This is a genomic window from Tropicibacter alexandrii, from assembly GCF_003667315.2.
GTDB lineage: Bacteria > Pseudomonadota > Alphaproteobacteria > Rhodobacterales > Rhodobacteraceae > Tropicibacter > Tropicibacter alexandrii.
Genome location: NZ_RCTZ02000017.1, coordinates 56,666 through 104,430, shown reverse-complemented (window position 1 = coordinate 104,430; position 47,765 = coordinate 56,666). Strand labels below are relative to the sequence as shown.

Annotated in this window: 42 protein-coding genes and 1 tRNA gene (1 of these 43 cut by a window edge); 20 read left to right on the top strand and 23 right to left on the bottom strand. The window is 64.2% G+C overall.

Translation table 11 applies throughout. The features are described from left to right. Window positions 1–274: 274 nt before the first annotated feature. Window positions 275–359: transfer RNA gene (locus D8Z78_RS18715), tRNA-Leu, on the bottom strand. A 171-nt stretch (window positions 360–530) separates the two neighbouring features. On the opposite strand from D8Z78_RS18715, the gene D8Z78_RS18710 reads away from it, so the two are divergent. Beyond that, window positions 531–1,031 (top strand): Hint domain-containing protein, encoded by a 501-nt coding sequence (locus tag D8Z78_RS18710; protein WP_121634639.1) that lies wholly within the window; start codon window positions 531–533, stop codon window positions 1,029–1,031. A 36-nt stretch (window positions 1,032–1,067) separates the two neighbouring features. Here D8Z78_RS18710 and D8Z78_RS18705 read toward each other — a convergent pair whose 3' ends face one another. Beyond that, window positions 1,068–2,684: an NAD(P)H-hydrate dehydratase gene (locus tag D8Z78_RS18705; protein WP_121634637.1), complete on the bottom strand. Its 1,617-nt coding sequence runs from the start codon at window positions 2,682–2,684 to the stop codon at window positions 1,068–1,070. A gap of 171 nt (window positions 2,685–2,855) precedes the next feature. Between D8Z78_RS18705 and D8Z78_RS18700 the strand changes: the two genes are divergently transcribed. The 5 genes from D8Z78_RS18700 to dddP all read left to right on the top strand — a co-directional run bounded on the left by D8Z78_RS18700 (window position 2,856) and on the right by dddP (window position 8,784). Further along, window positions 2,856–3,194: a P-II family nitrogen regulator gene (locus tag D8Z78_RS18700; RefSeq protein ID WP_121634636.1), complete on the top strand. Its 339-nt coding sequence runs from the start codon at window positions 2,856–2,858 to the stop codon at window positions 3,192–3,194. Between the two features lie 73 nt (window positions 3,195–3,267). After that, the gene (gene glnA / locus D8Z78_RS18695; protein ID WP_121634634.1) at window positions 3,268–4,671 is read left to right on the top strand and encodes a type I glutamate--ammonia ligase; all 1,404 of its coding nucleotides are present in this window, start codon (window positions 3,268–3,270) and stop codon (window positions 4,669–4,671) included. A gap of 856 nt (window positions 4,672–5,527) precedes the next feature. Further along, window positions 5,528–6,340 carry a lytic murein transglycosylase gene (locus D8Z78_RS18690; protein WP_121634632.1) on the top strand — a complete coding sequence of 271 codons (813 nt, stop codon included), beginning with the start codon at window positions 5,528–5,530 and terminating at the stop codon, window positions 6,338–6,340. Window positions 6,341–6,525: 185 nt separating this feature from the next. Further along, window positions 6,526–7,341 (top strand): hypothetical protein, encoded by an 816-nt coding sequence (locus tag D8Z78_RS18685; protein ID WP_121634631.1) that lies wholly within the window; start codon window positions 6,526–6,528, stop codon window positions 7,339–7,341. 102 nt (window positions 7,342–7,443) lie between these two features. Beyond that, window positions 7,444–8,784 carry a dimethylsulfonioproprionate lyase DddP gene (gene dddP / locus D8Z78_RS18680; RefSeq protein ID WP_121634629.1) on the top strand — a complete coding sequence of 447 codons (1,341 nt, stop codon included), beginning with the start codon at window positions 7,444–7,446 and terminating at the stop codon, window positions 8,782–8,784. Between the two features lie 24 nt (window positions 8,785–8,808). Here dddP and D8Z78_RS18675 read toward each other — a convergent pair whose 3' ends face one another. Then, window positions 8,809–9,336 carry an NUDIX hydrolase gene (locus D8Z78_RS18675; protein WP_121634628.1) on the bottom strand — a complete coding sequence of 176 codons (528 nt, stop codon included), beginning with the start codon at window positions 9,334–9,336 and terminating at the stop codon, window positions 8,809–8,811. After that, window positions 9,326–10,186: an endonuclease/exonuclease/phosphatase family protein gene (locus tag D8Z78_RS18670; RefSeq protein WP_121634626.1), complete on the bottom strand. Its 861-nt coding sequence runs from the start codon at window positions 10,184–10,186 to the stop codon at window positions 9,326–9,328. Before D8Z78_RS18670 ends, D8Z78_RS18675 begins: the two co-directional genes overlap by 11 nt. Before the next feature lie 85 nt (window positions 10,187–10,271). On the opposite strand from D8Z78_RS18670, the gene D8Z78_RS18665 reads away from it, so the two are divergent. Continuing rightward, window positions 10,272–11,483, top strand: coding sequence for a bifunctional alpha/beta hydrolase/OsmC family protein (locus tag D8Z78_RS18665; protein ID WP_121634624.1), 1,212 nt, complete (start codon window positions 10,272–10,274; stop codon window positions 11,481–11,483). An 86-nt stretch (window positions 11,484–11,569) separates the two neighbouring features. Here the strand turns inward: D8Z78_RS18665 and D8Z78_RS18660 are convergent, their stop codons facing one another. From D8Z78_RS18660 to D8Z78_RS18635, 6 genes are all read right to left on the bottom strand, one after another. Next, window positions 11,570–12,169 carry a biotin transporter BioY gene (locus D8Z78_RS18660; RefSeq protein ID WP_121634623.1) on the bottom strand — a complete coding sequence of 200 codons (600 nt, stop codon included), beginning with the start codon at window positions 12,167–12,169 and terminating at the stop codon, window positions 11,570–11,572. A 127-nt stretch (window positions 12,170–12,296) separates the two neighbouring features. Continuing rightward, window positions 12,297–12,653, bottom strand: coding sequence for a hypothetical protein (locus D8Z78_RS18655; RefSeq protein ID WP_121634621.1), 357 nt, complete (start codon window positions 12,651–12,653; stop codon window positions 12,297–12,299). 131 nt (window positions 12,654–12,784) lie between these two features. Further along, complete coding sequence (locus tag D8Z78_RS18650; RefSeq protein WP_121634366.1) at window positions 12,785–14,218, bottom strand: NAD(P)(+) transhydrogenase (Re/Si-specific) subunit beta; 1,434 nt, start codon at window positions 14,216–14,218, stop codon at window positions 12,785–12,787. Between the two features lie 12 nt (window positions 14,219–14,230). After that, a complete protein-coding gene (locus D8Z78_RS18645; RefSeq protein WP_121634368.1) occupies window positions 14,231–15,802 on the bottom strand; it encodes a Re/Si-specific NAD(P)(+) transhydrogenase subunit alpha in 1,572 nt (523 codons plus the stop codon). A gap of 136 nt (window positions 15,803–15,938) precedes the next feature. Continuing rightward, window positions 15,939–16,388, bottom strand: coding sequence for a methyltransferase family protein (locus tag D8Z78_RS18640; protein WP_240672181.1), 450 nt, complete (start codon window positions 16,386–16,388; stop codon window positions 15,939–15,941). Between the two features lie 208 nt (window positions 16,389–16,596). Then, a complete protein-coding gene (locus D8Z78_RS18635) occupies window positions 16,597–17,541 on the bottom strand; it encodes an MBL fold metallo-hydrolase (protein ID WP_121634372.1) in 945 nt (314 codons plus the stop codon). A gap of 118 nt (window positions 17,542–17,659) precedes the next feature. Here D8Z78_RS18635 and D8Z78_RS18630 point away from each other — a divergent pair, with 118 nt between their 5' ends. The 7 genes from D8Z78_RS18630 to D8Z78_RS18600 all read left to right on the top strand — a co-directional run bounded on the left by D8Z78_RS18630 (window position 17,660) and on the right by D8Z78_RS18600 (window position 27,053). Further along, window positions 17,660–18,409, top strand: a complete 750-nt coding sequence (locus tag D8Z78_RS18630; protein WP_121634373.1) for an SDR family NAD(P)-dependent oxidoreductase — start codon at window positions 17,660–17,662, stop codon at window positions 18,407–18,409. Window positions 18,410–18,511: 102 nt separating this feature from the next. Then, window positions 18,512–19,705: a kynureninase gene (kynU, locus tag D8Z78_RS18625; RefSeq protein ID WP_121634375.1), complete on the top strand. Its 1,194-nt coding sequence runs from the start codon at window positions 18,512–18,514 to the stop codon at window positions 19,703–19,705. 133 nt (window positions 19,706–19,838) lie between these two features. Further along, window positions 19,839–20,666, top strand: a complete 828-nt coding sequence (locus tag D8Z78_RS18620; RefSeq protein WP_121634395.1) for a tryptophan 2,3-dioxygenase — start codon at window positions 19,839–19,841, stop codon at window positions 20,664–20,666. After that, window positions 20,642–21,307 (top strand): hypothetical protein, encoded by a 666-nt coding sequence (locus tag D8Z78_RS18615; RefSeq protein WP_206169710.1) that lies wholly within the window; start codon window positions 20,642–20,644, stop codon window positions 21,305–21,307. The genes D8Z78_RS18620 and D8Z78_RS18615 overlap by 25 nt, the downstream gene beginning before the upstream one ends. Window positions 21,308–21,413: 106 nt before the next feature. Further along, a complete protein-coding gene (locus tag D8Z78_RS18610; protein ID WP_121634379.1) occupies window positions 21,414–21,869 on the top strand; it encodes a (2Fe-2S)-binding protein in 456 nt (151 codons plus the stop codon). 3 nt (window positions 21,870–21,872) lie between these two features. Next, window positions 21,873–24,098: a xanthine dehydrogenase family protein molybdopterin-binding subunit gene (locus tag D8Z78_RS18605; protein ID WP_121634381.1), complete on the top strand. Its 2,226-nt coding sequence runs from the start codon at window positions 21,873–21,875 to the stop codon at window positions 24,096–24,098. A gap of 360 nt (window positions 24,099–24,458) precedes the next feature. After that, complete coding sequence (locus tag D8Z78_RS18600; protein ID WP_121634383.1) at window positions 24,459–27,053, top strand: Hint domain-containing protein; 2,595 nt, start codon at window positions 24,459–24,461, stop codon at window positions 27,051–27,053. On the opposite strand, the gene D8Z78_RS18595 is transcribed toward D8Z78_RS18600, so the two are convergent. Then, window positions 27,050–27,823, bottom strand: a complete 774-nt coding sequence (locus D8Z78_RS18595; RefSeq protein WP_121634385.1) for a gamma-glutamyl-gamma-aminobutyrate hydrolase family protein — start codon at window positions 27,821–27,823, stop codon at window positions 27,050–27,052. The genes D8Z78_RS18600 and D8Z78_RS18595 overlap by 4 nt on opposite strands. 267 nt (window positions 27,824–28,090) lie before the next feature. Between D8Z78_RS18595 and D8Z78_RS18590 the strand changes: the two genes are divergently transcribed. Further along, window positions 28,091–28,354: a hypothetical protein gene (locus D8Z78_RS18590; protein WP_121634387.1), complete on the top strand. Its 264-nt coding sequence runs from the start codon at window positions 28,091–28,093 to the stop codon at window positions 28,352–28,354. A 95-nt stretch (window positions 28,355–28,449) separates the two neighbouring features. Here the strand turns inward: D8Z78_RS18590 and D8Z78_RS18585 are convergent, their stop codons facing one another. From D8Z78_RS18585 to D8Z78_RS18575, 3 genes are all read right to left on the bottom strand, one after another. Beyond that, window positions 28,450–30,597, bottom strand: coding sequence for a malate synthase G (locus D8Z78_RS18585; protein WP_121634389.1), 2,148 nt, complete (start codon window positions 30,595–30,597; stop codon window positions 28,450–28,452). Window positions 30,598–30,783: 186 nt separating this feature from the next. Continuing rightward, window positions 30,784–32,595, bottom strand: a complete 1,812-nt coding sequence (locus D8Z78_RS18580) for an ABCB family ABC transporter ATP-binding protein/permease (protein ID WP_121634391.1) — start codon at window positions 32,593–32,595, stop codon at window positions 30,784–30,786. Between the two features lie 148 nt (window positions 32,596–32,743). Next, window positions 32,744–34,462 (bottom strand): LysM peptidoglycan-binding domain-containing protein, encoded by a 1,719-nt coding sequence (locus D8Z78_RS18575; RefSeq protein ID WP_121634393.1) that lies wholly within the window; start codon window positions 34,460–34,462, stop codon window positions 32,744–32,746. A 144-nt stretch (window positions 34,463–34,606) separates the two neighbouring features. On the opposite strand from D8Z78_RS18575, the gene D8Z78_RS18570 reads away from it, so the two are divergent. After that, window positions 34,607–35,158 (top strand): LOG family protein, encoded by a 552-nt coding sequence (locus D8Z78_RS18570; RefSeq protein WP_121634397.1) that lies wholly within the window; start codon window positions 34,607–34,609, stop codon window positions 35,156–35,158. A 129-nt stretch (window positions 35,159–35,287) separates the two neighbouring features. Further along, window positions 35,288–37,249: a Hint domain-containing protein gene (locus D8Z78_RS25320; protein ID WP_128910851.1), complete on the top strand. Its 1,962-nt coding sequence runs from the start codon at window positions 35,288–35,290 to the stop codon at window positions 37,247–37,249. 114 nt (window positions 37,250–37,363) lie between these two features. Here the strand turns inward: D8Z78_RS25320 and D8Z78_RS18560 are convergent, their stop codons facing one another. The 7 genes from D8Z78_RS18560 to D8Z78_RS18530 form a co-directional block, all read right to left on the bottom strand. Continuing rightward, window positions 37,364–37,963, bottom strand: coding sequence for a superoxide dismutase (locus tag D8Z78_RS18560; RefSeq protein ID WP_121631867.1), 600 nt, complete (start codon window positions 37,961–37,963; stop codon window positions 37,364–37,366). 97 nt (window positions 37,964–38,060) lie between these two features. Next, window positions 38,061–38,480, bottom strand: coding sequence for a hypothetical protein (locus D8Z78_RS18555; RefSeq protein ID WP_121631868.1), 420 nt, complete (start codon window positions 38,478–38,480; stop codon window positions 38,061–38,063). A 76-nt stretch (window positions 38,481–38,556) separates the two neighbouring features. Further along, the gene (locus D8Z78_RS18550; protein WP_121631869.1) at window positions 38,557–39,129 is read right to left on the bottom strand and encodes a sarcosine oxidase subunit gamma; all 573 of its coding nucleotides are present in this window, start codon (window positions 39,127–39,129) and stop codon (window positions 38,557–38,559) included. Then, window positions 39,122–42,130 (bottom strand): sarcosine oxidase subunit alpha family protein, encoded by a 3,009-nt coding sequence (locus D8Z78_RS18545; protein WP_121631870.1) that lies wholly within the window; start codon window positions 42,128–42,130, stop codon window positions 39,122–39,124. Before D8Z78_RS18545 ends, D8Z78_RS18550 begins: the two co-directional genes overlap by 8 nt. 61 nt (window positions 42,131–42,191) lie before the next feature. After that, window positions 42,192–42,521 (bottom strand): sarcosine oxidase subunit delta, encoded by a 330-nt coding sequence (locus tag D8Z78_RS18540; protein ID WP_121631871.1) that lies wholly within the window; start codon window positions 42,519–42,521, stop codon window positions 42,192–42,194. Continuing rightward, complete coding sequence (locus D8Z78_RS18535; protein ID WP_128910850.1) at window positions 42,515–42,790, bottom strand: hypothetical protein; 276 nt, start codon at window positions 42,788–42,790, stop codon at window positions 42,515–42,517. The genes D8Z78_RS18540 and D8Z78_RS18535 overlap by 7 nt, the downstream gene beginning before the upstream one ends. Beyond that, complete coding sequence (locus tag D8Z78_RS18530; protein WP_121631872.1) at window positions 42,787–44,031, bottom strand: sarcosine oxidase subunit beta family protein; 1,245 nt, start codon at window positions 44,029–44,031, stop codon at window positions 42,787–42,789. Before D8Z78_RS18530 ends, D8Z78_RS18535 begins: the two co-directional genes overlap by 4 nt. A gap of 176 nt (window positions 44,032–44,207) precedes the next feature. On the opposite strand from D8Z78_RS18530, the gene ccmI reads away from it, so the two are divergent. From ccmI to D8Z78_RS18515, 3 genes are all read left to right on the top strand, one after another. After that, window positions 44,208–45,443 (top strand): c-type cytochrome biogenesis protein CcmI, encoded by a 1,236-nt coding sequence (gene ccmI / locus D8Z78_RS18525; protein ID WP_121631873.1) that lies wholly within the window; start codon window positions 44,208–44,210, stop codon window positions 45,441–45,443. Window positions 45,444–45,522: 79 nt separating this feature from the next. Beyond that, window positions 45,523–45,993, top strand: a complete 471-nt coding sequence (ruvX, locus tag D8Z78_RS18520) for a Holliday junction resolvase RuvX (RefSeq protein ID WP_121631874.1) — start codon at window positions 45,523–45,525, stop codon at window positions 45,991–45,993. A gap of 22 nt (window positions 45,994–46,015) precedes the next feature. Then, window positions 46,016–46,255: a DUF1289 domain-containing protein gene (locus tag D8Z78_RS18515; protein WP_121631875.1), complete on the top strand. Its 240-nt coding sequence runs from the start codon at window positions 46,016–46,018 to the stop codon at window positions 46,253–46,255. Here D8Z78_RS18515 and D8Z78_RS18510 read toward each other — a convergent pair. Both D8Z78_RS18510 and D8Z78_RS18505 read right to left on the bottom strand, forming a co-directional pair. Continuing rightward, the gene (locus D8Z78_RS18510; protein WP_121631876.1) at window positions 46,252–47,547 is read right to left on the bottom strand and encodes a calcium-binding protein; all 1,296 of its coding nucleotides are present in this window, start codon (window positions 47,545–47,547) and stop codon (window positions 46,252–46,254) included. The genes D8Z78_RS18515 and D8Z78_RS18510 overlap by 4 nt on opposite strands. A gap of 144 nt (window positions 47,548–47,691) precedes the next feature. After that, window positions 47,692–47,765: the 3' portion of a sulfite exporter TauE/SafE family protein gene (locus tag D8Z78_RS18505; RefSeq protein ID WP_121631877.1), read on the bottom strand. 742 nt of this gene lie beyond the right edge of the window; 74 of the gene's 816 nt are visible here — the last part of the coding sequence; its start codon lies off the right edge, out of view; it ends in the stop codon at window positions 47,692–47,694.

Here is a 47,765-nt window from a genome sequence, read left to right as displayed (position 1 = left end):
GAAAAGCCCCGTCGCTTTCGAGAGAAAAGTGGCCTAAACGAGCACCTGGGGCGGCACGAAAACGAGACAGGTCCACTTCTCGATGCTCGCCATCCGATTCCCCCAAGAAAATCAACCTGAACCCATGCTGCGCCGTGGGGCCGCGCGTGGGGCCGATATGGGGCCAGAAGTGAAAAAAATGCGTTTCAGGGCAATCCAGAACATTCCGAGAACACCTCAAAACCCCTGTTTTGCAAGGGTTTAAAGCTCAATTCCGATCAACTGGAGGGTATCGTGGTGCGGGTGGAGGGACTTGAACCCCCACGCCTTGCGGCGCCAGAACCTAAATCTGGTGCGTCTACCAATTTCGCCACACCCGCACGGGCCGGGTGCCCCCGGCGAGACGCTGTCTAGCAAAGCCCGACAAGGCTGGCGAGCGAAAAATCATCGGAAAATTGCGTCTATTCAATCCGCAAAAAGGACGCGACATAAACCGGGTCTTGCCATATTGTGCAGGAAAACTGAGGCAGAACAGTACAGGAAGAACGCCTATGGAACCGAAAACGGTCCGGCGTGCTAATGGGGCTCTAGCCCCCGCACGTCATGTTGCGCCCGATTCCGCGGCCAATGCTCTGATCGCTGGCACCGTCGTGCTGACACTGGATGGGGCGCTGCCGGTGGAATTCATCGACGCGGGTGACCGGGTGATCACCCGCGATAGCGGCATGGCGATCGTGCGCCGTGTGCAGCGTCGCCGTCGCCACGTTGCCTGCATCGGGGTCAGGGCCGGCTCGCTCGGCAATACCCGCCCGGACCGCGATGCGGTCTTTCCCGCATCGCAGGAAATGCTGGTTCGCGACTGGCGGGCGGGGGCGCTGTTCGGCGCCAGCCAAGCCCTTGTGCCGATGGGGCGGCTGGTCGATGGCGAATTCGTGCGCGATCTCGGGATGCTCGAAGTCGACACCATCGAACTGGTCTTCGACACGCCGCATATCCTCTATGCCGATGGGCTCGAAGTGGCGTCCACCGCCAAGGTTGGCCAAGACGCGTGATCTGACCGGGCGCAGGGCCGGGTTTGGCCCCGCCGTCTAGGGCAGCCGGCGCAGAACCTTGGGCAATTCTTCCGGCAGATCCTCGGCGATCAGGCCCGGCCCGAAGGAAAGCGCGCATTCCACATGCAGCCATGCTGCATTTTCTGCCGCCGTCATCGCGTCGAAGCCACGGGCGAGCAGTCCGCAAACCATCCCGGCAAGGACGTCGCCCGACCCCGCCGTGGCGAGCCACGGGGCCGCGCGGTCATGGATCGCTGCGTTGATCGAACAGCGCCCGTCCGGCGCCGCAATCACCGTGTCCGGCCCTTTGAACAGCACGACGCATCCCGCCCGGGCTGCCGCCTCGCGCGTCGCATCGACCTTGGAGTAAAGCGCATCCTGCTTCAACCGGTCTGCCAGATCCGGGAAGAGGCGCGCGAATTCGCCGCCATGCGGGGTCAGCACACACTCCTTGTGCAGCATGTCGAACAACGCCTGAGGCTGGCGTTGAAAACGCGTCAACGCATCCGCATCGAGCACGGTCGCCCGCTCCGCCGCAAGCGCATGTTTGACCAACTCTCCCGTTGCGCCGCCCAGCCCCAGACCCGGACCAAGGCAGAGTGCCTTGATGCGCGTATCCTCCAGCATCTCGGCCAGCCCATGCGTGCCGTCCAGCCCGTGCACCATGATCGCGTTCAGATGATGCGCGTGTTCCGCCACCGCCCGCATCGGGCAGCCGACCGTCACCAGCCCCGCCCCGATCCGCAGCGCCGCCCGCGCCGCCAGCCGCGCCGCGCCGCCCTTGCCCGGCGGGCCGGACAGGACGAGCGCATGGCCGTGGCTGTATTTGTGCCCCTGCACCTGCTTGGTGAGGGAAGCAGACAGTTCATCCCGCGTCAGTTCCGAAACGACATGGCGACCGAGTTGCCCCCCCGGCTCCGACGGCGCATGAAGCGCGGCAAGGGCCTTGTGGGACAGACTGCCGCGATCGCGCACGCTGCTTAGACCAATGCCCTTGACCACCACCTTCCCGCAGGCCGCTGGCCCGTCCGACAGCAGATGTCCCGGCTTCTTGCTGTGAAAGGTCACCGTCAGGTTTGCGACAATCGCCTGATCCATGGGGTTGACGCCGCCGAGCCCGGGAAACTCACCCGTATCCGCGTTCAGACCGCTGGGCACATCGACGGCCACGACCTTACGGTCGGGGCTGGCCTGCGCAGTGTTCACGTCCATTTCGACGTGCGACAGGCCCTGCAACGGACGGGTCAGTCCGGTTCCGAAGAGCGCATCGATGACAAGGTTGGTGCCGGGATGATCGCATAGCCAACCATCGAAGGTCTCGTCCTCCAGCGGCGTGACGGCCCCGCGTTCCGCCCAGCGGCGATGGTTTTCCGCTGCATCGGGGGGCAGCTTGTCCGCATTGCCGAGCAGGAAAACCTCGACCTCCCAGCCACGCGCCTTCAGCAGCCGCGCCACCACGAACCCGTCACCACCATTGTTGCCCGGCCCACACATGACCACGGCGCGCCCGGACAGGTCGGGCCATTCCTCGACGATCGCCTCGACGACGCCCTGCCCCGCGCGCTCCATCAGCTCCAGCCCCGTCACGGCCCCGCTGTCGATGGCGGCCTGTTCGATGGCGCGCATCTGCGCCGCTGTCAAAACCTCAGTCATTCCACCCTGCGATTCAATTTCGCCCACTTTCAGGGCGTTTTGCACATTTTTTAATCACGCCATTTTTTTCAGCACAGCGCAACCGCCCCGAAAAACCCTATCCGATTGTGGACGCCCCTGAGAAGTGATCTGCCCTGTTCCGACGAATTTCGACCAGGAGGGCGGAGGCTCATGAAAAAGATCGAGGCCATCATCAAGCCATTCAAACTTGATGAAGTGAAAGAAGCGTTACAGGACGCAGGGATCCAGGGCCTTTCCGTGGTCGAAGTGAAAGGCTTTGGCCGTCAGAAGGGCCATACCGAACTGTATCGCGGGGCCGAATATGTCGTGGACTTCCTGCCCAAGGTGAAGATCGAGATCGTGCTGGACGACGACCAAGTCGACGGCGCGATCGAGGCGATCATCGGGGCCGCGAAGACCGACAAGATCGGCGATGGCAAGATCTTTGTTTCGCCCATCGAACAGGCTATCCGCATCCGCACCGGCGAATCCGGCTCGGACGCGCTTTAAGACATGAAACACCCACGAAACCCCGGTTTCGTGCACGAACTCCCAAATATCTGACAGAAAGGGACATGAGAATATGACCAATCCGGTTCTCAAGACCATCGCGGACGAAGGCATCGAATATGTCGATATCCGTTTCACTGATCCGCGTGGCGCGCTTCAGCACGTGACCGTGATGGCCGACCTTGTCGACGAAGACTTCCTCGAAGAGGGCTTCATGTTCGACGGTTCCTCCATCGCCGGCTGGAAGTCCATCGAAGCCTCCGACATGAAGCTGATGCCCGATGTCGACAGCGCCTATATCGACCCCTTCTATGCCGAGAAGACCCTCTGCATCCATTGCTCGATCGTCGAGCCCGACACCGGCGAAGCCTATGACCGCGACCCGCGCGGCACCGCGCAGAAGGCCGAAGCCTACCTGATCTCGTCCGGCATCGGTGACGTGTCCTATTTCGGCCCCGAGGCCGAATTCTTCCTCTTCGACGACGTCAAGATTTCGGTCGCACCGAACAAGATCTCGGCAGAGGTCGACGCCGATCACGCCGCATGGAACACCGATGCGGAATTCGAGATGGGCAACCTGGGCCACCGCCCCGGCTACAAGGGTGGCTATTTCCCGGTCAACCCGCGTGACGACGGTCAGGACATCCGTTCGGAAATGCTGTCCACGATGAAGCGTCTGGGCATGAAGGTCGACAAGCACCACCACGAAGTGGCGACCAGCCAGCACGAGCTGGGCCTGATCTTCGGGACGCTGACCACGCAGGCCGACGAGCTGCAGAAATACAAGTACGTCATCCACAACGTGGCGCAGTCCTATGGCCGCTCGGCAACCTTCATGCCGAAGCCGATCAAGGGTGACAACGGCTCGGGCATGCACGTGAACATGTCGATCTGGAAAGACGGCAAGCCGCTGTTCGCAGGCGACAAATACGCCGACCTGTCCCAGGAAGCGCTGTATTTCATCGGCGGCATCCTGAAGCACGCAAAGGCGCTGAACGCGTTCACCAACCCGTCGACCAACAGCTACAAGCGTCTGGTTCCGGGCTTCGAGGCCCCCGTTCTGCGCGCCTATTCCGCACGCAACCGCTCGGGCTGCGTCCGTATTCCGTGGACCGAATCGCCCAAGGCAAAGCGCGTCGAGGCTCGCTTCCCCGACCCGGCGGCGAACCCCTACCTGTGCTTCTCGGCGCTTCTGATGGCCGGCCTCGACGGCATCAAGAACAAGATCGATCCGGGCGAAGCCATGGACAAGAACCTGTACGATCTGCCCGCCGAAGAGCTGGCCGAGATCCCGACCGTCTGTGGCAGCTTGCGCGAAGCCATGGAAGAGCTGCAGAAAGACATGGACTTCCTGCTGGCCGGTGACGTGTTCACCAAAAGCCAGATCGAAGGCTATATCGCGCTCAAGATGGAAGAGATCGAAGAGTACGAAACCACCCCGCACCCGGTGGAATTCGCGATGTATTACAGCTGCTGATCCCCACAGGGATTTGCATCATGGCGGGGCGTCCTTTCGGGCGCCCCGCTTTCCGTTTGACGCCAATTGCCCTCGATTTGTCTGCTTTGCGTCCGGTCGTCGCCAAACGTGTCTGACATGAACCCCCAGACCGCAGGCGTTGTGCCGATTGGCCGTCTCCCCGATGAGCCACAAAGAGGCATTGCGATGAGTGACAGTTTCAAAGACCGACTTGCGCGATTGAACGCCACGGACGAGACGCACGCTTCGCCCCAAGCGGGAAGCGCGGCGCATGAGCCCCGGCCCGCGACGCCCCGCCCCAACCCGGCAAGCTCATCGTTCTGGGGCTGGCTGCAACGCTTCTTTTGCCATCCGTTCTGGCTGTCGGCTACATCGTGCTGACGCAGTCGATGCAGACCGCATTGAACACCGCCCTGCCGTAAGCTGCGAAACGCGGCCTTGCACCCGAAACGATCGAGTCGAACGCGCAGATCATGATGCTGTTGGCGCGTGGCGAAGCCTGACTGATCTGGGACGAGGACGTCGCCGATTATCAGACCCCCGAGGGCCAGCTTGAATTGCCGGTGCTGCAAAGCAAGGCTTTGGGCGGCATCCCCGGGCCCGAGGCGGTGGCCAAATTCGAAAACGAACACGCCAAACAGATGACCATCCTCGACAGGTAGGCCGCTCTGGATCGACGTTCTTTCGCTGATCCCACCCAGATCATGCGCGAAACCCCGCCTTTCGTGCGTGAAGTGCCGCTGCCCACCCACAGCCCCGTGCGCTCAGGGACGCTGCAAGGCACGGTTTTCCCCCTTTGACTGATGCGGCATCAAGGCTACCCTTTGGAAGGCCCGCAATATTCCGGAGTGTCCCCATGCGCCGTACCCTGATCGCCCTTGGCTTGAGCCTGTTGACCGCAACCCCTGCCCTCGCCGCGCAGTGCATCACCAGCAAAGGCGAATGGTCCGCGTACAAACAATCCCTCGCCGCCGAAGCCAAGGCCGCCGGCGTGGGCCAGCGTGGTCTGTCGGCGCTCGCCAACCTGCCCCTCTCGGATCGGACGTGGCGCTTCGCGGCCAGCCCCTCCGGGCAGGGTGTCGGTGCGACGTCGCCCGCGAAGCTGATCGAGGGCAAGACCCAAGTGTCGGTCGACCGTTTCGTCGCGCTGGCCCGCGGGAAAATTCAGGCAAACCAACGCCTTTTCACCGCCGTCGAGCAGAATTTCGGCGTGCCCTCCGAGTTGCTCGTGGTGCTGTGGGGCCTCGAGTCCAGCTTTGGCAACTATCTCGGGCGCGAACCTGTCCTCAGCGGGGCGATCACCTTGTCCTCGCATTGCCGCCGCCATCAGCAGTTTCGACCCAATGCGATCGCCGCCCTGAAATTGGTGGATCGCGGCGGGCTCGACACAAGCATGAAGGGCGGGCCCACCGGCGAGTTCGGTCATTTCCAATTCATTCCGATCCGCTGGACGGAATATGGCATCGACGCCAACGGGGATGGTCGCGCCGACCCCTACAACCTCGCCGACTCGATGGCCTCCGCCGCCAACATGCTGCGCAAGAACGGCTGGCGTCCGGGCCAGCCCTTTGGCGAGGGAACCGCCAATTTCCGTGTCCTGTCGGCGTGGAATGACAGCGGCAACTACCAGCGTGCCATCGCGTTCGTCGCCGAAAGGATCGGCCGGTAAAACGTTACCAAATATGAACTTTTTACTCACGGGGCCCGCGCGGCCCCGTTTGTTTACCTAAAGTTAACCAATAAGGCCGGGCCAGCGAAAGATTCACCCAAATTTACGCTATTTTGCCAGAATGTAACCAAGATCGACCGGCATACATGATCCTCAAAGCAGGCGTTCGGCCGGAGGATATTGAGATGAACCGTGTTGATTACCCGTATGCCGGCCTGATTTTGCCGGACACCCAGGATCTGGACCCCACCCCGTATCTCGATACAGCCGCTGCCGTGCTCGCCCGGCTGGATCGGGACGGTGGACAGGGCGTGACGCGCGGCTCGCATGCCGTTTTCGGCGCCACGCTCGGGGTCCAGGTGATTTCCGAAGAGGACAGCGATTACGGCCCGCGCGTCCTGATCGAGATCATCACCCGCGATGGCGAGCTGCCGGGCGAGGATATGGACGATGCTGCCTCGGCCCTGCTGTCCGAAACGGTGCTGCGCTGCCTCGACCATTCCTCGGCGGATATCCTCGAATGGTACGCGCCTGACGTGCTGCTGGATCGCGATGACTTCATCCGCCTGCGCAGCTATGTCTCGCCGCGCCGGGCCCGCCCGTCCAAGCCTGCCACCGAGGACGCCACCGTCACGCAGGACCTGCTGTCGGATTACGAGGCGAACGATCACGTGGCACAGGGCATTCGCGGCCGCCTCTTTGCCCAGTCCAACACCCGCGACGACGATGACCGCCCCAAGGTCACCGACCGCCTGTCGCAATACAAGATCACGATGGCCGCAACCGCGCCCGAGGAACGCCGGATTTCCAGCGCGGGCTGGCTGCTGACCGGCGCGCTGGCGATCTTCAGCTGGCCGGTCGCGATCTTTGTCGCCATCATGAACGGTGGCAGGGGGGCCGATCTGCGGCTGGTGTCGCAGGCGCTGGCCGTCACCGGCCTGTTCACCGTCCTGTATCACACGGACCGGCTGACCGATTTCATCCGCATGTTGCTGCACTGATCCGGGTCTGATCCGAAGCCGGAAAAACGACCCGTCGACACGTCGCAAACAGGCGCGCCTGACCGCTTTGCGCGCGCCAGCCTGCGGTCCAGGAGGATCGCCATGGACACCCATTACCGCGACATTCGCAAGATCGACCCGAGCCGCGGCGCGACCATCGGGGACAACACACCCAACGACATGGACCGGGTCGAGATCGGGCCGACCCGGCTGGCCTACGGCGAATGGGCGCAGGTCGGGTTGGAGTTGCCCGACCTTCAGGAGATGCGGCGTTTTCGCTGGCAGCGGTTGACCGATCACGTCGTCGCACGCGATCTGGCGGGGCTATTGATGTTCGACCCGCTCAACATCCGCTATGCCACCGACAGCACCAATATGCAGCTTTGGAACACCCATAACCCGTTCCGCGCGGTGCTGCTTTGCGCCGATGGGCATATGGTGATCTGGGATTACAAGAACGCCCCCTTCCTGAGCGAATTCAACCCCTTGGTGCGCGAGGTCCGGTCCGGCGCGGACCTGTTCTATTTCGATCGCGGCGACCGGATCGACGTGGCGGCGGATACCTTCTCGAACGAGGTGCGCGGCCTGTTGGCCGAGCACGCCCCTGGCAACACGCGCCTCGCGGTCGACAAGGTCATGCTGCACGGCTTGCGCGCGCTGGAGGCACAGGGCCTGACCGTCCTGCCCGGCGAGGAGGTCACGGAAAAGGCCCGCTCGATCAAAGGCCCGGACGAAATTCGCGCCATGCGCTGCGCCAGCCACGCCTGCGAGATGGCGGTGGCCGAGATGGAGCGGTTCGCGCGCGTGAACGTGCCGCTTGGGGAGACGTCGGAAGACGACATCTGGGCAGTGCTGCACGCGGAAAACATCCGACGCGGTGGCGAGTGGATCGAGACCCGGCTGCTGGCCTCGGGTCCACGCTCCAACCCGTGGTTTCAGGAATGCGGGCCGCGCATCGTCCAGAACAACGAGATCGTCGCCTTTGATACCGACCTGATCGGAAGCTACGGGATTTGTGTCGATATTTCACGCACATGGTGGATCGGCGATGACAGGCCCCGCCCCGACATGATCGACGCGATGCGGCACGCGCATGAGCATATCATGACCAATATGCAGATGCTGAAACCCGGCGTGCATATCGAGGAGTTGTCGCGCAACACCCATGTTCTGCGGCCCGAATTCCAGAAGCAGAAATATGGTTGCCTGATGCATGGCGTGGGTCTGTGCGATGAATGGCCGCTGGTCGCCTATCCGGACCATATCGTGCCGGGGGCCTTCGACTATGTGCTGGAGCCGGGCATGACGCTGTGCGTCGAGGCGCTGGTCAGTCCGGAGGGGGGCGATTTCTCGATCAAGCTGGAAGACCAGGTTCTGATCACCGAGGACGGGTACGAGAACCTGACGGCCTATCCGTTCGACCCTCGTTTGATGGGAGAATGAGGGGGGCCGGGGCATAGCCCCGGCCTACACCCTGTCGCGCATGCGGAGAAGACTGGGTTCGGTAGAATAGGTTTCGAGCCTGTCGAGCGGCACCCAGGCCAGAGCAAGGCTTTCGTCGGACAGGGTGAAGGCGCGTGTTTCCGCCCGGAACAGAAAGCGGATGTCGTAGTGCAGATGTGCCGGTTCCCGCGCGTTGGCGGGGATCTCGTGGATATCGACGTCAAACACCACGGGGCGCAGTTGCATGATGGCGGCGATGCCGCTTTCCTCCTGCGCCTCGCGCAGGGCTGTGGCGGCGGCGTTGCACAGCCCGTCGCAATGACCGCCCAGTTGCAGCCAGCGATCCAGCTTGCGGTGATGGGTCAGCAGCACCGAGTCACGCTCGGGCGACAGGACAAAGGCCGACCCCGTGACATGACCGCCAATGCCCGGATCGCGCGAGAACGCGCGATCCCCCCATCGTGCACAAAACGCCCTGATCCGGTCCCAATCTGCCCTGTCGCGCGCCGTTTCGGCCCGGAACTGCCCGATACCGTCGATCTCATCCCCCATCGAACCGCACCCCGGCCAGCACCCCGTAGTGATCCGAGCCATGCTTTGGCATGCGCCGGGTCCATCCCTGCCCGGTGCTCAGCACATGGTCGATGCCGATGGGCAGGCCGCCCGGCAAATCGAACGTGTTCATCAGCGCACCAATACGCCGGGCTTTCACCGCGCCCGAAACGCGCGCGACCGTATGCGACCATGCGACGGCGTTGAAATCTCCACCCAATACGACCGGCCCGGAAATCGGCGCCATGTCCGGCAGGATCTGTGTCACCTGCGCCGCTTGCCGGTGCGGCCAAGGCCAGTTGAGATGCAAAGAGACGACCCAGACCGGGCCATCCGCCGTCTCGACCTGCATGGCGGCGAAGCCGTCGCGCCGGGAACAGAACCCCTCGATCATCGGCAGGCGAGAAAGCACCACCTCGCCCAGCGGCTCCTGCGGGCAATGCACCCTATGCGGATAATCCGCCTCCAACGGCTTGAGCGCCGCAAGGGTTCGCGCGCCGACCTCTTGCAGTATCAGAACGTCGGGGGATGCGGCGCGCACGGACTTCACCCACGCATCCACGCCGTCGCGGGAATAGAGCATGTTCTGCTGGTACAGGATCAGCCCGCCATCGGCCGGCCCAGCCCGCGACGCCCAGACGAACGCGCCCAGCCAGACCAGCGCCCCGCCCGCCAGCCCCCAGCGCATCGGGCGCGGCCAGCCGGTCCAGACCACCGACAGGGCGAAGACGATCATCAACTCGCGCCGGAACACGGCGAGGCTGTCCCCCAAAGGGTGCAGCGCCCCGCCCCAGCTTGCGATCAGGGCAAGGCCGCTCGCGACCGCGACCAAGGCTGCAACAAATCTCATGTCCCCTCACCTTCGCGTGACGCGACTGTCACCTTGGTTGTTCCGCGACGCCGCCCCGCCCAATGTCAGAAAAAAGGAGGCACCCATGCCCACGGAACGTATCACCTTCGACGGCCATGCCGGGGACAGCCTCGCCGCGCGGCTCGACCTGCCCGAAGGCCCGTATCTGGCCACCGCCGTGTTCGCGCATTGCTTTACCTGTGGCAAGGATATTGCTGCCGCGCGGCGCATTTCTCAACGGCTGGCGGCGATGGGGATCGCCGTGTTGCGCTTTGATTTCACCGGGTTGGGGCACAGTCAGGGCGAGTTCGCCAATACCAGTTTTCGCAGCAATGCACAGGATCTGGTGGCGGCGGCGCGCTATCTGGCGGGCCGCGATATGGGGCCGGACCTGCTGATCGGCCATTCGCTGGGCGGCGCGGCGGTGCTGCGCGCCGCAGCCGAAGTGCCGCAGGCGCGCGCGGTGGTGACTATCGGCGCGCCCTTCGATCCCGGCCATGTGACCCATGTGTTCGACGGCGCGTTGGACGAGATCGACACGCAGGGCCGCGCCGAGGTGGTGCTGGCGGGGCGTCGGATCACCATCGGGCAAGGCTTTGTCGAGGACGTGGTCAAGCATGACCTGAGCGGCGCGATTGCCGGGCTGCGACGGGCGCTTCTGGTCTTGCACGCACCGCGCGACGAGGTGGTCGATATCTCCAACGCGACGCGGATCTTCGTCGCAGCGAAGCATCCCAAAAGCTTTGTAACACTGGACGAGGCGGACCATCTGGTCAGCCGCGCAAGCGATGCCGAATACGCCGCCGAGGTGATCGCCGCTTGGGCCGGGCGCTATCTGGATCTGTCGCCCCCCGCCCCGCCGATCGGCGCGCCAGAGGGCGTGATCCGCGTCTCGGAAAGCGATCCGGGGGGCTTCCTGCAGGATGTGCAAAACGGGCCGCATCACCACGTTCTGGCCGATGAGCCGGAGGCCTATGGCGGCACGAACCGGGGGCTGTCGCCCTATGGCTTCGTGGCGGCGGGCTTGGGCGCATGTACCTCTATGACGATCCGGATGTATGCGCGGCGCAAGGGCTGGCCTTTGACCCATGTGCGGGTCGACGTGACCCATGACAAGGTCCACGCGCAGGATGCCGGAACGCAAGCCGAGACCCGGATCGACCGGTTTACCCGGCGTATCACGCTGGAGGGCGGTCTCGACTCCGACCAACGCGCCCGCCTGCTGGAGATCGCCGACCGGTGCCCCGTACACAAGACCCTGAGCCACAGCGCCCGGATCGAGACCGAACTGGTCTGAGAATGCGAAAAGGCCGGGGGTGTCCCCGGCCTGTCCATCGATGCAAAAATCTGTGTCGCGGGGCTGTGCCCCATCGCCGCCGAAGGTCAGCCGCGGGCGCGGCCCACCAGCTTCCACGCGGCGGGCAGCAGCAGCGCCGCCAAGGCCAGCTTCAGCGCGTCGCCCATCAGGAAGGGGGTCAGGCCCCAGTCGAGGATCGGCTTGTCCCAGCCGTACAGCACGCCCAGCCACAACAGGCCCGGCACGTAGATCAGCACGTTGCCCAGCAGCATCGCGCCCGCCATCTTCGGCGCGGAGCGGTCCCAGCCCAAGCGGGCCAGCATCCCCAGCGCGACGGTGGCCAGAACATAGCCCACAAGGTAGCCACCGGTGCCGCCCATCATGTAGCTCAGGCCATAGGCCTCGGCCGAGGACCCGGCAAAGACGTCAAAGCCCAGCATGCCGACGATCATGTAGCCAAGGATGGTCACGAGGCCGAGGCGCGCGCCATAGGCCGCGCCCAGCGACAGCACGGCGAAGGTGCCCATGGTCATCGGCACGGGCCACATCGGGACCTTGATCTTGGCGGCCACGGCAAGGATCGCGATCCCCGCGACGACCAGCAGGGCCTGTTTGACGCGCAGCGCAGTGCCTTCGTTGGCGCCGAAGGCTTCGGCCAGCACGTTGCGGTGAGTGGTGACGTTCATGGGAACCCCCTGTCCTGTCTCGTTTCTCGCATGGTTCTGCCCGAAGCGTTGCAGTATCGCAAGACCGCTTGCGCTCACGACCCCTGATAAATTTGCAAATCCGAAATTAGCAGAAGCAAATCGGCGGTCAGAGCCGCGCCTCTAGCCAGACCTGTGCTTGGGTCAGCAAAAAATGCACCCGGGCCGCCGCCCCCGCCGACAGGCGCGACCGCAAGAGAAAGGTGTAACGGGACAAATCCGCGACGCGCAGGGCGTGAAACAGCGCCACCAGCCAACGTTCGTCAAAGCTGCGATCCGGTGACCCGGGCAAGCGCAGGTCCAGCTTTTGCGAAAGCGCGGTGTCCAGCGCCCCGAACAGGTCTGCCAAGGGAGTGGCCTCCCCCGACTGGCGAAGCAGACGCAGAACATCCAGCAATGGGTCCGCCTGTGCCAGTTCCGGAAAATGGTCTCGCCAATGCGGGGTCGGATTCGCGGCAGATGTCATGGGATCTCCTATTTCTGATTATTTTAATCGGAAATAGACGTCATGGCAATCCGGCCTGTCACGGAAACGAAAAGGCCCGCCCTGTTGCCAGAGCGGGCCTTGGGTAGGATGGGTGATCACCCATCCTACTTTCAGTCGATCTTGTTCAGAAGCGCCCCGATGCTGTCCTTGGCATCGCCATAATACATCCGGGTGTTGTCCTTGAAGAACAGCGGGTTCTCGATGCCCGAATAGCCGGTGCCCTGACCGCGCTTGGACACGAAGACCTGCTTGGCCTTCCAGACTTCCAGAACCGGCATGCCCGCGATGGGCGAGTTCGGGTCGTCCTGCGCCGCCGGGTTCACGATGTCGTTCGACCCGATCACGATGACCACATCCGTATCCGGGAAGTCGTCATTGATCTCGTCCATCTCCAGAACGATGTCGTAGGGCACCTTGGCCTCGGCCAGAAGCACGTTCATGTGCCCCGGCAGACGGCCCGCCACGGGGTGGATGGCAAAACGCACCGCCTTGCCCTTGGCGCGCAGCTTGCGCGTCAGTTCCGCCACGTTCTGTTGCGCCTGCGCCACCGCCATGCCGTAGCCCGGCACGATGATCACGCTGTCGGCCTCGTCCAGCGCGTTGGCTACGCCGTCCACATCGATCGGAACCTGCTCGCCCTCGACTTCCATCGCCGGGCCGGAGGACCCGCCAAAGCCGCCAAGGATCACGCTGACAAAGGCGCGGTTCATCGCCTTGCACATGATGTAGGAGAGGATCGCACCGGACGAGCCGACCAGCGCGCCGACGACGATCAGCAGATCGTTGCCAAGGCTGAAACCGATGGCCGCCGCCGCCCAGCCGGAATAGCTGTTGAGCATCGACACCACCACCGGCATGTCGGCGCCGCCGATGCCCATGATCAGGTGATAGCCGATGAACAGCGCCAGCAGCGTCAGCAGAACCAGCGTCCAGCTGCCCGCATCCGAGAAATACATGATCGCCAGCAGCACCGACAGGCCCGCCGCCGCCGCGTTCAGCATGTGACCGCCCGGCAGCTTCTTCGCGGCCGAGTTCACCTTGCCCGCCAGCTTGCCATAGGCCACGACCGACCCGGTAAAGGTCACGGCACCGATCCAGATGCCCAGCACCAGCTCGACCTTGAGGATGGTGATCTCCACCGCCGTCTTCTTGGCGACCAGCGTGGCAAAGCTGCCCTCGACCGCCTCACCGGCGGCTTTCGCGGCCTCGACCATGTTGATGGTCAGGTCGGCGTTGAAGCCGACGAAGACCGCCGCAAGGCCCACGAGGCTGTGCATGATCGCCACCAGTTCGGGCATCTGCGTCATCTGCACCTTGGTCGCCAGCTGGTAGCCGACAACCGCGCCGATGCCGATCAGCACGATGGACAGCCACCACAGACCGGCACCGGGGCCGATCAGCGTGGCCAGCACGGCGATCGCCATGCCGGTGATGCCGTACCACACCGCGCGCTTGGCGCTTTCCTGCCCCGACAGACCGCCGAGCGACAGGATGAAGAGGACGGCCGCGACCGCATAGGCCGCAATCGTGAATCCGAATTCCATATCAGCGCCTCCTTAGGACTTCTGGAACATGGCGAGCATGCGCCGCGTGACGAGGAAGCCGCCGAAAATATTGATCGAGGCCATGAAGATACCCAGCGCCGCGAGGATCGTGATCAGCACCGACGAAGACCCGATCTGGATCAGCGCGCCGAGGATGATGATCGACGAGATCGCGTTGGTCACCGCCATCAGGGGCGTGTGCAGCGAATGGGCGACGTTCCAAATCACCTGGAAGCCGATGAAGACCGACAGGATGAAGACGATGAAATGCTGCATGAAGCTGGCCGGGGCCACCAGACCCACCGCCAGCAGCAGCACCGCGCCCACTGTGATCAGCGTCACCTGGTTCTTGGTCTGCGCCTTGAAGGCGGCGATTTCATTCGCGCGCTTTTCCTCGGGCGTCAGTTCCTTGACCTTTTCCTTGGGCTTGGCGGCGATGGCCGCGACCTTGGGCGGCGGCGGCGGGAAGGTGATCTCGCCCTGATAGGCCACCGTGGCCCCACGGATCACGTCGTCTTCCATGTTGTGATTGACCTTGCCGTCCTTCTCGGGCGTCAGGTCGGTCATCATGTGACGGATGTTGGTCGAGTACAGCAAGGACGACTGCCGCGCCATGCGCGAGGGGAAGTCGGTATAGCCGATGATGGTCACGCCGTTGTCGGTCACGACCTTCTCATCCTTGACGGTGCCCTCGACGTTGCCACCCTTTTCGGCTGCAAGGTCGACGATCACGGAGCCCGGCTTCATCGCCTTGACCATGTCTTCGAGCCACAGCTTGGGCGCCTCGCGGTTTGGGATCAGGGCGGTGGTGATGACGATATCGACCTCGGGGGCCAGTTCGCGGAACTTCGCCAGCTGCGCCTCGCGGAACTCAGGCGAGGACACGGACGCATAGCCGCCGGTGGCGGAGCCGTCCTGCTGCTCTTCCTCGAAATCGAGATAGACGAATTCGGCACCCATGGATTCGACCTGCTCGGCCACTTCGGGGCGCACGTCGAAGGCCAGCGTGATCGCGCCCAGCGAGGTGGACGTGCCAATCGCGGCCAGACCAGCCACACCGGCGCCGACGATCAGCACCTTGGCCGGGGGCACCTTGCCCGCCGCCGTGACCTGACCGGTGAAGAAGCGGCCAAAGTTGTTGCCCGCCTCGATCACCGCGCGGTAGCCCGCGATATTCGCCATCGAGGACAGCGCGTCCATCTTTTGAGCGCGAGAAATCCGCGGCACCATTTCCATGGCGATGACGTTGCCGCCCTTGGCCTTGGCCTTTTCCAGACCCTCGGCATTGCCGCCAGGGTTGAAGAAGGTGATCAGCGTCTTTTCCGGGGTCAGCCGGTCCAGTTCCGCATCCTGCGGGATGCGCACCTTTGCGATGATGTCGGCTTGCGCCCACAAAGCGTCGGCATCCGGCACGACGGTGACGCCTGCTGCCTCATAATCCGAATCCGAGAAGTCGGCGCGCGCGCCGGCCCCGGACTGGATCAGGCACTCGTATCCCAGCTTCTGCAGCTGAAGCGCCGAGTCCGGCGTCATCGCAACGCGATTCTCGCCAGCCTCGACTTCGGTTGGTGTCCCGATTTTCACGTGTCTCATCCCCCTCGTTCAGGAAATTGTCGTGTTGTGACCCTGCGTCAGGGCCGTTCATCATGAATGGGTCTACAGGGCTGACCTGTTACCCACAACTGTACCGCGCCGGTCTAGATCACAGAAACGCGCAGAATTAAAGCCACCTTCTCGTTTGTTGCGCGTAGCGGTGAAACTCGGCAACAAACTTTCGTCGTAAACGCTCCTCTTCCGGCAGGATGAACCGGCGCTCGATCACCCAGACGAAGATCGGGATCAGTGGTAGCGCAAGCACCGCATCCCAATACAGGATCAGCCCGGCAAGGATCATCGAATCGCCCAGATAGATCGGGTTGCGCGAGCGTTTGAAGATGCCGGATGTCACCAGCCGATCGGCCTCGCGATGCGGAATGACGGTGGTGCGGTGACGGCGCATCTCGTAGACGGCCAGCGCCATCAGCACCAGCCCGCCCCCGACCAAAAGCCCGCCCAGCAGATCGGCCCAGACCGGGCCAAAGCCCCCCATAGGCCACCTTTCCTTCTGCCACCACGCGATGCCGAGGCAGGCCAGCAGCCAGACCGGCGGGATATCGATCCATTTCAGCACGTGTGTCCCCCTTTGAACGCAGGCCCCGTGTTCCCAAGCGCCACAACCCGGAAATAGCCCGGACATGGCACGGATGCCCTCATCTTCTTCCCTATTACAGCCATAGCCGGACCTTGGTCGCATGCCACCCCGGATATCTTCAGTCCGGACATAATTCGGGCCGGGAGTGCCCCCCGGCCCCGCGCCCCGGATCAAAAAGAGGGCAGGATCACTCCCACTCCATCTCCTCGTAGACGCGTCCGGCATTCTTCGTCGCCAGTTCCTCGTAGGTGTCCAAATAGGTCCATGCCGACTGGTCGACGTAATACGCCTCGGCCAAATCGCCGCCTTCATCGATATGCGCGCCGATCTTGTCGCGCAGATCGTGCAAGTAGCCGACGGTCTCCTTCGTCACCATCGCCATGCTGGTCGGGTGCCCGTGACCCGGGATCACATAGGTCGCGCCCAGATCGGTGAAGGGCCCTTCGAAGGTCTCGATCCAGCAACTGGTGCAGGTCCCCTCGAAGATCGGCGCCATGCGTTCATGAAAGGCGATATCGCCCGCGATCACCACGCCAAGCTCCGGCAACCAGACTTGTGTATCGCCCGGATCATGCGCCGGGCCCAGATGCAGCACCTCGATGGTCATGTCGCCCATCTCGACCGTATAGCTGTCTTCGAAGGACAGGTTGGCGTTGACGACCCGCGTGCCCTCGGCCTTGTCGCGGTTGTAGCGCATCATGCCTTGCAGGATGAAATCGCCATCTTCCTCGACCACGTCGATGGCATCCTGATGGGCGAGGATATCCACCCCCAGATCGGCCCAATAGGCATTGCCCAGCATGGCATGCCCCTGCCCGTTCTCGTTGATCACCAGCTTCACCGGCTGATCCGTGACCGCCTTGATCTCGTCATGCAGGGCCTGCGCCAGCCGCACCGAGGCGCCGCCATTGATCACGACCACCCCGTCGCCGGTCACGATGAAGGACAGGTTGTTGTTATGCCCCGAATTCTCATAGGTCGGCGGCGCGGTCGCCCCGATGGCGCTGTAAACCCCGGGGAACCACTCCACCGGCTTGTTGTACAACTCCGATTGCGGGTACTTGTCCGCAATATCCTCGTGGGCAAAAGCCGCCCCCGCCATGAGCGTCAATACCAGCGTCGTGCGATACATGTTCGATCCTCCCTCGGTCACGCGCAGACATTCGCATGTGTGAATGGCAATGACAAGAAAGACGGGGGCTTGCCTGCCGTGCGCGGGCCGATAAGTTGGCAGCCAAAGGGAGGACGCCATGCTGAACGGCAAACACGCAATCGTCACGGGCGGCGGCACCGGCATCGGTCTGGCCATCGCCCGCGCTTTGGCCGATCAGGGTGCACAGGTCACGATCACCGGGCGGCGCCTGTCCAAACTGCAAGAGGCCGCCGGGCCGAACATCCACCCGTTGGAAATGGACGTCCAGTCCGAGGCCTCGGTGGTCGACGGCATCGCGCAGGCGGTCGAGGCACGTGGCCCGATCCAGATCTGCGTCCCCAATGCTGGCATCGCCGAGGGCCGCGCGATCCTGAAAACCGACCTCGATTTCTGGCGGGACATGATGGCGACCAATGTGGACGGGGCCTTCCTGACCATCCGCGAGTCGCTGAAATCCATGACCACGACCGAGTGGGGCCGCGTCATCGCCGTCTCGTCCATCGCCGGGATCAAGGGGTTGAAGGGCGCGCCCACCTATACCGCGTCGAAACACGCGCTCTTGGGCCTGATCCGCGCGCTGTCGGCGGATTATGCGAAAAAGCCCTACACTTTCAACGCGCTCTGCCCGGCCTATGTGGACACGGCCATCGTGTCATCCAATGTCGACAGCATCATGGCCCGCACCGGCATGTCCGCCGACGAGGCGCGCGAGTTGATGGTCGGCGTCAACCCCCATGGCCGACTGATCACGCCCGAAGAGGTCGCGGACGCCGCCCTCTTTCTATGCGGGCCAAACTCTGGCAGCATGAACGGCCAAGCGATCCAGATCGCCGGTGGAGAGATATGAGATATACCTGCCGCAGACCCGATCCGCCGACACCGGCCCCTTTGCCCTGATCCTCCCGTCCCTTGCCGGACGGGCCCCGTTCACGTGCAAAGGACACGATAGATGACTGACTTCACGAAAACCCGCGCCCTCTTCGACCTGCCCGAGGGGGTCTGCTACCTCGACGGCAATTCCCTTGGCCCCCTGCCCAAGGCCGCCCCTGCCCGGATGCAAACCATGCTGACCGAGGAATGGGGCAAGCACCTGATCTCCGCTTGGAATGCCTGCGATTGGATGGCCATGCCACGCGCCATGGGCGACCGCATCGGGCGGCTGATCGGCGCCGAGCCGGGCCACACCGTCCTTGGCGACACCCTGTCGATCAAGGTCTTTCAGGCGCTTGCCGCAGCGCTGAAATTGCGCCCCGAGAGACGGATCATTCTGTCGGATTCCGGGAACTTTCCGTCAGATCTGTATATGGCGCAGGGCCTTTGCCGCCTGATCGGGGGCACTTACGAGCTGAAAATCGTCGCCCCCGAGGAGGTCGAAGACGCCATCACCGAAGAGGTCGCCGTGACCCTCATCACCGAGGTCGACTACCGCACGGGCCGCCGCCACGACATGCCACGCCTGACCGCCAAGGCCCACGAAAAGGGCGCATTGGCGATCTGGGATCTCGCCCATTCCGCTGGCGCTTTCCGCGTCGACGCAGCCGCAGGTGGCGCGGATTTCGCCGTGGGCTGCACTTACAAGTACCTCAATTCCGGCCCCGGCGGCCCGGCCTTCATCTATGTCGCGCCGCGCCACGCCGAACAGGCGGAACCGGCGCTCGCCGGATGGCTGGGCCATGACGCGCCCTTCGCCTTCGAGCAGGACTATCGCCCGGGTCAGGGTATCGAACGCATGCGCGTCGGCACGCCCCCCATTCTGCAACTGGCCGCGCTCGACGCGGCGCTCGACATCTGGGACAGCGTCGACCTCGACGCGCTCCGCGCCCGCTCGCTGCAACTGACCGACCGCTTCATCCAACAGGTCGAGGCCACCTGCCCCGATGTCACCCTCGCCACGCCCCGCGACCACGCGCAGCGCGGCAGCCAGGTCTCCTTCCGCCACGCCGAAGGCTACGCCATCATGCAGGCCCTCGTCGCGCACAAGGTGATCGGTGATTTCCGCGCCCCCGACATCCTGCGCTTCGGCTTCACACCGCTTTACACCACGGACGCCGATGTCGACCACGCCGCCGACACGCTCGCCCGCATCCTGCGCGACCGCCTCTGGGACACGCCCGACTTCAAGGCGCGCAAGGCCGTCACCTAAAGGCCTCTTCTGGCCACAAATACCGTCGGGGGAGTTTGAGGGGGCAGACAGCCCCCTCATCCCCGCAGGGCCACGCGCCAGCGAGGCCCGAGAAAACCTGCGCGGCGAAGCCGCCCCTTTGGATCACGACACCATGACCGACCCCTACAATCCCGAAACCGAAGGCGCCAAGATGTCCTTCGATGGCGCCATGTCCTACACCGACTATCTCGGTCTCGACGCCATTTTGTCCGCCCAGCACCCGCTGTCTGATGCCAATGACGAGCTGCTGTTCATCATACAGCACCAGACCTCCGAACTGTGGATGAAGCTCGCCCTGCACGAGCTGACAGAGGCCCGCCACCAACTGGCCGAGGACGACATTCGCCCCGCGTTCAAGCGTCTGGCCCGCGTATCGCGCATCTTCGAGCAATTGAATTCCGCCTGGGACGTGCTGCGGACGATGACCCCCTCGGACTACACCACCTTCCGCGACGCGCTGGGGCACAGTTCCGGCTTCCAGTCCTTCCAATACCGGATGATCGAGTTCACCTTGGGCAATCGCAACCCGGCGATGATCCGCCCCCATGCGCACCGGCCCGACCTCATGGCCCGGCTTGAGGCCGAACTGACCCAGCCCTCGCTCTATGACGTGGCCAACGCGCGGCTCGCACGGGCGGTCTCGATCGATCTCCCCGCCCGGGACCAAGCGACGCCCCATGCCCCCGACGACTGCCTGCGCGCCGCATGGGAACAGGTCTATCGCGACCCGCAGCGCTATTGGGATCTCTACGAACTCGCCGAAAAGCTGGTCGATCTGGAGGATTATTTCCGCCGCTGGCGCTTCAACCACGTGACGACCGTGGAACGGGTGATCGGATTGAAACGCGGCACTGGCGGAACCGGCGGCGCGTCTTATCTAAAGCGCATGCTGGAGGTCGAACTGTTTCCCGACCTATGGCATCTGCGAACGGCTCTGTGAAGCGTGACAAAAAAACGATGCGGCCTCATCCTGTGTCAGTCCATTTGAAACGTGTTGCCGCATTGGCTGTCTTTGCCTGTGCGGCCCCCGCCTCGGCGCAGACAGCGGACAGCGGCGTCGCTGCCCTGCTGACTGCGGCAAGCCAACCGCCGAACCACGTTCCCACACATATCTCGTTCACCCTCGAAGACTGCGTTCTGACAGAGGTCATCCGAAACATCGGATTTTGCCCGTCGCCTGAGCAGGGTCGCGACCGAGTGATCGTCACAAAGATCCACCTTGATGAAGTGAAGCGCCTCGACATCAAACAGGTCCAAGGGAACCAACTTGTCCAGTTCGAATTAGACACCGGCGCGCCACCGCCTCGGTTGACATGGATTGAACGGCTGCAGTTGGACCGCGAAGAAGCCATCGCGCGGGTCATTGAGCGTAGAAGGCAAGCTTTGGATCAGGCCAGCTTCAAAAGCGTCAAAACCATCGCAATTTGCGGCAATTCCCCGAAAATACAGCGCGCAACAGGAACCCTGTCACTGATCCTGATAAAGGCCATATCCGACCTCTCCCCATTGGTCGATAAGGTCCGAAGCTGTCGTGAAAACACGGGCAAAGCCCTTTCCTTCACGGAAAAACAACTCGACTGACGAGGCTTTTCGCCTACCTCGTGACGCTAGATAGGATTCCCCGATCCGCCCCTTGCCCCCGCCGCGCAACCTGCGAAAATGGCGGGAAAATGTGACAGGAGAGACCATGGCCACCTCCCTTACCGTGAACGGGCAGACGCATGACGTCGATCTGCCGGATGACGTCCCGCTGCTGTGGGTGCTGCGCGATGCGCTCAACCTGACCGGCACGAAATACGGCTGCGGGGTTGCAAGCTGCGGCGCTTGCACCGTCCAGATCGATGGCGAGGCCGTGCGGTCCTGTCAGGTCGCTCTGGCGGATGTCTGGGGCGAGGTCACCACGATCGAGGGGCTGGGCACGCCCGACACGCTCCACCGTCTGCAACAGGCGTGGATCGACCATCAGGTCGCGCAATGCGGCTATTGCCAGTCTGGCCAGATCATGCAGGCCGCGAGCCTTCTGGCCGAAAACCCCGCCCCCAGCGATGACGATATCGACGCCGCCATGAGCGGGAACATCTGCCGCTGCGGCACCTATCCGCGCATCCGCGCCGCCATCAAATCCGTCACCGAGGGGGCATAACCCATGGCCAGCATTGGAAAGATCGCGCGACGTACCTTCCTGTTCGGGGCTGTGGCCGTGGCCGGGGGCGCCGCTTTCGGCGCATGGTACGTCACCAGACCGGCCGCCAATCCGCTGGACCCGGAAAACGGTGCGCTGAACCCCTTCGTTGTCATCAACGCCGACGGCATCACCCTGATCGCGCCTCGCGCCGAGATGGGCCAAGGCACGCAGACCACATGGGCCGCCCTGATCGCCGAGGAACTGGACGTGACGCTCGACCAGGTCCGGATCGAGCATGGCCCCCCCGCGCAGGCCTATTACAACGGCGCGCTGATGGCCGAGGGCCTGCCACACAAGGGCTATGACGCGTCAGCCTTCCAGCATTCGCTGGGCGAGGCGATGGGCGTGATGGGCAAGGTCTTTTCCATGCAGGTCACCGGTGGTTCGACCGCGATGAAGGACGGGTTCGAGCGGATGCGTGTTGCAGGCGCCGGGGCACGCGAGATGCTCAAGGCCGCCGCCAGCGCGCGTCTGGGCGTGCCGGTCGGTGACCTGACGACGGCGGAGGGGGCGGTGACGGCGCCCGATGGCACCGTAATTCCGTATACGGACTTGGCCGCCGATGCCGTACAGCAGGATACGGGCAAGATCCGTCTGCGCGATCCGTCCGACTGGACCATCCTCGGCAAGCCGCAAAACCGCTTTGACATTCCCGGCAAATCCACCGGCACCGCGCAATTCGGCATCGACACCCGCCTGCCCGGCATGCGCTTTGCCGCCGTGCGGCTGTCGCCGACCCGCGCCGGGATCAAATCCTATGACGCGTTCGAGGCCGCGCGCATGCCCGGCGTCGACAAAATCGTCGAAATTCCCGGAGGGCTGGCAGCGATCGCCTCCAACACCTGGCTCGCCATGAAAGCCGTCGAGTCCGTCCCCGTCGAATGGCAAACCGACGCCGCCTACCCAGCCACCACCGACCTGATGTTCGAGGCGCTGGAGACGGCCTTTGACGCCGAGCCGGATTCCACCCTGCGCAGCACAGGCGAGACCGCACCGGAGAACCCTCATATCGAGGTCGAATATCGGGTCCCCTTCCTCGCCCATGCGACGATGGAACCGATGAACGCAACCGCTTGGTTCGATGGGACAAAGCTGCGCATTTGGTGCGGCAACCAAGGGCCGACCTTCCTGCGCGATGCCTGTGCCGACGCCGCCGGGATCGATGCCGAGAATGTCGAGGTCAACGTGACCCTGATGGGCGGCGGCTTTGGCCGACGCGGCGAGTTCGACTATGCAGTGATCGCGACCCATGTGGCCAAGGCCGTGCCGGGCACGCCGGTCAACGTCGTCTGGTCGCGTGAAGAGGACATGACCCACGATTACTACCGCCCGCCCGCCATCGCGCGGATGCGCGGCATGGTCGAGAACGGGCTGCCCACGCATTTCGACGCGGCCGTGTCCTCGCCCTCGATCAGCGCGCAGGCCTTGGACCGTTGGATGGGATTTGCGCCCTCCGGGCCCGACAAGGGAATTGTCGATGGCATCTATAACCAGCCCTACGGCATTCCGAATTATCATGTACGGGGCCACAAGGCCGAGATCGCGCCGCCGCTTGGCTTCTGGCGGTCTGTCGGGGCCAGTTACAACGGATATTTCCATGAATGCTTCATGGATGAGCTGGCGCACGAGGCCGGGGCGGACCCGCTGGAGATGCGGTTGAAGCTGACCCGCGACGAATGGCTGCCCGCTTTCTACTGCCTTGAGGCGGTGCGCGACATGTCCGGCTGGACCGGCCAGACGCCCGAGGGCACAGGCCGCGGGCTGGCCATGGTCTACAGTTTCGGCACGCCGGTCGCCGTGGTGATCGAGGTGCAGGATGTGGACGGGGCCGTGCGTCTGACCGGCGCATGGATGGCCGCCGATCCGGGCATCGCGCTGGACCCAAGCATCGTCGAGGCTCAGTTGACCGGCGGGCTGGCCTATGGCCTGTCGGCGGCGATCGGCGAGGAAATCACCTTTGCCGATGGCAAGGTCGAGCAGTTGAACTACCCCGATTACGAGCCCCTTCGGATGTCGCAGATGCCCCCGGTCGAGGTTCGTATCCTCGAAAATCAGGACCGGGTGAATGGCATCGGCGAACCGGGCACGCCCCCGGCGGCCCCGGCGCTTGCCAATGCCCTGTTCGACCTGACGGGACAAAGGGTGCGGGAATTGCCGCTCAAGAAGGCCTTTACCTTCTACAGCTGAGCAACACTCCACCCCCCGCAAGACCGGCAACAATCGGGGCCGCGCGTGTCTGATTTATGATCGGACCTGCGCGGCCCCTGCCCTTGTCGTGCTGATTTTTCCCTTCTCTGACAACGAGTCACCCTGAAACGCCCGTTTTCAGGCACGAAACGACCGCGTTTCCAAAACGGCCAATTTACCCTTATTTTGCCTCAATTGTTCCCGATCTCCGCCACGCCCGAACTGTAGCCATAGTGGAAACGGCCCCTCGCCGTTCGAAGGCAAGAGTAACGAGCACGGTGCCCTCACCGATCAAGGTGGGGGCAGGTAACCGGAAAAGCGGCCCTGAAGACCGCTCCGGGGAAGAGCAGGAGCAAGGCAATGCCAAGCGGCTATCTGGTCACCTTGGGTGACAACAGCCTCGACGCCGGGGATACGATTTCCGGTGGCGTCATCACCTTTACCACGCAGCAGACGCTTGGCGCGGGCAACTGGGTCTGGTCCGGAACATGGAACGGCCAGACCTTTACCAACACGCAGGAACCCGGCGTCTACTATCTGGCCACCAACGGCAATGTCTATTTCGTTCCCGATTACGGGGTGGTTGACACCCTGACCTCGTCTTCGGTCGTGAGCGCGCCAACCTATGTCGTTCCGTCTGACGGGATTGTCACCGGCACCAGCGGCGGCGACCTGATCGATCCCGATTTCACGGACGCTGATGGCGATTCCCCCGATGGTGGAAGCTCGAATGACGATATCCGGGCCGGTGGCGGCAGTGACACCGTCATGGCCGGTCAGGGCAATGATACCGTTCTGGGTGAAGGCGGCGACGACCTGATCTATGGCGACTACGGCACCTACACCCCGCAGACCATCGCCGGGGACCTGAACTGGAACCAGCAGGGCGGCAACGGCACCAGTGTCGCGGGCGGCTTTACGCAAGACACCGGCGTGATCGACGTCACGCTGGGATTTGCGAATGACGGCAACAACAACCCGACCTTCACCATCGATACCGGCACCCGCAACTATGCCGACGGTGGCTTCAACCCGAATTCCTCGCTGTTCATGTTCGGCACCGGCGACGGGCCGACCTCGACCGCGACGATGAGCTTTGCTGCCTCGACCGGTGCCTCGGTCGAGGACGAAGTCCTGGATGTCGCCTTTCGCATCAACGACATCGACTGGGCGGCGGGCAACCATACCGATATCGTCACCGTCAACGCCTATGATGCCGACGGCAACCCGGTGCCCGTCACCCTGACGCCCGCAGGCGGCGATACGGTCAGCGGCAACACCATCACAGCCAGCGAGGTCGGCAACACGTCGGCCGATGCGGATGGCTCGGTTCTGGTCGAGGTGGCCGGGCCGGTGGCGACGATCGAGATCATCTATGCCAACGGCCAAAGCAACACGCAGGGCATCAACATCACCGATGTCACCTTCGAGGCGGTGCCGATTGCCGGGGGCGATGACTCGCTGGACGGCGGCATCGGCAATGACACGATCTTTGGCGAGGCGGGCAACGACACGCTGCTGGGGGGCGCCGACGAAGACAGCCTGAACGGCGGCACCGGCAGCGACGTGCTGAATGGCGGGACCGGCGGCGACACGCTCGAAGGTGGCGCGGGTGGCGACACGCTGAGCGGCGGGTCGGGCATGGATTACGCATCCTATGCCGGGTCCGATGCCGGGGTGACGGTGGACCTGTCGACCAACACCTTCTCCGGCGGTCACGCCACCGGCGATGTCAATGGCGGCGGGCTGGACGGCCTGATCGGCTCGGATTTCGACGACAGCCTGACCGGCTATGACGCACAAGGCGTCGATGCCGAGGGCCCTTGGACCAACGTGCTGTACGGCGGGCTGGGCAATGACACGCTCGACGGGCGCGGCGGCGATGACAGCCTGTACGGCGAAGAAGGCTCCGACTCGTTGATCGGCGGCGCGGGCAGCGACCTGCTCGACGGCGGAACGCAGGCTGATACGCTGGATGGCGGCGACGGCGCGGATACGCTGATCGGCGGCGCAGGTGACGACGTGCTGATCGGCGGCACCGGCCCCGACAGCCTGACCGGCGGCGCGGGCAACGACACGATCTATGCCAGTGCGGGCGACACGGTCAACGCGGGCGATGGCGACGACGTCATCACTATCGTCGATCTGGCCGAGGGTCCGGGCACCATCACGATCGAGGGCAACACGACCTCGCAGACCGGCGGCGACGTGCTGGACCTCAACGGGCTGGCGGACCGCACGACGCTGAGCTGGACCGACACGGGCGGCGGCGAACTGACCGGCAGCGTTACGCTGCTGAACGGCACGGTCATCAATTTCTCGAATATCGACAGCGTGATCTGCTTTACGCCCGGCACGCGCATCCTGACGGAAACCGGCTATCGCCCGATCGAGACCTTGCGCCCCGGCGACCGGTTGGTCACGCGCGACAACGGCTTGCAGCCGCTGCGCTGGATGGGCAACCGGACGGTGATCGGACGGGGTCGGACCGCGCCGATCCGGATCGCGCCCGGCGCCCTGCCCGCCGAGACCGCGCGGCACCTGCGCCCGCTTGGCGGGGCGCGCGACCTGATCGTCTCGCCACAACACCGGATGCTGCTGGGCGGCTATTCCGCGCAACTGATGTTCGGCGAACCAGAGGTCTTTGCCGCCGCGACGCATCTGGTCGACGATGCGGGCATCGCCCGGCTGGACGGCACGCTGGTGACCTATATCCACCTGCTGCTGGACCGGCACGAGGTGATCTTTGCCGAGGGCCACGCGACCGAAAGCTTCTTCGTCGGGGACGAGGGGCTGGGCGCGCTGGATGACCGCGCGCGGGCCAGCCTGTTCGAGACGCTGCCGGGGCTGCGCAGCGACCCGGCGGCCTTTGGCGATACCGCGCGGCTGTGTCTCAAGGCGCACGAGGCGCAGATGATGATGGATTACGGCGCGGCGCGCGCGCGGGCGGCCTAGGCCGGAATGCGCAGCCCCGCCCGAGCGTCGCGCCACCGGTGGACCGCCTCGCCAAAGGCACGGAACAGCGGACGCGACACCGGGTCGTTGGCGGCGTCCCACTCGGGATGCCACTGCACCGACAGGGTAAAGCCCGGTGCGTCCTTGATCAGGATGGCCTCGGGCGTGCCATCGGGGGCGTGCCCCTCGATCACGACACGGGCGCCGGGCTGCTTGATCCCTTGCCCGTGCAGGGTGTTGGTCATGACCTCGTCGGCACCGAACAGGCGTGCAAACGCCCCCCCGGGTGTCAGCGTCACCTTGTGGCGCAGGGCGAATTTTTCCTCGAGCGTGCCATCGGGCGGCATGCGGTGGTTCATGCGGCCCGGCAGGTCGCGGATTTCCGGGTACAGCGTGCCGCCCATGGCCACGTTGACCTCCTGAAACCCGCGGCAGATGCCAAAGAACGGCTGCCCGCGCTCGACGCAGGCCCGCACCAAGGGCAGCACGATGGCATCGCGGGCGCGGTCATAGGCGCCATGCGCCTCGGTCCAAGCCTCGCCATATTCCTCCGGGTGGACATTCGGACGCCCCCCGGTCAACAGGAATCCGTCGCAGGTTTCCAGCAATTCCTCGACCATGACAAAGCGCGGATCGGCGGGGATCAGCAAAGGCATGCAATCGGACACGCTGGCCACCGCCTCTGAATTCATCGCCCCCCCCGCATGCGCGGGATACTGGTCGTTGATCAGGTGCTGGTTTCCGATGATGCCGACGATCGGGCGGGCCATGCGTTTGCTCCGTGCTTTTCGTACTATGTAAACCAGATCAGCGCCTTGGAAAAGGCGAACTGCCGTGCCACGCCGCACAGCCCCCCTGCGCCCGGCCCCGGATGGCCGCCTCTGCCGCTTTCAAAGGCGCATCGGGTGACGGTGGCCGCAGTGGCGGGAAATCTTCCCGGATTTAGCATCTTCAACGACAGCACGACTGCCGCTAGGCTTTTCGTCAGGGGACGCTTTTCCGCCCCGCTGACATGATTTGATGAACGGAGTTCCACGATGACCATTTTGAAGACCGCCCTCGCCGCCTGCTGTGCACTGGCCCTTGGAACCGGCGCCGCCACCGCATGGGAGAGCGCGCCGCATCCGCACCACCACCACGGCGACCCTGCAAAGATCGGCCCCTACACCTATACCCGCTACGCGCCCACGGTCGTGGTGTGCCCAAAGCACACCACCGTCGCCCGCGATCACGGTGTCCTGTATTGCGTCCCGAACACCCAGTTCGAGCACGCCGTCAGCCCGATCCACCACCATCACTGAGAACCACGCCGTCCGAGTTTCCTGAGGACTCGCGGCGTATCCACGAAAAGGGCCGGCTCCCAACGGGAACCGGCCCTCTTTGTGTCAGGCGGCGATCAGCCTTGGGCCTTCAGCTCCAACCGGCGGGCATGCAGGACCGGCTCGGTATAGCCGGAGGGCTGCACGCGCCCGTCAAAGACCAGATCGCAGGCGGCCTTGAAGGCGATCCCGTCAAAGCCCGGCGCCATCGGACGGTAGCTTGCATCACCCGCGTTCTGGCGGTCGACCACCTCGGCCATGCGCTTCATGATCTCCATCACCTCGTCGCGACTGACGACGCCATGGTGCAGCCAGTTGGCGATGTGCTGGCTGGAAATCCGGCAGGTGGCGCGGTCTTCCATCAGGCCGACATCATGGATATCCGGCACCTTGGAGCAGCCGACGCCCTGATCGACCCAGCGCACCACGTAGCCAAGGATGCCTTGGGCGTTGTTTTCCACCTCGGCGGTGATCTGCCTGGGCGTCCACTTCTGGTAGGAGGCCAGCGGGATATCAAGGATCTGGTCCACATGCGCGCGGCGCCCGGCCTTTTTAAGGCCCGCCTGCACGGCAAACACATCCACCTTGTGGTAATGCAGCGCATGCAGCGTGGCCGCCGTCGGCGACGGCACCCATGCGCAGTTCGCGCCCGCGCGCGGATGCTCGATCTTGGCATCCAGCATCGCGGCCATCTTGTCGGGCATGGCCCACATGCCCTTGCCGATCTGCGCCTTGCCGGACAGCCCGCATTCCAGACCGATATCCACGTTCAGCGCCTCATAGGCGGTGATCCACGCCTTGCGCTTGATGAAATCCTTGCGCGAGAACGGCCCGGCCTCCATCGAGGTGTGGATTTCGTCGCCGGTGCGATCAAGGAAGCCGGTGTTGATGAAGGCCACGCGATGCTTGGCCGCGCGGATACATTCCTTGAGGTTCACCGAGGTGCGGCGTTCCTCGTCCATAATCCCCAGCTTGACGGTGTATTGCGGCAGGTCCAAGGCCTGTTCGACGAAGGTAAATATCTCGTCGGCAAAGGCGACCTCTTCGGGTCCGTGCATCTTCGGCTTGACCACGTAGACAGAGCCGTGATGCGAATTGCGCAGGCCTTCGGTCTTTTGCAGGTCATGGCGCGCGATCAGCACGGTGACCATCGCGTCCATCAGCCCTTCGAAAATCTCAGAGCCGTCCTTCAGCAGGATCGCCGGGTTGGTCATCAGGTGGCCGACATTGCGCACCAGCATCAACGCGCGCCCCTTGACCGACAGCGCCGATCCATCCGGCGCGGTAAAGGTCAGGTCGTCGTTCAGCGCACGGGTCAGGGTCTGACCGCCCTTTTCAAAGGTCTCGGTCAGCGTGCCCTTCATCAGGCCCAGCCAGTTCGCGTAGGCCTGCGCCTTTTCCTCGCCATCGACACAGGCAACCGAGTCCTCGCAATCCATGATGGCGGAGACGGCGCTTTCGAGCCGGATATCGGCGAGGCCGGCCTGATCGCGGGCACCGATATTGTGGGTGCGGTCAAAGACCAGCTCTACATGCAGGCCATTGTTGCGCAGCAGAACCGCATCGGGGGCTTTCGGGTGCCCCTTGTAGCCCACGAATTTCTCCGGCGACACCAGCGGCTTGTCATCGACCAGCAGCGCGCCGTTCGACACGTGATACCGGCAGGCATCCGCATGGCTCAGCCCCTCCACCGGGAAGGCCTCGTCCAGAAACACCCGCGACCGCGCCACGACGCGCGCGCCGCGACCCCGCTCAAAGCCGCCTTTCGGCGGCAGCGACCCCATCGCATCGGTGCCATAAAGCCCGTCATACAGGCTGCCCCACCGGGCATTGGCCGCGTTCAGCGCGTAGCGGGCATTGGTGATCGGCACGACCAACTGCGGCCCTGCGACAGAGGCGAATTCGGGGTCGGTATTGGCGGTCTCGATCTCGAAATCCTCGCCCTCTGGGACGAGGTAGCCGATCTCGGTCAGGAAAGCCTTGTAGGCCTGATGGTCATGCGGCTGGCCCTTGTGGGCCTTGTGCCACTCGTCGATCTGGCGCTGCAAATCCTCGCGCTTGGCCAGCAGCGCGGCATTGCGCGGGCCAAACTCATGCGCCAATTCGCTGAGGCTTGCCCAGAAGGCATCCGCCTCGATCCCCGATCCGGGGATCGCCTGCCCCTCGATCAGCTCGCACAGGGTCTTGTCGATTTGCAGCCCGTGCCGGTCAATGCGTTCCACCATGTTTGTCCCTCCAAGTGCGGCCATGTCCCCAGATAGGCCGAAAGTTTCCGATAGGCAACAGGTGTGGTCAAGTGACCTTACCAATTCACCCAGAACGCCGAAAGAAAAGGCGCAGATCCGTCGATCTGCACCTTAGCGCGTAGAATGCCGCGCGATTATCAGGAAATCCCAGAAGATGCTTCTGGCTTAGGCAGCGGCTTCCTCGGCCTTCTGCCGCGCCCAAAGCGCCGCGTACCGTCCGCCGCGCGCCAGAAGATCGTCGTGGCGGCCTTCCTCGACCACCTCGCCGTCCTGCAAGACCACGATCCGGTCGGCATCGGCGATGGTCGACAGGCGGTGTGCGATGGTGATCACCGTGCGCCCCTCGCCCGCGCGGCGCAGCGCGGTCTGGATTTCCGCCTCGGTCTCTGTGTCCAGCGCCGAAGTCGCCTCGTCCAGCAGCAGGATCGGCGGGTTCTTCAGCAGGGTGCGGGCGATGCCCACGCGCTGCTTTTCCCCGCCGGACAGTTTGAGGCCGCGCTCGCCCACCTGCGTGTCGTACCCCTCGGGCAACTGGCCGATAAAGTCGTGGATCTGCGCGGCCTTCGCCGCGGCGACGATGTCCTCGTCGCTGGCCCCGTCCCGGCCATAGGCGATGTTGTAGCGGATCGAGTCGTTGAACAGCACGGTGTCCTGCGGCACCACGCCGATGACCGCATGCAGACTGTCCTGCGTCACGTCGCGCACATCCTGCCCGTCGATGGTGACCGCGCCGCCCTGCACGTCGTAGAACCGGAACAAGAGCCGCCCGATGGTCGACTTGCCGGACCCGGACGGGCCAACCAGCGCCACGTTCTCGCCCGCGCCCACCTGTACGTCGACCCCTTTCAGGATCGGCCGCGTCGGGTCATAGCCAAAGGCGACATCCCTGAAATGCACCCTGCCCCCGGTCACGGAAATCGCAGGCGCGCCGGGCTTGTCCGCCACCTCGGCGGGTTGCTCCAACAGGTCGAACATCTCGCCCATGTCCACAAGGCTCTGGCGGATCTCGCGATAGACCGTCCCAAGGAAATTCAAAGGCATGGTGATCTGGATCATGTAGGCATTGACCATGACGAAATCGCCCACGGTCAGCGCCCCGTTCTGCACGCCCACCGCCGCCATGACCATGACGATCACCAGCCCGGTCGTGATGATCAGCGACTGCCCGGTGTTGAGCATCGCCAACGAAGTCGCGGTCTTGACCGCCGCGCCCTCGTAATGCTGCATGGCGCTGTCATAGCGCGCCGCCTCGCGCCCCTCGGCCCCGAAATACTTCACCGTCTCGAAGTTCAGCAGGCTGTCGATGGCCTTTTGATTGGCATCGGTGTCCTGCTTGTTCATCTCGCGGCGCAGTTTGACCCGCCATTCCGTGACCTTGAAGGTGAACTGCACATAGAGGAAAATCACCGCAGCGACGACCAGCAAGTACCAGATATCGAAGAGGAAAAACAGAACCGCCCCGACAAGGACCAGTTCCAGAACCAAGGGGCCGACGCTGAACAGCATGAAGCGCAGCAGGAAATCCACCCCTTTCACGCCGCGCTCGATGATCCGGCTCAAGCCGCCGGTCTTGCGGGTGATGTGATAACGCATGGACAGGCGGTGGATATGGGTGAACGTCTCCAGCGCCAGCGTCCGCAGCGCGCGTTGGCCCACCTTGGCAAAGACCCCGTCGCGCAATTGCTGAAAGCCCACCGTCAACAGCCGTGCCACGCCATAGGCGATGGTCAGGCCGATCGCCCCCAGCGCCAGATCCGGCACCTCGCCCGACAGGCTGTCCACCGCGCGCTTGTACAGGATCGGCGTGCCCACCGCGATCAACTTGGCCACGATCAACAGCGCCATGGCCAGCACCACGCGGCGCTTCACCCACGGCTTGTCGTCGGGCCACAGGTAAGGCCCCACCCGGCGAATGGTGCGCAGCCCCGAGCGGCGCTCTTCGGCGGCAATCTCGGCGGCAGAGGTCTCTGGCGGCATGGGGCACTCCTCAAGTCAGCAGGACTGACTTAAGCCTTGCGCCCGGCAATGACCAGAACCCCTGCTTCTTTGGTCCCCAAATACCTCGGGGAGCGCGAGGGGCAGCGCCCCTCGTTCCCGCGCTCGACACAGGCACGACCGCATGCGGTCAGCGCGCCGGTGCGTCCTGCTCTTCGGGCAGGTCGAAGATCTGTCCGGGATAGATCAGGTCCGGATCGCGGATGCGGTCGCGGTTGGCCTCGAACACCTTGAAATATTCCAGACCGTCTCCGTAGCGGTCGCGCGAGATGCCCCACAGTGTATTGCCCGGCTGCACGGTGATGCTGGTGATCGGGCCGGTGATGGCCGCCTGTTCCAGCACCTCGGCGCTTTCGCGCAGGAAGGGGCTTTCGACCCGCGCCGTGACCTCGCCCGCCTCGTTCAGCTGATCGACGCGCAGCGTATAGGTGCCGCTGTCGATCTCGGGCAGTTCCAACCGCCAGCGGCCATCCTCGCGGATGCGCGCCGTGGTCAGGGGGGCGTTGTCCAGATAGACCCGGACAAAGGACGCGCCCGCGCCCCGGCCCGACAACAGCACCTCGCCCGCCTCGTCGTAGCTGATCGAATCCAACGCCACCTCGCCCGGGGCCAGCGGCGCGGTCTGCAAGACCTCGACCCCGCGCGGCCCCGACAGCAAAACGGTCGGCGCGGCAGATGACCCGCGCGGCACGTCCGAGGCTCCGGGCACCGTGCGCGCGGCCAGTTGCGGATCGGGATCGGGGCGTGGCGCCTTGGGGGCGGCGCTGGTGATCTCCGGGGGGGTTGGCGGCACCGGGCCGCCATTCTGTGCGTTCAGCGCTTCTGGCGCATCGACCGAGGCCGCCAGACCGGCAACGTCACCCGGGCTGGGCTCGGACACGGGCTGCGGCTGGGCCAGAGCGGTGGCGGCATCGCCCTGTGCCCGCGCGGGCGCCGCGCCGGGGTCGACCTCCGGCATGGCGGCAAGGCTCTCGGGCGCGCCGGGCACCTGCGGTTCGGGGACCGCCCGCGCCGCACTGTCGGGCTGGGGGGCCGGGCTGCCCCGGGGCACTGCCCCCGGTTCCGGCGCCGTCCCAAGCGCGGCGACCGCACCGGGAGAGGCCGAGGCTTCTGGCACCGGAGTGCCTTCGGGCGCGGCCTCTGCCACCGCCACGTCAGAGGGCGGCGGCGGGGCGATGATGACTTCGCTTTCGGACATCACAACGGTGCCGTCATGGGTCATGCGCAGCGTCAGGACTGCCGGAGCCACCAAGCCCGCAAGATCGAGGAACGCCACGAATTTTCCGTCGCCCGCGATCTGGGTATCGGCTTTTGGATCACCATCCACAAGGATTTCGAGCGCCGCCCCGGCAAGCCCCTGCCCGGCGACCAGCGTGTTGCCGTCGGGCTCTGCCCGGACAAGGTCGAAGCTGGGCAGGACCACCGCAGGGTCATCGGCGGGATCGGCGGCGTCCTCCTCGGCGACCTGTGGCGCATCGACCAGAGGCGGGCCATCTGCCTGCGCTGGGGCATCGGCCAGCGCAGGGTCGTCAGCCTGCGCCGGATCAACTGCCAGCGCCGGGGCGTCGGCCCGCGCCGGGGCGTCGGCCGCTTCGGTCGGCGGGTCTGCCTCGGGCGCTTGCGGCACGTCCGGCACGGCTTCGGGCGCGGGCTGGTCATCCGTCGCTGTTCGGGGCTGCGCCGCCGCGTCGGGTGCAGGCTCCGGCTCCGGGGCGGGCGCGACCAGCGCGGTCTCCTGAACCGGGTCCGGAGACGTCGCCCCGCCGATCCACCCATTCATCACGGCCACGGTGGCGATCCCCGCCACAACAGCGGTGCCCAACGTGCCGAATAGAACCTTGTTGCTCATCTTGAGGGAGGCAGCCTTTCGTCTGGTCGTGTCGCCCCGCCGCGCCCCTGAGGCCCCCCAGCCTGCCGGATCAACGGTTGAGCGTGATTTTTATCAAATGTATCAGGGAAGGAGGTGCCGATCCATGCTGCGAAGGAGCCCCGCGTGACGATGAAATCGATCTGTGTCTATTGTGGCTCACGCATGGGCACCCGCAAGACCTATGAGCAGGCCGCAAAGGATATGGGCCACGCGATTGCCAGCAACGGCTGGCGGCTGGTCTATGGCGCGGGGGATGTGGGGCTGATGGGCACCGTGGCCCGCGCCGCGCAGGAAGGCGGGGCCGAGACCTTTGGCGTGATCCCCGAGCACCTGTTGCGCCTTGAGGTCGGCAAGCGCGACCTGACAAGTTTCGTGGTGACCGAGACCATGCATGAACGCAAGAAGGTGCTTTTGCTGAATGCCGATGCGGTTGTGGTCATGCCCGGCGGGGCTGGCTCGCTCGACGAATTCTTCGAGGTGCTGACATGGCGGCAACTGGGCCTGCACGCCAAACCCATCGTCCTGCTCGATGTGGACGGCTATTGGGCGCCACTCAAGGCGATGCTGGATCATGTGGTCGATCAGGGCTTTGCCGATGCGAGCCTGCTGGATTACGTGCAATCGGGCACAACGGTCGACGAGGTCACCGACATCCTGCGCTCCGCCTTGGGCTGACACGTTAGCAAGCCCTTAAAATCGTTCACAGTTTCCGGCGATGATGCCGCAGTCCTGTCCCATTCCGAGGCTAGGTCCGACGGTGCCCCGCGCCCGTCGCGGGTATGTCAGACCACCCGCGGGACAGCCATGCCAGTATCCATCGTAGACCCTGCCTCGACCGAACTGCGCCACCTGACCTCCGTCGATGTGAAGTTCTCGGGCATTCATATCGGCGGCGGCATCTATTTCTCGGCCAACCACTATCCAACGCCCGGCGGCACGTCGAAGGCGATCCCTCAGCGGTCGCTCGATGGCGAGATCGAACAGCACGACACGGTCGAGATCGACTACACCCTGCCACAGGGGGACGATCCGTGGACCGCCTATCGCGACGATCTGAACGGCGATGGCACGCCGGACGCGATCAAGGCGGGCTATGACATGTCGATGCATGTGGGCGACCTGCTGAGCACCGGAAGCTTTTACGACGGCCCGGCCATTCCGCTGCTGATCGCCAACGACCCGACCGACCTGAGCGGACTGGTCTACATCACCGGCTATCCCGGCTCTGCGGTGTCGCTGGACGGTCAAGAAGGGACCCTGCACGAGACCTCGGGCACGCTGGCGGGCTATACCGGTCAGGATGTCAGCGGCGATCTGGGCGGATATTACACGGTGCAGGACGCGCAGGCCCTGACCGGCATGTCCGGCGGGGGCGGGTTTCTGGACTGGGACCCGGATGGTGACGGCTACGCCCAGACCTATGCCATCGGCACGGTGTCCCGCGCTTTGACATATGATTATCCCGACCCGATCCCCGATGAATACGCCGTGCAACTGACAAGCTTTTCGCCCAATTACGCCGATCTGGCCGCCGCCATCGAGGGGCTGACCGGCGCCGATGCCCGCACGGCGGATGACTTTGCCCGCATGACGCTGCTGTCCGGGCAAAGCGCCGGGTCGAGCCTGACCACCGTCGAGGGCCAGTTCTTTCACGAGGACATCTATGGCGGCGTGAATGCCGACACGCTGAATGGCGGCGGCGGCAACGACTCGCTGTTCGGGGCCGATGGTGCGGACCTGCTGAAAGGCGGCACCGGCAATGACAGCCTGTCGGGGGGCAGCGGGGACGACACGCTGGAGGGCGGTTCGGGCGCGGATCTCTTCGTGGCGGGCGGCTTTGGCGACGGGGCGACCGACCGGGTGACGGATTTCGACAGCGCCGAGGACGTGCTGGACCTGTCTCTGTTCTTTGCCGATATCGCGGATGTCATGGCCGCCGCGACCGAAAACCCCGACGGCTCGCTGTCGATCGACCTGTCGCAGGGCACCGAGGTTGCGGCCTTGGCTGGCGGGACGGTGATCCTCGACAACATGGTGAAATCGGCGCTTGGCGGGGCGAACCTGATGGTGGCCTGCTTTACCCAAGGCACCCTGATCCTGACCGCGCGCGGTCCGATGCCGATCGAGGCGCTGATCCCCGGCACCCGGGTCTGGACGCGCGATCACGGGCTGCAGCGGGTGCACCACATCTACGCGCGGTCCTTCACGCGCAAGGCCATGGGCCGCAATCCACAGCTTTGCCCGGTGCGCATCCGCGCCGGTGCCCTCGGGCCGGGCCGACCGGCGCGCGACATGCTGGTCTCGCCCCAGCATCGCATGCTGGTGACGGGCGAGGTCGTCCAGCGCATGCTGGGCGTGCCCGAGGCGCTGGTGCCTGCATGCAAGCTGACCCCCCTGCCCGGCATCCGGCAGGTCTGGCCGGATCATCCGGTGGTCTATATCCACCTCGCCTTTGCCCGCCACGAGATCATCGAGGCCGACGGCTGCCTGACCGAAAGCTTCTATCCCGGCGATGCCGCGCTCGGGACCTTGCCGCCGGAAACTGTCGCGGAATATCGCGCGCTGTTCGGGGTGCCAAAGCCGGTGCGCCCGCTCGTCGAGGAAGCGCGCGCCACCCGGCTCGTCATCCGTCACCGGCGCAACGCAAAGCCGCTGCAATCCCGGTCGACCGCCGCCACATCCGTGGAACGCGGGGAAGGCCGTTCGAACGGCCTTGGACCAAGCGCCTTCGAAGGCGCTTGGCGACGCGTCTTGCAAGACGCGTGATCCAAGCCGCTTCGAAGCGCCTTGCCCGCGCCTTGGGCCAATCGTCCCGCCATGAAAAAGCCCGCCGACATCGCTGTCGGCGGGCCTGTTTCGTCCGGTGGAACCGGCCGCGGATCACATCCGCGAAGCGACGTTTTCCCAGTTCACGAGATTGTCGAGGAAATTCGCCAGATAGGCGGGGCGCTTGTTGCGGAAGTCGATGTAGTAGGAATGCTCCCACACGTCACAGCCCAGCAGCGCGGTCTGGCCAAAGCAGACCGGGTTCACGCCGTTCTCGGTCTTGGTCACTTTCAGGCCACCATCGGTGTCCTTGACCAGCCAGCACCAGCCCGAGCCGAACTGGCCAGCACCAGCGGCGCTGAAGTCTTCCTTGAACTTGTCGACGGTACCAAAGCTGTCCTTGATCGCCGCTTCCAGTTCCGACGGCATCGCATTGCCGCCCGGGCCCATCATTTCCCAGAACTGCATGTGGTTCCAGTGCTGCGATGCGTTGTTGAAGATGCCCGACTGCGCCACGGCGTTCGCGTCGTAGGTCCCCTTGATGATGTCCTCGAGCGACTTGCCTTCCCACTCGGTCCCGGCGATCAGCTTGTTGCCGTTGTCGACATAGGCCTTGTGGTGGATGTCGTGATGGTATTCCAGCGTCTCTTGGCTCATGCCCTTGGACGCCAGCGCGTCATGTGCGTAAGGAAGATCGGGAAGTTCGAAAGCCATTATGGTCACCCCTGTTTGATATGCGACATTCTGCGCCAATACCTGTCCCGCGCGGGGGGCAAGGTCAAGGTCTGGCGTAAGATTTACCCAGCCGGTCTCAGTTCTTCAACTGGCCACGCTGGCAGGTGCCTTGCGCGATGTAGCTGTTCGCATAACCCAGCGGCTGGGCCGAAATATCCAGCTGTCCCGAGCTTTTCTGGATCGTCGCGCGGTATCTCATCTTTGCCCGCTGGTTCGTCGCACTGCGCGTCACGACCGTCCAAGCAAAGGTGATGCGCCGCGCGTTGTCCACCGCAAGCTTGCCGCTCATCGGTTGGCGGTCGTTGAAATACAGGATGATGGGATCGGAAATCGTGGCCGTCTTTGTGCCGTCTTCATGGGCGATGAACAGCACCTCGGGCACCCATGCAAGGTTGCTATAGGCCGGGGCCGTCTTGCATTGATAAGTCGTGGTCGCGGCCATGGCTGAACAGGCCGAAGCCATCAGGCCCAAGGCCGCGAATTTCAAAAGAGTCATACCGTCGCTCGTCTCGTTATTTGCGTTGTGGACACTGTCCACAACGCAACGAAGATGTGCAATGACTCTCGGCGGATCACGCCGAATAATATCCAACCGCGGATTGCGGATCGGACACGGTTTTCAACAGGTTGAACATGTATTCCGACACCGAGCGGAAGCAGAAGACCTGCGCGGTCTCCTGATCCAGCAGCCAGAACCCGGCGGCGACCTGCGCCAGACGGGTCCTGCGCACCATGCCGGGGGTGAAGACCGCCGGGTCCAGATCGACCGGGGCCAGCTTGCCCAGCACTTCGCGCACATGTTTGCCTTTCAGGCGGAACGCGGCGCGCGCGTCGCTGACATTGACGGCCAACACATGCTCGCCCGCCAGCTTTTCGGTCAGCGCGTCCACAAGGCCACCCGCTTCGGCATAGCCACAGATCAGCAGCAGTTCATCGGGCGACATCCAGATCACGCATGTGTCGCCATCCCCGGACACCTCGCGCAGACCCGGCACATCACGCCCCGTGACATCCTTGATCGCGGCCTTGACCGCCTCCGAGGAGAGATCACCGCGAAAGGTGACCTGCCCGATCGGGCCATGTTCGGACACGGTCACCAGACCGGAATACGACGCGCCGCCCAGCGGCAGGACAGGCTCAGACATTCTGCTTTGCTCCTTCCGGGTCAAAGAAGACCGGGTTGACGATTTTGGCGCGGATGATGGTTTCGCCATCCACCGCCATGAAGGGGATATCCTCGCCCATACGATTTGGCCCGTTATGCACGATGCCCATCGCGATGCCCTTGTTCAGGGTCGGCGAGTAGTAGGTCGAGGTCACGCGCCCTTGGGTGTTGCGCTGCTTGTTGGCATTGTAGCCCTCGCCCACCGCGTAAGCCCCATCGGGCAGAACCGACCCGTCCAGCGTCTCAAGGCCGACCAGCTGCCAGCGGTTCGGGTCCGCCATGTGCAGGCGTTCCTGTGCGCGCTTGCCCAGATAGTCCTCTTTCTTCTTCGAGATCGCCCAGTGCAGCCCCAGATCCTGCGGGATGATGGTGCCGTCGGTCTCGTCCCCGATCATGATGAAGCCCTTCTCGGCGCGCATGATGTGCAGCGCCTCGGTGCCATAGGGGGTGACGTTGAACTCGGCCCCGGCCTCCAGCAACGCATCCCAGAAGTCGCGGCCCTGGTTGGCGGGCACGGCGATTTCGTAGGACAGCTCACCCGAGAAGGAAATCCGGTAGACGCGGGCGTTGTAGCCGCCCAAGGTGCCGTCTTTCCATTCCATGAAGGCGATGGCCTCTTTCGAGACATCCATGCCGCCGAGTTTCTCCAGCACCTTGCGGGCGTTGGGGCCGACCACGGCGACCTGCGCGTATTGCTCGGTCACGTTGGCGGTGTAGACCTTCCAGTCCCACCACTCGGTCTGAAGCCATTCCTCCATATGGGCATGGATGCGATCCGCGCCGCCAGTGGTGGTGTGGCACAGGAACGTGTCCTCGTCGATGCGCGCAACCACGCCATCGTCCGACAGGAAGCCGTTCTCGTTGCACATCAACCCGTAACGGCATTTGCCCGGCTTCAGCGTGCTCATCATGTTGGTGTAGAGCATGTCGAGGAACTTGCCCGCATCCGAGCCCTTGACGATGATCTTGCCCAGCGTCGAGGCGTCCAGCAGGCCAAGGCTGTCGCGGGTCGCGCGGACTTCGCGCATCACCGCGTCATGCTTGGACTCGCCTGCCTTCGGGAAGCAGTACGGGCGGCGCCAATGGCCAACCGGCTCGAATTCCGCGCCATTGTCCATGTGCCACTGGTGCATCGGCGTCTTGCGGATCGGCTGGAAGATATCGCCGCGCGCCTCGCCCGCAATCGCACCCATCGAGAAGGGCGTGTAGGGCGGACGGAAGGTGGTGGTGCCGACCTGCGGTATCGCCTCGTTCAGCGCATTGGAAAGCGTCGCCAAACCGTTGATATTCGAAAGTTTACCCTGATCGGTCGCCATGCCCAGCGTGGTGTAACGCTTGGTATGCTCGACGGACTCGTAGCCCTCGCGCGCCGCCAGCTGCACGTCGGAGACCTTGACGTCGTTCTGGTAATCCAGCCACGCCTTCATCCTCAGGTCATAGCTTGCGCCCTGCGGCATCAGCCAGACCGGCTCCAGCGGCTTTTCCTCGGCATTCTCGGCCTTGGGCGCGTCGGTCATGGCGCTTGACCCGGATACCGATTTGCCAGCGGTATCCGCGTCTTCCAGCACGTCCTTCAGGCCCAGATAGCCATTGGCAGAGCCCGCAACCGTCACGAACGGCTTGCCGTCATGCGAGGTCGGCGCGCGGTCGTGATCGGGGCGGAACATCGCCTGGGCGTCGTCCCAGTTCAGCTTGCCGCCACAATGCGACCACAGGTGGACGACCGGCGACCAGCCGCCCGACATGGCGACGCAATCGCAGGCGATTTCTTCGATCATCGCGCCTTCGCCCTGCTGGTTGCAGATCGTGACGCCGGTGACGCGCTTGCCGCCCTTGACCTTGGCGATGCCGCGGCCGGTCTCGACGCGGATCCCCAGCGCCTTGGCCTCGTCCATCAGCGCGCCGCCGCCCATCTGGCGGGCGTCGACGATCACCGGCACGTCCATACCGGCCTTTTTCAGAGCAATCGCCGTGCGATAGGCGTCGTCATTGTTGGTCACGACCACGGTGCGGTCGCCGACGGAGACGCCGTAGTTCACGACATAATCGCGCACGGCAGAGGCCAGCATGACGCCGGGAATGTCGTTGCCCGCAAAGGACAGCGGACGCTCGATCGCGCCGGTCGCGGTGACGGTTTGCTTGGCGCGGACCTTCCACATGCGGTGACGCGGGCCACCAGCCAAAGGCGCGTGATCGCGGACGCGTTCGTAGCACAGAATATAGCCGTGGTCGTAGACACCGGCGCCCATCGTGCGGCTACGGACCTGAACATTGTCCATCTTTCCAAGCGCTTCGAGCGTGGTCTTGACCCACTCTTCGGCCTCCATCCCGTCAATCGTGCCGCCGTCGACAACCGCGCGGCCACCCCAATGGGCGGTCTGCTCGACCAGCAGCACCTTGGCCCCGGCCTCGCCCGCGGCCTTCGCCGCTTGCAGACCGGCGACACCGCCGCCGATCACCAGCACGTCGACATAGGCGTAGAAGTGTTCATAGGTGTCGGGATCGCGCGCCTCGGCCTTGGGCGCCTTGCCCAGACCGGCGGATTGGCGAATGAACGGCTCGTAGATGTGCTTCCAGAAGGGGCGCGGATGGATGAACATCTTGTAGTAGAAACCAGCCGTCAGGAAGCGGCTGAACAGCCCGTTCACCGCGCCGATATCCATGTCGAGGTTCGGCCAATGGTTCTGCGAGGTCGCCTCAAGCCCCGAGAAAAGCTCGGTCGTGGTGGCGCGCTGGTTCGGCTCGTGCGTGTCACCCTTGCCGAGATTGACCAAGGCGTTGGGTTCCTCGGAGCCGGACGCGACCAGACCACGGGGCCGGTGATACTTGAACGAGCGGCCCAGCATCATCTGGTCATTGGCCAGCAGCGCCGAGGCGAGCGTATCGCCCTCGAAGCCCGTCAGGCGCTTGCCGTCAAAGGAAAACTCGATCTGTTTGGAACGGTTGGTCAGGCGACCGCCCGATGCGAGACGTGTGCTCATCGTGTCAGACCCCCGCGCATGTGGCGCTGTTGGATTTGGGTATTTTGGCCAAGAAGAAACATCAGGAGAATTCTCTCCATTTGAAGCCGGGGCGCTTGTCGCGGATCTGGGCCAGCAGGTCCTCGGGCGGGGTGGAAGTCTGGGCGGTATAGGTGCCGAAGACTTCCATCGTGTTGGTGTCGCGCGCCGCGTGGAACCACTTTCCGCAGCCGTTCACATGCCGCCAACGTTCGAAATGAACGCCTTTGGGGTTTTCGCGGCCGAACATGTAGCCCTCGAACTCCTCATCCGAGGAGCCGGGACCAAAGCGTTTGATATGGGCCTCGCCACCGGCATGCAGCTCGGTTTCGTCGGCCATGACGCCACAATAGGGGCATTGCAAGATCAGCATTTTGGACCTCCTTCGACCCATTGCGGGACTTCTTGCTTGAATTCTTCTTCGGTGAGCCAGACCGCGTCCTTGTCACCAAAATTCACGGCAACCTGGAACTGATCCCTTTCAGGGTTGTACGCAAAGTCGATCGTATTGAACTGAACAACAGCCCCTGTCCGCATTGCGCGTGCTTTGGACAACGCGGGCCAAATGTCGTCCCAAGCTAGGCCTGCGCCTTTGAGAAACCCTGCAACCTCTTGAGGGAAGTAGACGTATCGGTAGGTCAATGCGCCACCCCCGCCGCAACGCTTTCATCGATGAATCGGCCTTCGCGGAAGCGGTTCAGGCCGAAATCGGCGGTCAGCGGCGAATGGCCGGTTGCCATCAGCTCGGCAAAGCCCCAACCAGAGCCAGGAATGGCCTTGAAGCCGCCGGTGCCCCAGCCGCAGTTGATGAACACGCCCTCTACCGGCGTCTTCGACAGGATGGGCGAGCGGTCGCCGGTCATGTCGACGATACCGCCCCACTGGCGCAGCATCTTGAGGCGGGAAATCATCGGGAAGGTCTCGACCAGCGCGCGGACGGTTTCCTCCACATGGTGGAAGGACCCGCGCTGGGTGAAGCCGTTATAGCCGTCGGTGCCGCCACCGATGACCATCTCGCCCTTGTCGGACTGGCTCATATAGCCGTGCACTGTGTTGGCCATGACGACGCAATCCATGCAAGGCTTGATCGGCTCGGACACAAGCGCCTGAAGTGGCACGGCCTCGATCGGCAGGCGGAAGCCAGCCAGTTCCGCGACCTGACCGGAATGGCCCGCGACGACGATGCCCAGCTTGTCACAGCCGATATGGCCCTTGGTGGTCTCGACGCCCGTCACCTTGCCGTTTTCACGGGTGACGCCGGTGACTTCGCATTTCTGGATGATGTCCATGCCCATGTCGGAACAGGCGCGGGCATAGCCCCAGGCCACCGCATCGTGGCGCGCAGTCCCGGCGCGGGCCTGCCAGAGGCCGCCCAGCACGGGGTAGCGGGGCCCGTCGATATTGATGATCGGCACGATTTCCTTGACTCGCTCGGGCGAGACGAATTCGGTCGTCACCCCTTGCAGCGCGTTGGCATGCGCCGTGCGCTGATAGCCGCGCACCTCGTGTTCGGTCTGGGCCAGCATCAAGACGCCGCGGGGCGAGAACATCACGTTGAAGTTCAGGTCCTGCGACATCGTCTCGTACAGGGACCGCGCCTTTTCATAGATCGCCGCTGACGGATCCTGCAGATAGTTGGACCGGATGATGGTGGTGTTGCGGCCGGTGTTGCCGCCCCCCAGCCAGCCCTTTTCGATCACCGCGACGTTGGTGATGCCGAAGTTCTTGCCGAGGTAGTAGGCCGTGGCAAGGCCATGCCCGCCCGCGCCGACGATGATCACATCGTAGCGTTTCTTGGGCTGGGCGTTGCGCCAGGCGCGCTCCCATCCGGTATGACCCTTCAGGGCTTCGCGGGCGATGGCAAAGGCGGAATATCGTTTCATGGCGCTCGAATCCGATCTCGTGTGTCTTGTGGCCTACATGACAAAATTGCTTCGGCGGCGAATGTCGCAACCGTCATTCTGACATACAGTTGCGACATGGGGTGCCAACGCGGCGTTTTGCCCTTTTTTTGAGGGCCTCAAGACCATAGATGTGGGCCACGCTAAAGGGAGGTCCCATGCTGTTCTGGATCCTGACGGGCGCGCTTGCGCTGGTGTTGACGGTTTTGCTGGCTCTAGCCGTGTTGCGCGGGCGGCGCGAGACCGGTCCGGCCGAGGCGTTCGACCTGCAGGTCTATCGCGATCAGCTGACCGAGGTGGAACGCGACGCCGCCTCGGGAAAGATCCCCCCCGAAGAGGCCGAGCGCCTGAAGGTCGAAATCTCGCGTCGCATCCTGTCGGCGGATGCCAAGCTGCGCGGGCCCACCGCCACGTCGGATCAGCCGAAGATCGGCAGCTATGCCGTGGCGGGGCTGATGGCGGCGCTGTTCCTTGGCGGCGGGCTCGGGCTTTATGCCACGCTGGGTGCGCCGGGCTACCCTGATCTGCCCTTGCAGGGCCGGATCGACGCGGCCGCCGAGGCGCGCGCCAACCGACCCGATCAGGCCAGCGCCGAGGCCCGCGTGCCGGCCACCGCGAACCCGGATGTGTCGGAGGAATATCTGGACCTGCTGGAGAAACTACGCAAAGCCGTGGCCGAGCGCCCCGACGACCTTCAGGGTCAGGTGCTGCTGGCCCGCAACGAGGCCGCGCTTGGCAACTTCAAGGCCTCCTACCGCGCGCAGGCCCGCGTGATCGAGTTGAAGGACAAGGCTGGCATGGAACCGACCGCCAAGGACTTTGCCGACCTTGCCGACATGATGATTCTCGCCGCCGGCGGCTATGTCTCGCCGGAGGCCCAGCAAGTGCTGGAAAAGGCGCTGGCGCTCGATCCAAAAAACGAGGTGTCCCGCTTCTATGGCGGCCTGATGATGGCGCAGACCGGTCGCCCCGACATCGGGTTCCGGATGTGGGACGAATTGCTGCGCAGCTCCGACCCGGACGCCCCGTGGGTACAGCCCATCCGCCAGCAAATCCAAGAGATGGCTTGGCGTGCCGGTGTGCAAGACTATGAGCTGCCCGAGGCACGCCCGCTGCGCGGCCCCGATGCCGGTCAGGTGGCCGCCGCTCAGGACATGACCCCCGAGGAACGTCAGGACATGATCCGGGGCATGGTCGGCCAGCTCTCCGATCGGCTTGCGACCGAGGGCGGCACCGCGCAGGAATGGGCGCGTCTGATCTCGTCTCTGGGCGTGCTGGGCGATACCGAACAGGCCGCCGCGATCTGGGCCGAGGCGCAGGGCATCTTCGCCGAGGCGCCCGAAGACCTCGCCACCATCCGGGCCGCTGCCCAATCCGCCGGGGTCGCGGACTGACCCCTGCTTCTTTGGTCCCCAAATACCTCGGGGTTCGGGGCAGAGCCCCGATCCTGCCTTCCCGGAAAGCACCCACGCCATGATCCACGAAGACATCACCGACTTCGCCCCCGCCCTGCCCGCCATGGGCGCGCTGGCCGGGCTCGATCTTGGCACGAAGACGATCGGCGTCGCCGTCACCGACAGCTTTCGCCAAGTGGCGACGCCCCTCGAAACCGTGAAGCGGACGAAATTCACCGCCGATGCGGAGGCGCTTCAGGCCATCCTGACCAAGCGCGGCATCACCGGCATCGTGCTGGGCCTGCCGCGCAACATGGACGGAACAGAGGGCCCGCGCTGCCAGTCGACCCGCGCATTCGCGCGCAACTTTGCCCGGTTGTGGCAAGGCCCGATCACCTTCTGGGACGAACGCCTGTCGACAGTGGCCGCCGAACGTGCGCTTCTGGAGGCGGATACGTCACGAAAGCGTCGCGCCGAGGTCATAGATCATGTCGCCGCGTCGTATATCCTGCAAGGAGCGCTGGACCGCCTGCGCCACCTCACGGCCTGACGGCCCCGAACACGAGACGAGCATGAGAGACGATCAGGTGTGGAAACGCGACGAAATCGAAAGCCCCTGCGTGAAGCTCTGCGTGGTGCATCCCGCCACGCGGCTCTGCACGGGCTGCCTGCGCTCGATCGATGAGATCACCCGCTGGTCCAAGATGACCAGCGAGGAACGTCGCGACGTGATAAAGGCCCTGCCAACCAGACAGGGCCTGCACCAGCAGCGCCGGGGCGGCCGCGCCGCCCGCCTTCGCAATCAGGATTAAACGATCGGTCCCAGCGTCACCAGTTGCACGTTCGACAGGCTGAAGCCGTTGGTCGCTCCACCCACCACGTAGGCCAGCTCCGTCACCTCGCCGCCATCCACGACCGTCAGGCGGATGTCGTTGGTGCCGGTCACCGGGTCGATGGACAAGGTGCCGGAATCCAGCCCGCCATCCAGCGTCTGGATGACCAAAGTGTCCGCTTCGGGGCCGGTCGCGGTGAAATCCTCGATCCGGGCGGTTTCCGTCTCGCCCGACGGGTTGTACACCGGCTCGAAGACCGAGAACGTGTCGGCCCCCGCGCCGCCGATCAGAACGTTGGCGCCCGTGCCACCTTCGAGGAAATCGGCGCCTGCGCCACCGGACAGCGTGTCGTTGCCCTGACCGCCAAGCAGCGTGTCATTGCCCGCTTCGCCCGACAGGATATCGGCCCGCGCGCCGCCGTCGATCTCGTCATCGCCCGCGCCGCCCAGCACCGTGTCATGACCGAGACCGCCCATGATGGTGTCGTCACCGTCATTGCCGTCGATCGAGTCCTGACCCGAACCGCCATCGATCACGTCGCCCAGATCGGTGCCGATGATGGTGTCTGCGCCGGAATTGCCTTCGATCGTGTCGCCGGCAATCGAGTTCGCATAGGTGACGCCGGTGATCAGGTCGTCGCCGTCGCCGCCCTTCATCTGGTCGCCGCCGCCGAACGCGATCAGCGTGTCGTCGCCGGTATCGCCCAGCAGCCGGTCCTCGCCAAGCCCGCCATCGAGGTAATCGTCCCCCGCGCCGGCATCCAGCGTGTCGTTGCCATCGCCGCCATAGCCCGAGTCATTGCCAAAGCCCATGTCGATGGCATCCGCACCGCCCTGCCCCAGAAGCAGGTCATTGCCGCCGCCCCCGATCAGCGTGTCGGCATCGTTGCCGCCATCCAGCTTGTCGTCATTGGCGCCGCCGTCGAGCGAGTCGTTGCCGTCCCCGCCGACCAGCTTGTCCTCGCCAAGGTTGCCGCCCAGCGTGTCGTTGCCCACGCCACCGCGCAGGGTGTCGTTGCCGCCATTGCCGTTGATCTGGTCATCGCCGGCATTGCCGGAAATGAAGTCATCCCCCAAGAGCGCGCGGAAGATGTCGTCGCCGTCACCAAGGCTGATGGAATCCGCGTCCTCGGTTGCCGTCCGGGCCGGTGTCGGATCTTCGGGACCATCCGGGGTTCCGCCGCCGCCACCGTCGCTGTCACCATCCGATCCGCCAGCATCCACGAGGGCCCCAATGAGCAGGAAAGGCAGCATGGTAAAAAGCCAGATCATAGCACTCAACCTCTGTTAACAATTCCTTAACGCTACCACAAACCGTTGCCAAAACGAATAAAATTTGCGGTCGCGGTTAACGGCGCGAACAATCCCGACCGCGGTTCGGGATTGGCGTCAAGATTGAGACAATTCTGGAAACAATCAGGCCCCGAGGGCCTTTCTGAGCATGTTTGCGGCAACAATCAGGATGAAGACCGCGAAAATCCGACGCAGAA

Bases quoted from the DNA above. Each gene is read 5' to 3' on its own strand.
- D8Z78_RS18710 (WP_121634639.1), top strand. From the start codon at position 531: ATGGAACCGAAAACGGTCCGGCGTGCTAATGGGGCTCTAGCCCCCGCA.
- D8Z78_RS18705 (WP_121634637.1), bottom strand. From the start codon at position 2,684: ATGACTGAGGTTTTGACAGCGGCGCAGATGCGCGCCATCGAACAGGCC.
- D8Z78_RS18700 (WP_121634636.1), top strand. From the start codon at position 2,856: ATGAAAAAGATCGAGGCCATCATCAAGCCATTCAAACTTGATGAAGTG.
- glnA (WP_121634634.1), top strand. From the start codon at position 3,268: ATGACCAATCCGGTTCTCAAGACCATCGCGGACGAAGGCATCGAATAT.
- D8Z78_RS18690 (WP_121634632.1), top strand. From the start codon at position 5,528: ATGCGCCGTACCCTGATCGCCCTTGGCTTGAGCCTGTTGACCGCAACC.
- D8Z78_RS18685 (WP_121634631.1), top strand. From the start codon at position 6,526: ATGAACCGTGTTGATTACCCGTATGCCGGCCTGATTTTGCCGGACACC.
- dddP (WP_121634629.1), top strand. From the start codon at position 7,444: ATGGACACCCATTACCGCGACATTCGCAAGATCGACCCGAGCCGCGGC.
- D8Z78_RS18675 (WP_121634628.1), bottom strand. From the start codon at position 9,336: ATGGGGGATGAGATCGACGGTATCGGGCAGTTCCGGGCCGAAACGGCG.
- D8Z78_RS18670 (WP_121634626.1), bottom strand. From the start codon at position 10,186: ATGAGATTTGTTGCAGCCTTGGTCGCGGTCGCGAGCGGCCTTGCCCTG.
- D8Z78_RS18665 (WP_121634624.1), top strand. From the start codon at position 10,272: ATGCCCACGGAACGTATCACCTTCGACGGCCATGCCGGGGACAGCCTC.
- D8Z78_RS18660 (WP_121634623.1), bottom strand. From the start codon at position 12,169: ATGAACGTCACCACTCACCGCAACGTGCTGGCCGAAGCCTTCGGCGCC.
- D8Z78_RS18655 (WP_121634621.1), bottom strand. From the start codon at position 12,653: ATGACATCTGCCGCGAATCCGACCCCGCATTGGCGAGACCATTTTCCG.
- D8Z78_RS18650 (WP_121634366.1), bottom strand. From the start codon at position 14,218: ATGGAATTCGGATTCACGATTGCGGCCTATGCGGTCGCGGCCGTCCTC.
- D8Z78_RS18635 (WP_121634372.1), bottom strand. From the start codon at position 17,541: ATGTATCGCACGACGCTGGTATTGACGCTCATGGCGGGGGCGGCTTTT.
- D8Z78_RS18630 (WP_121634373.1), top strand. From the start codon at position 17,660: ATGCTGAACGGCAAACACGCAATCGTCACGGGCGGCGGCACCGGCATC.
- kynU (WP_121634375.1), top strand. From the start codon at position 18,512: ATGACTGACTTCACGAAAACCCGCGCCCTCTTCGACCTGCCCGAGGGG.
- D8Z78_RS18620 (WP_121634395.1), top strand. From the start codon at position 19,839: ATGACCGACCCCTACAATCCCGAAACCGAAGGCGCCAAGATGTCCTTC.
- D8Z78_RS18615 (WP_206169710.1), top strand. From the start codon at position 20,642: ATGGCATCTGCGAACGGCTCTGTGAAGCGTGACAAAAAAACGATGCGG.
- D8Z78_RS18610 (WP_121634379.1), top strand. From the start codon at position 21,414: ATGGCCACCTCCCTTACCGTGAACGGGCAGACGCATGACGTCGATCTG.
- D8Z78_RS18605 (WP_121634381.1), top strand. From the start codon at position 21,873: ATGGCCAGCATTGGAAAGATCGCGCGACGTACCTTCCTGTTCGGGGCT.
- D8Z78_RS18600 (WP_121634383.1), top strand. From the start codon at position 24,459: ATGCCAAGCGGCTATCTGGTCACCTTGGGTGACAACAGCCTCGACGCC.
- D8Z78_RS18595 (WP_121634385.1), bottom strand. From the start codon at position 27,823: ATGGCCCGCCCGATCGTCGGCATCATCGGAAACCAGCACCTGATCAAC.
- D8Z78_RS18590 (WP_121634387.1), top strand. From the start codon at position 28,091: ATGACCATTTTGAAGACCGCCCTCGCCGCCTGCTGTGCACTGGCCCTT.
- D8Z78_RS18585 (WP_121634389.1), bottom strand. From the start codon at position 30,597: ATGGTGGAACGCATTGACCGGCACGGGCTGCAAATCGACAAGACCCTG.
- D8Z78_RS18580 (WP_121634391.1), bottom strand. From the start codon at position 32,595: ATGCCGCCAGAGACCTCTGCCGCCGAGATTGCCGCCGAAGAGCGCCGC.
- D8Z78_RS18575 (WP_121634393.1), bottom strand. From the start codon at position 34,462: ATGAGCAACAAGGTTCTATTCGGCACGTTGGGCACCGCTGTTGTGGCG.
- D8Z78_RS25320 (WP_128910851.1), top strand. From the start codon at position 35,288: ATGCCAGTATCCATCGTAGACCCTGCCTCGACCGAACTGCGCCACCTG.
- D8Z78_RS18560 (WP_121631867.1), bottom strand. From the start codon at position 37,963: ATGGCTTTCGAACTTCCCGATCTTCCTTACGCACATGACGCGCTGGCG.
- D8Z78_RS18555 (WP_121631868.1), bottom strand. From the start codon at position 38,480: ATGACTCTTTTGAAATTCGCGGCCTTGGGCCTGATGGCTTCGGCCTGT.
- D8Z78_RS18550 (WP_121631869.1), bottom strand. From the start codon at position 39,129: ATGTCTGAGCCTGTCCTGCCGCTGGGCGGCGCGTCGTATTCCGGTCTG.
- D8Z78_RS18545 (WP_121631870.1), bottom strand. From the start codon at position 42,130: ATGAGCACACGTCTCGCATCGGGCGGTCGCCTGACCAACCGTTCCAAA.
- D8Z78_RS18540 (WP_121631871.1), bottom strand. From the start codon at position 42,521: ATGCTGATCTTGCAATGCCCCTATTGTGGCGTCATGGCCGACGAAACC.
- D8Z78_RS18530 (WP_121631872.1), bottom strand. From the start codon at position 44,031: ATGAAACGATATTCCGCCTTTGCCATCGCCCGCGAAGCCCTGAAGGGT.
- ccmI (WP_121631873.1), top strand. From the start codon at position 44,208: ATGCTGTTCTGGATCCTGACGGGCGCGCTTGCGCTGGTGTTGACGGTT.
- ruvX (WP_121631874.1), top strand. From the start codon at position 45,523: ATGATCCACGAAGACATCACCGACTTCGCCCCCGCCCTGCCCGCCATG.
- D8Z78_RS18515 (WP_121631875.1), top strand. From the start codon at position 46,016: ATGAGAGACGATCAGGTGTGGAAACGCGACGAAATCGAAAGCCCCTGC.
- D8Z78_RS18510 (WP_121631876.1), bottom strand. From the start codon at position 47,547: ATGATCTGGCTTTTTACCATGCTGCCTTTCCTGCTCATTGGGGCCCTC.